This window comes from Streptomyces sp. RLA123 (assembly GCF_056270165.1).
Map to the genome: position 1 here is coordinate 3,492,328 of NZ_JBWDOR010000003.1, position 57,240 is coordinate 3,549,567.

Sequence of the window (57,240 nt, forward strand, 5' to 3'; positions counted from 1 at the left end):
TTCGCGGACAGACGTCCGCCCGGCAGGGCCCGGCCGGCAGGCGACCAACCGGCCCTTCGTCTATGCGCTCAGTGCCCGCCGGCCGGGGGATTCCCCGGGAAGCGGTCGGCGTAGAGCTCCTCGATGCCCGTCCAGCAGCGCGCGCCGGGCGGGACACCCAGCGCGACCAGCACGTTCACCAGCATCCCGGTGCCGAAGAACTCGGCCACCCCCCGCTCGCCCACCCCGGTGCGCACCGTGACGTACTCCCACAGCCCCAGCCAACCGCTGCGGCAGGCGTCGCGGATCTCCTCGTCGTCGACGGCGGCCACGTACATCTGCAACTGCATCCGCAGGACGTCGCCGCCCGTGATGAGCTCCTGGTACGAGCCGCACATCGCCTCGAAGGCCTCCTCCCCCTCCAGGCCCTGCGCCGCCTTCTCGAAGTGCGCCTCGATACTGCGGACGCACCGCTCGGCCACGGCCAGGAACAGCGCCTTCTTGTTCGGGAAGAGCCGGAAGAGGTACGGCTGCGACACCCCCATGCGCTTGGCGATGGCGCCGGTGGACGTGCCGTGGTAGCCGCCCATGCCGAACTCCGTCATCGCGGCGCGCACGGCCGCCTCGCGGCGTTCGTCCGCACTCATCCGCATTCCGTCGCTCGCCATACTTAGTAAGTTATCAGTCACTAACAAGGTAGAACAAGGGAGAGACGGCGGGACACCCCGCCGCCTCCCCCTGCGTACGCCGGTACGGTTACGCCAGCCGGACCACCGCGCGGGACATGCCCAGCACCTTCTGCCCGGCACTGACGGCCGTCACATCGACCCGCACCGTGCGCTCGTCGTCGTCCAGCTTGGCCGCGACCTTGGCGCTGACCTCGATGAGCGCGCCCTCCTCGCCGTCGGGCACCACGACCGGCTTGGTGAAGCGCACCCCGTAGTCGACGACCGCGCCCGGGTCGCCCACCCAGTCCGTCACCACACGGATCGCCGAGGCCATGGTGAACATGCCGTGCGCGATCACGTCCGGCAGGCCCACCTCCTTGGCGAACCGCTCGTTCCAGTGGATCGGGTTGAAGTCACCCGAGGCACCCGCGTACCGCACGAGCGTGGCGCGATTCACAGGGAACGACCGCGCCGGCAGTTCGGTGCCGACCTCGACCTCGTCGTAGGAGATCTTCGCCGCCATCAGCTCACTCACCCTCCGGCGCGCGCGCCACCAGCTTGGTCAGCGCGGTCACCACGTGCTCGCCGCTCTCGTCGTAGGCCTCGCCGCGGACATCGATGACATCGTTGCCCGCGAGCGACTTGATCGCGTCGATCGCGACCGTCACGGACAGCCGGTCACCGGCCCGTACCGGGCGGGTGTAGGCGAACCGCTGGTCGCCGTGGACGACCCGCCCGTAGTCCAGTCCCAGCTCCGGGTCGAGGATGACCTGCATCGAAGCCTTGAACGTCATGACGAAGGCGAAGGTCGGCGGGGCGATCACATCGGGGTGCCCGAGCGCCTTGGCCGCCTCGGGATCGATGTAGACCGGGTTCGGGTCGCCGATCGCCTCGGCGAACTCGCGGATCTTCTCCCTGCCGACCTCGTACGGAGCGGTGGGGGGATAGCTCCGCCCCACGAACGACTGGTCCAGCGCCATCGGCACCTCCTGGAGCTGTGGTGGTTCCTGGTCCAACAACGCCGCGAGGCCGCCCCTGGAGTACAGGGACGGCCTCGTCGGACTACTTACGGCCTGTGTCAGCGCGTCTCGCGGTGCGCAGTGTGCGCGTTGCAGCGCGGGCAGTGCTTCTTCATCTCAAGACGGTCCGGGTCGTTACGCCGGTTCTTCTTCGTGATGTAGTTCCGCTCCTTGCACTCCACGCAGGCCAGCGTGATCTTCGGGCGGACGTCGGTGGCGGCCACGTGAGTGCTCCTTGACGAACGGTAATAAGGTTTCGAACACGGAAAGAGTAGCCGATTGAGGGACCGATCCCACAATCGGCTACGCAAGGTAGCGGCGACCGGACTTGAACCGGTGACACAGCGATTATGAGCCGCTTGCTCTACCGACTGAGCTACGCCGCTTCGATGAGGAGATCACCCGCCGGGAGGCGGGTCACCTGATCATCAGAGCCCCAATACGGAATCGAACCGTAGACCTTCTCCTTACCATGGAGACGCTCTGCCGACTGAGCTATTGGGGCGAGCGAGGAAGACATTACACGGTCCGTCGCCGAAGGTGAAATCCGTATCTAGTGGGCACCGGGCGCGTCCCTCCGGGGACGGCCGCACGCCACCCACCCGGTCCCGTACGTCACTTGACAGCACCAGTACGACTATTCTCTCTTCCCGGACGGATCGGGCACCGGCCCCTAGGCTCGGAACTGCGTGATCTTGCCTCCGGCCCCGAGGAGCGCGATGACCGACAGCCAGCCGCAACCGCCCGCCGACCCGCTCCGCGGCGAATCCGCCCCGGCGCCCGCACTCCTGCTCTGCGGGGGCCGCCTCGTCGACGGCCGGACGGTCGACGTGCGCCTGGCCGGGCCGCGGATCGAGGCCGTCGGCACCGCGGGCAGCCTCACCGGTGACGGACAGACACCCCGTGTCGACCTCGCCGGCTACCTGCTGCTGCCCGCCCCCGCCGAACCGCACGCCCACCTCGACACCGCCCTGACCGCCGACTGCGCCGGGCCGCCCTCGTACGACGGCGAGGAGGTCCAGCGCCGGGTGACCGAGGCGGCCCTCCTCCAGCTCGGCCACGGCGTGACCGCGGTGCGGGCCCACGCGCGGATCGGCGACGTGCAGGGGCTGCGCGCGGTCGAGGCCGTCCTCCAGGCCCGGCGTGCTCTGCGCGGGCTGATCGAGGTGCAGGCCGTCGCCGTGCCCCGGGTGCTCACCGGCGCGGCCGGCGCGGACAGCCTCGCGATGCTCCATGACGCGCTGAAGATGGGCGCCGGCGTGGTGGGCGGCTGCCCCGACCTGGACCCCGATCCCTCCGGGTACGCGGAGGCGGTGCTCGGCGTCGCCGCGGAGTACGGCCTCCCCGTCGACCTGCACACCGACGCATCCGACCCCGCCCGGCTCTCCCGGCTCGCCGCCATGGCCGGGGGCCTGCGGCCCGGGGTCACCCTCGGGCCGTGCGGGGGGCTGGCCCTGCAACCCGCCGACACCGTCACCCGGCTCGCCGGGCAACTCGCGGCCGCCGGGGTCTCGCTGACCGCCCTGCCGCAGGGCGGCTGCGGCGCCATGGAGTCCGTGCGGCGCGGTACCACCGCCCCGGTGCGCGCCCTGCGCGCGGCGGGGGTGCGCGTCGCCGCGGGCAGCGGGGCGCTGCGCGACCTGACCAATCCGGTGGGCCGGGGCGACCCCCTGGAGGCCGCGTTCCTGCTCGCGTCGCACGGCGAGTGCTCCTCCGCGGAGGCCTATGACGCGATCAGCCGCGAGGCCCGGGCCGTCATGGGCCTGCCCGAGGTGCGGGTCGAGGCGGGCTTCCCCGCGGAGCTGCTGGCGGTGCGCGCCGAGCGCCTGGAGAACGCGCTGTCGCTCGCGTACAGCCGGGTCGTGATCCACCGGGGGAGGGTGGTCTCCCGCACCAGTGCCGTCCGCGAGTTCACCGACACGCTCGCGCTCGACCTGCCACGACAGTCCAGGAGCCGCCGAGATCCGGCATGAGGCGTCCGGCGGGCGTACGGTCGATGGCATGCGCACTGTGATCGCTGGTGGACATGGACAGATCGCGCTGCGGCTGGAGCGGCTGCTCGCCGGGCGCGGTGACGAGGTGGCGGGCATCATCCGCAAGCCCGAACAGGCCGCGGCGCTGAGAGAGGCCGGCGCGGAGCCGGTCGTCCTGGACCTGGAGTCGGCCTCGGCCGGCGAGGTCGCGGACGTCCTGCGGGACGCCGACGCGGTGGTCTTCGCCGCGGGCGCCGGACCCGGCAGCGGTGTCGCGCGCAAGGAGACGGTCGACCGGGACGCCGCCGTGCTGCTCGCCGACGCGGCCGAACGCGCGGGCGTGCGCCGCTATCTGATGGTCTCGTCGATGGGCGCCGACTCCGATCCCCGGCCGGGCACCGACGACGCGTTCGCCGCCTATCTGAAGGCCAAGGGCGCCGCCGACGCGGCGGTGCGGCACCGCAGCGCCCTGGACTGGACCGTCCTGCGGCCGGGCCGGCTCACCACCGACCCCGGCACCGGGCGGGTACGGCTCGCCGCGTCCACCGGGTACGGCTCGGTGACCCGCGACGACGTCGCCGCGGTCCTGGCCGAGCTGCTGGACACCCCGTCGACGGCCGGCCTGACGCTGGAACTGATCGGTGGTCACACCCCGGTGCCGGTCGCGGTCAAGGACGTCGCCGGCAACTGAACGTCACTTCATTCGTTTGGCCGTCACAGTGAGCGACCACCCGTGGCGGCCTCTTGAATGGCCTCATCAGTCTCATTTCGGTCGTGGCGAAACGCCGCGGCATGCACGAAAGAGGTGTCCGATGAGGCGTATTGAACGATCGGGTCGGGACGACACTCCGCCCGGCATATCCCGCACCGGCCGCCGCCATCGCTGGCGGCGGTTCGCCGTTCTGGCCCTCGCCCCCTTGCTGGCGCTGTCCGCCACCGGAGCGACCGCCCAGGGCGTGTGGCTGACACTTCCCTCCATCCCCACTGCCCGTTCGGGCCACGCGGCGGCGACGGCGCCGTGCCCGGGGGGACTGCAGAAGGCGTGCGTGTACGTGTTCGGCGGGCGGCTCAGCGCCAACCCTCCCCCCACCACCCTCCCCCATGAGTTCGAGGCCTACAGCCCCGCCAGCAACGCCTGGGCCACGCTGGCCCCGCTGCCCACCCCGCGCGAAGGGCTCGCGGGGCGCGGGGCGCCCTGCCCCGGCCGGCTCCTGGACGGGTGCGTGTACGCGATCGGTGGGGCCGACGACACGGGACCGCTGGACACCGTGGAGGCGTACAGCCCGACCACGGGCGCCTGGGCCACCCTGACGGACCTGCCCACCGCCCGTACGGACCTCGCTGCGGCCAAGGCGCCCTGCCCCACCGGGGTCGGCCTCCGCGGCACCTGCGTCTACGCACTCGGCGGCCGGGACGCAAGCGGTCCCCTCACCACGGTGGAGGCGTACAGCCCCGCCACCGAGACCTGGGCCACCGTGCACCCCCTGTCCGTGGCCCGTGCCGACCTCGGCGCCGTGGGCGCCCCCTGTCCTCCCGGGCTGGGCCTGCACGGCGGCTGCGTGTACGCCATCGACGGCGCCGGTGACGGCTCGGTGGAGGTCTACAGCCCCGTCACGGACGCGTGGATGACGCTCCACCCGCTCCCGGTATCCCACGGCGACCGCCCGGCCGTGGTCGCGGCGCCCTGCCCGGGCGGACTGGCGGGTGGCTGCGTGTACGTCGCCGGCGGATCGGACCCGGCCTTCCGGGCCGTCCACGCGTACAGCCCTGTCACCGACTCCTGGATCACCCTGCCGCAGCTGCCCACCCCGCACCGGCGGACGGCCGGCGCAGTGGCGCCCTGCCCCAAGGACTCCACGAGCCCTTGCGTGTACGTCGTGGGCGGGCTGCCCGACAACGGAGGCGTGGCGACCGGGGCGACCGAGGCGTTCGCGGTCGAGCACGACCCGCAGCGTCCCGAAGGTCCCGGCGGTCCCGGCGGTCCTCGCGGATGAGCGGCCGACCGCTCCCGCCCCAGCGCCCTTTGGCACATCCTCCTGCTCCCTCTGCATGAGCACGTACCCCGCAACTCCCTTTGGGGGCGCGGCGACAGCCGTGCCCCGCCATGGAAGAGGTAATCGATGAGGCGCATCCGACGGTCCGGGCCGGGGTCTGTACCCGGGTCCGCGGCCGCCCCGGCCGGCCCCCTCAGGCGCCGCCGACGGCTGGCCGGGCTCGCCGGCCTGGTGCTCGCCCCGCTTCTCGCGCTGGCACCGACAGGCGCGACGGCGGATGGCGTATGGCTGGACATCCCCCCGCTGCAGACCCCGCGCGCGGACCTCGCCGCCGCGCCCGCACCCTGCCCGCCGGGCTTGCGGCAGACCTGCGTGTACACCTTCGGAGGTGTCGACGCGGGAGGGCTGACCCACAGCCTCGAGGCGTACAGTCCCGCCGCCAACGCCTGGGTCACCCTGGCCCCGCTGCCCACGGCGCGCAGGGGGCTGGCGGGCAAGGCCGCTCCGTGTCCGGAAGCGTTGAAGAAGAGGACGTGCGTATACGCCATCGGCGGCTCCGTCGATCGCGATGTGGTGGGCGCCGTGGAGGCCTACAACCCGGCCGCCAACACCTGGATCGACATCCCCCCGCTGCCCACTCCCCGCAGCGAACTGGGCGCGGCCCCCGCACCATGCCCTGAGGGGTACGGGCTGCGCGGCGCCTGCGTGTACGCCGTCGGCGGCAAGACGAACACGGACGCGGCAGTCGGCACGGTGGAGGCCTACAGTCCGGCCACCGGCACCTGGGCCAGGGTGCATGACCTGCCCACGCCGCGCGCCGGGCTCGCCGTCGCCTCCGCGCCGTGTCCCGAAGCGCCGGGGCTGCGCGGACTGTGCGTGTACGCGTTCGGCGGGCGGGACGACGCCGGGACCAGCCTGACGGCGGCCGAGGTCTACAGCCCCGTTACCAATGCCTGGCTCGACCTGCAGCCACTCCCCGCCGCCCGCGACAGCTTCGCCGTCGCGCCGGCGCCCTGCTCGGACGGACTGCGTGGACGGTGCCTCTACGTCTTCGGCGGCGTCCAGAGCGTGGGCATGCAGCCCCGCCTCCTGGACACCGTCCAGGTGTACAGCCCGGCGGCCGATACGTGGGCGACCCTGCCCCCGCTGCGGACCCCCCGCTCCGGCCTGGCGGTCGCGTCCGCGGCATGCCCCAGGACCTCGAAGGGCGTCTGTCTCTACCCCCTCGGCGGACTCACCGCCACGATCCCTCCTTTCCGCCCCACGGACACGGCGGACCCACTCGCCATCAAGCACGAACTCCCGCCGGCCCGCCCCACGCTGGGCGAGCGTCCGTACGGTGGCGGTGGCGGTGGCGGTGGCGGTGGCGGCAAGAACGACGCTTGGCGGGGCGGGCGCCAGCAGGGGGGCGGACAGCAGCAAGCCGGCCGCCCGGACGGCGCCCGTCTGAACGATCTGGACGACGCCGGCACCAGCCGCTCCGGACCCCTCCCGGGCTGACGGGAACAACCTTCGGGGCCGGCACCCCCTCAAGGTGCCGGCCCGAAGGCCGCCAGGGCTGACGCATCGTCAGTAGGCGTGGCGGTCCGCCTTGTCCATCCACGCCTGGTAGGCGGTGGCGCCCATCTCGGGGTGGATCTGGCGGATCTCGATGCGCCGGTCCTCGAGCGGCTTGGTGAAGTCCTCGTACTGGTAGGCGTCGTCGAAGCCGATCTCGCGGGTGGCCTTGAGGTCGCAGCTGTAGTAGACGGCCTCGATGCGCGACCAGTAGATGGCGCTCATGCACATCGGGCAGGGAGCGCCGCTGATGTAGATCGAGTGGCCCATCAGCATGCAGGCGCGTTCGGGGACCGGATCGGGCGATCCCTCGGGGCGTTCGACGTAGGTGAGCGTGCTCTCGTTCTGGTGCTCCTGCGTGATGGAGGGCGCCAGCGGGTTGAGGGTGGCCACGGCCTTGCGGATGCTCTCCACTTCGGCGTGGGCCGTGGGGTCTCCGGTCAGGAGCACCCGGTTCTGCCCGCGGGCGACGATCTGCCCGTCGCGCGTGATGACGGCGCCGAAGGGGCCGCCCCAGCCGTTCTCCACCGACTCCGCCGCGAGGCGCACGGCTTCGGCGAGGAATTCCTTGTCACCCATGTCGCACACCTCCGGGCCCGGCAAACTCCAGAAAATTCCGCCGTATCGCGTACGGCATTTTCGCAGCGTTTTCCCTCAAGTCCCTTGTGAACTAGACTACTCCCTATGGGTGCTCCTGCAAGCCGCGATACCTCGGGCGGTAGCGCGACCGTCGTGGTCTCCCAGAAAGTACGGGCCGGCTGCGACCACGATTACCAGCGCTGGCAGGAGAAAGTGACCCGGGCGGCCGAAACCTTCGACGGGTTCGAGGGCACGGAGGTCTACCCGCCGGGCACCGACTCCCCGAACGAGTGGGTCGTGGTGTTCCGCTTCGGCCGCCTCGACCAGTTGACCTCATGGCTCGACAGCGAACGTCGCAGGTCACTACTGGTGGAGGGGGAGCTCTTCTTCGAGGGGCCGCAGGCACAGGAAGTGCTCAGGGGCGGCGCCTCGGTACGGCAGGACACGGTCACCGCGGTGGTCTCGCACGACGTCAGGCGAGGCCGCGAGAAGGATTTCCTCCATTGGCAGAGCCGGGTGCTGAAAGCCCAGGAGAAATTCCCGGGATTTCGCGGCTCGGAACTCTTCCAGCCGGTCGAGGGTGTACAGGAACGCTGGGTCGCCATGTTCCGTTTCGACACGCGCGGGCATCTCGACGAGTGGCTGGAGTCCGACGAGCGGGCGAGACTCCTGAAAGAGGGCGGGAATTACTTCACCGCGTACGACGTACGCAAGGTCCCCTCCGCCTTCAGCGGATGGTTCCGGTTCGGGGAACGGGCGGGCGAGGAGGTCCCGCCCAATTGGAAGCAGGCCATGTCCGTGGTCCTCGCGCTCTACCCGACCGTCACGGTGCTGAATCTGACCGTCGGTCACGCGTTCGGCGACCTGGGACTGCCCGGCTACATCGGCCTCTTCTTCAGCAACTGCCTGAGCGTGGCGATCCTGACCTGGTTCCTCATGCCACTGGTCAACCGCGCCCTGGCCTTCTGGCTGACGCCGAGCCGTTCCCGGACGATGCGCGTGCAGCTGACCGGTGTCGGCGTCGTCCTGCTGTGCTGGGCGGCGCTGATCACGATCTTCGGGCTGACGACCCACTGACCCCGCAACGTTCCGCGGCCCGTACCGCCCACGCATATTTAGTAGCCACGGAAACAGTGTCCGCATACACTAACTCGACATGAAGCTCGACTACACGCCCGGCTACCTGGTGTGGCGGCTGTCCATGAAGTGGCGCGCCGCCATCGACCGCGCGGTCGGCCCGCTCGGCCTCACCCACGCGCAGTACTCGCTCCTGGCGTCGCTGCACGGCATGACCCGGGACGGCCGGCGGCCCAGTCAGCGCGAGCTCGCCGACCACACGGGCCTGGAGCCGATCTTCGTCTCGAAGCTCGTCCGCACCCTGGAGGCCGCCGGCCTCGTACGCCGCGACGCCCACCCCGACGACGCCCGCGCGGTCCAGCTCACCCTCACCGACGAGGGCGCCGACGTGGCCGTCCGGGCCGTCGCCGTCGTACGGGAGCTCCACGAGGAACTGACCGCGCCCCTCGGGGGACTGGGCGCCGCGCCCACCGCCCAACTCACGAACGCCCTGCACGCCCTTCTCGGCACCGACGACCGGAACAGGAGCACTTCCATGACCCGTACGCCATCCCCACTCACCGGCCAGGACATCGGCAGCGCCCACTACTCCACCCGCGCCGTGCTCGACGTCCTCCTCCAGCGGCACGGACTCGACTTCGGCCAGTGGGTCGCGCTGCGCACCCTGGCCACCCACGGCGAGGCGCTCGGCCGCCCCGGTCTCGAGCGGCTGCTGACCGGGAGCCGCGCCGTCTCCCCCGAGACCCTGCGCGCCCTCGCCGACCGCCTCACCGACGCCGGGCTCGTCACCGCCGACGCCTCCGGCGGCCTCTCCCCCACCCCCCGGGGCGACGCCCTCCACACCGAGATCACCGACGCCCTCGCCGAGGTCACCGACCGCATCTACGGCCACCTCGACCCCGCCGACCTGGCCACCACCCAGCGCACTCTCGCGCTGATCACCGACCGGGCCCGCGAGCTGCACGACACGCTCTGACCCGCCGCGCCCTCGGGAACCAGGGCGGTGACCGCCCGGATCTCCTCGGACGCCGGCACGAGCTCCCGCGCGACCCGGACTTCCGCACCTGGTGGGACACGCACCGGGTGCGCGGACCCCGGCAGCCCATCACGACCTACCGCCATCCGGTCGTGGGCCGGCTCACCCTGGACGTCCAGCAACTGTCCGTCGCGACCGCGCCGGACCAGCTCCTGGTGGCGTACACCGCCCGGCCCGACTCACCGTCGTACGACGCCCTGCGCTTCCTCCTCCAGTGGTCCGGGCGCGTCGGGGACGGCGCCCCGCAGGGCGGACCCGGGCGCCAGGTCCAGGGGGCTCCGGGGCCCGCGGTCGCGGTGGCGACCGCGGAATCCGGGCAGTAATTTGACTCACGACAGCCTTTCGCATCCTTTCCACGGGAAGGAAGTTCCCGCCGGGCCCGCGTGGCGCACAGGCATCCCGGACCCGGGCGCAAAAGGAGCGGCCGGAATCGCGGAGGATGCGATGCGCGAATGAACACGGAACGCGAGCCGGCCCGTTCGCGCTTTCTGCCGGCGCTCGTCCTCATTCCGATCCTGGCCGTCATGGCCGGGCTCTTCGCCGGCTCGTACAGCTTCGCCATGGCGCATCCCACGCCGCACCGCGTGCCGATCGGGGTCGTCGACGAGGCGCCCGCGGTGGGGACCTTCGTGGCACGCCTGGACGCCGGGCTCAGCACCCAGTTGGAGGAACGGCGCTTCGCCACGCGCGAGGCGGCCGTCGCGGCCGTGGAACGGCAGCACATCTTCGCCGTGCTCCAGGCGGGGCCCGGCGGCAGGGGCGTCACCCTCGAACTCGTGCCGGCCGCCGGTGCCTCGGTGGCCCGGGTCCTGGCGACCGCGGCGCCCGGCGCCGCCGCGCAGGCAGGCGTTCCGCTCACCGTCACCAGCCTCAAACCGCTGCAGCCGGGCGACCCGCAGGGCCTCGCCATCTTCTACATCACCCTGGCCGCCATCATCATCGGCTTCGTCGGGTCCGGCCAGCTCAGCCTGCACGCGCCGGCTCTGAGGCCGCTGGAGCGCCTCACGGCGATCCTGGCCTTCTCGGTGCTCGGCGGGTTCGCGATCTGCGCCGTCGTGGACTGGGGCCTGCACGTGCTGCGCCTGCCGTTCTGGGAGTCCTGGGGCATCCTGACGCTGACGATGGTGACCTCGGCCCTGGTCTTCACGATGTTCCACATCCTCTGCGGCCGCTGGGCGATCCTGCCGACCTGGGCACTGATGGTCCTGCTCGGCAATCCGTCCTCCGGCGGCGCGGTGTCCTGGCCGCTGCTGCCGCATCCGCTGGGGGCCATCGGGCGCTGGCTGCCGCCGGGGGCGTCGGTCAACGCCCAGCACAACGCCATCTACTTCTACGGCCACCAGTACGCTTTCCCGTTCCTGGTGCTCATCGGCTGGGCCCTCCTGGCCGCGGCGGTCTTCTGGGTCTGGCGTTTCCGCCGTCGTCCGAAGGCATGATCCTCCGGTGCGCCGGCGCATTCCCTCCGACGGGAACAGCGATTCCCGGAATTCACAGGGGGCCCCTTTCCGCGCCGCCCGGCGTAAATCCGGTGGCACGCACCCGGTGACCTTCGCCACGTCGCGGGCGCTGCGGGACGCGGTCCCCGTACGGGCGAAGCGCCCGGAATGCCGCATCGGAGAGGGGATTCGGGTTCCGGGCGGTTCCGGGCGGGGCGGGAGGAGGCGACGGGCGTTGTGAGCCACGTCCTGTCGACTCCCCGGAGGCCCGTCCTACGCTGGCCTGCCAGGCGCGCTCTTCGTGGGCGCGCCAGTGCTCGCGACCGCAATGACGCGCCGGTAGAGGACCACGGCGGGCACATGTGAAGGACGGTTCACGATGCCCACTGACCTCTCGCCATTCATCAGCGCCGCCACGCGCTGGCTGCTCGCGGCGTTCCCGCCGGCGGCCGGCCCGCTCAACCACGCCCTGGCCGAGGCCCAGGCGTGGCAGGCGGCCACCATCGCCGCCGCCCTCCGCTACCCCACCGCGCTCGACGCCGAACTGCTCGACATGCTCGGTCCCGGCGGCTCCGGCCGGCTGGACGCCGTCACCGGCGCCGACGTCCACCCGCCTGCGGACGACGACGTCTGGCGCACCTGGGTGGACGAGACCGTCGTCAGCTGGGCCGCCTGCCTGCTGGCCGACGTCGATCTCGCCGCGGCCGCGGCGGCCTGCCTGGCCGCGACCGACCACGGCGCGGGCGGCTCCGCCGACGTGGGCGACGCCCGCCGCCTGACGATTCCCAGCCCCCGTGACCACAGCGCGGCGCCCCTGCTGCGCCACCCGGATCTGCTGGGTCCCATCGCCGATCTCCACCGCGAGGGCCTGCTCGGCCTCCTCTACGCCGATCCGACGGGCGACACCCCCCTGCGGGCATAGCCCCCGCCCCCGTCGACGGGCGTTCCCGTCCCCGACTCCCCCGCTCCCGGCGGACTTCGTGCGGGCCGGGGCTCTCCCTGCCCGGGCGGAGAACGCTTTCGTCCTCCGCGGCATGCAACCCTCCACGCACATTCGGGAGTACCTAAGTACGGACGTCCCCACGGCGGCCACCACACCCGGTGGCCGCCGCAGGCCGGCGCGCGGGCCCAGCGCGCCGGCCGTCGAGGACCGCCCGGCGCGGTGCCGGGCACCGGTTGCAAGGAGAAACTCCCCATGGCACTCAGTTCTGCAAGGAAGGCCGGCGTAGCCGCCGTCATGGCGGCCGCGATCGGCGCGGTCTCGTTCGGCGCCTCCGCGATCGCGGCCCCGTCGATCCCGGCCGCTTCGGGTCCGGCCGACCACCGGGGCACCGGGCCCGCCGCCGCTTCCGGCGCCGTCGCCACCCCGCGGACCGCCACCGCGCACCGGCAGGCGCCGCGGGTCGTCACCCAGCTGATCGGCAAGGGCCAGGTGGACGGCCAACGCTGGTCCGTGTCCCTGGAGTTCCACCGCACCCTGCCCAAGGGCTACACGCTGCCCACCCTCCCCGACGGCAGCACGGTGCCCGGCACCTCCCTGCTGTGCCAGCGCATGTACATCGGCGGCGTGCGCATCGACCACCAGGGCGGCCCCTGGAGCGACTGCCAGGCCGTCACCGGGGCCCACGACTCCCAGGCCAGCGGCGGCACGGGCCTGTGGGGCCTGCACGACAAGGGCACCAGCGGCACCCGGCTGATGGTCTCCAACCCCGAGGCCGAGGTCGCCTACGGCGTTCTGTTCCTCTCCGACGGCACGCGGGTGCGGGCGAACACCGTCACCGTTCCCGGCACCGGTTACCGCGCCTGGGCAGCGCCCATAGCCGACGGGCAGACGATCGACGCGGTCGACGCGTACGACGCCCGCGGCAAGCTGCTCAGCCACGACACCTACTGGCACTGACCACCGAGGCGAAGGACGGGCACCTGCTGCCGTGGAGCCACGTGACCGCAGGACCGCCGACAGCGGACCGGACGCGGAGTTCTCCCGCTTCGTCGCCGCCCGCTGGCGATCCCTGACGCACACCGCGTACCTGCTCACCGGCGACTTCCACGAGGCGGAGGACCTGGTGCAGACGACGCTGGCACGGGTGTACCCGCACTGGCGCCGGCTGCGGCCGGAGTCCGCGGAGCAGTACGTGCGGCGTGCGCTGGTCAACACCAACCGCAGCCGGCACCGCCGCCGCAGGATCGCCCACCTCCTCCTCGCCTCCGTGCCCGACACCCGCCCCGTCCCGGACGACGGGGCGGGCGTCGGCGGCGTGGAGGGGAACGACGCCCTGGCCCGCCTGCTGTCCGCACTGCCCGAGCGCCAGCGGGCGGTCGTGGTGCTGCGCTACTGCGAGGACCTGTCCGCCGAGGAGGTGGCCGACGTCCTCGGCTGCTCGGTCGGCACCGTGAAGAGCCAGGCGTCCCGGGCCCTGGCGAAACTGCGCAGCGACGCCAGGCTCGCCCACCCCCGTCCTCACGGCCGCCCCGCGGAGGCACGATGACTCCCGACCCCGAGCAGGAGGAACGGCTGCGCGCCGCCTTCGCCCGGTCACGCGAGGGCCACCCCTCGTCCCCGCCACCCGTCGAGCGGATCCTGGCCGTCGCGCGCACCCGCAGGAGGCGTCTCCGCGCCGCGGCCGGCGTCGCGGTGGCCGGAGCCGCCTGCGTACTCGCCGCCACCCTGACCCTGCCGTACCTCGGTCCGCACCCGTCGGCCGGACCGGCACACACGGCCTCACCCACCGCGAGCCCCACCGCCACCGGAACGCCTCGCACGCCGGACACGGTCACCGTCCGTGTCGCCCAGGGCACGACGGACGGTCAGCTCTGGTCCGTGGCACTGGAGTTCCACCGCATCCTGCCCAAGGACTACAGCCGGCTCGTCCTCCCCGACGGCAGCACCGCGCCCGGCACCTCCCTGCTCTGCCAGCGCATGTACATCGGCGGAGTGCGCATCGACCACCAGGGCGGCCCCTGGACCGACTGTCAGCCCGTCACCGGCACGAACGACCCCCAGAACAGCGGGAGCACGGGCCTGTGGGGCCTGCGCGACAAGGGCACCACCGGCACCCGCCTGATCGTCTCCAACCCCGAGCCCGAGGTCGCCTACGGCGTGGTCCACCTCTCCGACGGCAGCCAGGCCAAGGCTGCCGTGGTCACCGTCCCCGGCACCAGGTACGGCGCCTGGGCCGCGCCCATAGCCGACGGGCAGACCATCACCTCGGTCGACGAGTACGACGCCCGCGGCAAGCGGCTCGGCCACCAGACCGACTGGCGCTGAGCGGGTCCGCGAGGGCGCCCGCGGCGTACCGGGTCAGGCCGGCCCGCCGCCCCCGTCCACCGGACGCCCCTGCGGACCGGGGCCGCCCAGCAGGCGGTCGAACCACGCACGGGTGCGCCGGAGCAGGTCGAGCTGGTGCGCGCGTTCGGCGATCATGTGGCCCTCGCGCGGGTAGGTGACGAACTCGTGCTCCACACCGAAGTGCCGCAGCGCGCGGTGGAAGAGGACGGACTGCCCCACGGGCACATTGGTGTCCTCCTCCCCGTGCAGGATCAGCACCGGGGTGCGGATCCGCGATGCGTACGACACCGGGCTGACCCGGTCGTGGGGGTGCGGTCCCGGCCCTTCCCAGCCGACGCTGCCGCTGACGCCGGACTCGTTGGCGGGGCCCCAGTCACCGGTCGCGGCCAGCATGCCCCAGTCGCTGATCCCGGCGCCCATCACCGCGGCCTTGAAGCGGTCGGTCTGCCCCACCGCCCATGCCGCCAGGTATCCGCCATGGCTCCAGCCGCCGATCCCGAGCCGGTCCGGATCCGCGACGCCTTCCGCGATCAGCAGGTCGATCCCCTCGGTGATGTCGGTCCACTCGGCGCCGCCGGCCGCCCCCGCCGCCATCGCCGCGAAGGTGTGGCCGTGGCCCTCGCCGCCGCGCGGGTTGGGCAGGAAGACGGCATAGCCCGCGCTCGCGAGCCACTGCCCCGGCGGCAGGTCGATGTGGAACTGGAACGCGTCGGCGTACCGCGCGTACGGGCCGCCGTGCACGAGCGTGACGAGCGGGAACGGGCCGTCCTCGCGGCTCCGGCCGGGCGGCAGGAGCAGCAGTCCGTCCAGGGGCAGGCCGTCGGACGCCTTGTAGGACAGCCGCTCCTGGCTCCCCCACGCGACGTCGCGCAGTTGCGGCCTGGTGTCGCCGACCCGGCCCAACGGGCCTCCAGCAGGCCCGGCGTGAACGTCCTTCGGCTCGTGGGCCGTGCCCGCCAGCACGGCGATCGTCCCGCCCGGCTCGCTCACGCTGAGCGCGTGGACGATGCCCTGCCTGGTGAACACTCGCCGGAACCGCCGGTCGCGGGGATCCAGCCGGAACAGCGCGGTGTCCAGGCCGTCGGCGAACAGCGCCAAGGGCGGGCCGTCGGCGGCCTGCACCAGTTCCGTCGGGCAGACGGCCATGTCCGCCGTCAGATTGCGGTGCTCCGCGGCTTGGCCGGCCTCGGGGACGGCGACGTCCAGGACGGCGCGGCCGCCCACGGTGCCGGGAGGGGTGGCCGTCAGGTACGCCAGGTGCCAGCCGTCGTCGGCGGCCCACCAGGCAGGCGAGCACGCGTCCAGCCCCGCGGGGCCGAGGTGGTGCACCGCCCCCGTCTCGGGGTCCACCACGTGCAGCTCGGCAGTGAGGATGCCGGGGTCGATGTCCGGGTGGGACCAACTCACCACCGCCAGCGGGCCGCCGCCCGGCCGCTGCGCCATCTGCACGACATGCCGGTCGCCCAGTCCTTCCACCAAGCGCAGCTCACCACTGGCCAGATCGAGCAGCCGCAGACGCGCCCAGGACACCCGCTCGCCCCACACCACGGCGTCGTCCCCCTCGGCCTCCCTGCGCTCGTCCTCCGCGTCCGGCTCGTCCTGCGCTATCACGGCGACCGTACGGCCGTCTGCGAGCGGCAACTGGCCGGCGATCCCGCTCGGCCAGGACGTCAGGGCCTCCGCCTCCCCGCCCTCGACGGGTATGCGGTGCAGCTGTCCGCCCGAGGTGAAGAACAGCGACGCCGAGTCCGGCGCCCAGCGCGGTGCGCCGTACCACCCCACGCCTTCGCTGAGCCGCCTGGAAGGCGAACTCCCGTCGGCGGCCGCCAGCCACAGGGCGCTGGCAGGGCGCTCCCTGACGCCCAGCGTGCTCGCCAGATAGGCGACCGTACGGCCGTCCGGCGAGACCACCGGGAACCGTGGCACGACGCTGTCCACGATCAACTCGGCCAGTGATGCCGATGGCATCCCGGCCAACTCCCTCGACTCCGTCAACTCGTCGTCCCCATCCGTCCGCGACAGCCCGACTGCACTCGACATTCGACATTCATAGCGTTCGGGCAGGGGCACCGTCAGCGAACCCGGTCGGACGGACGGTCTGCGGCGGCGCGCGGTCTGCTCCGCGTGCACCCACCCGTACCGAGCCAACGGCCTACTCGGAACGGCCTCGAACCAGGAGGCTGCCCGCTCGGCTGGTTCGTCTGGAGTGCCCAATGTCTCAACGGCACGATCCGTCGGTTCGTCCGGCAGGAAGTGCAGCTGACTGTGAAGCCGGTCGCCCTTCATGAAGCCTGCAGCCACGTGGACGCCGGTATTGAGCAGCGACACTCGACGCTCCGGGTCCCACAGAGTGACGCGCACGAGAAGTGAGTACTCCTCGGACCGTCCGACCCATCTTCCGGCGGGTGGAACCGCCCAGGCATGGGCCAGCTCCTGCAACCTGGCAACGAGCGCAAGCTCCGCCTCTTCGAGCTCCAACTCATCCGCCGGATCATCCAGCAAGAACCACGAAGTCCCGGACATGCGCACACCGTAGATCCCGCCGCGTACAGGCCAAGAGCCGGTCAATGGCACGGCGCTCCACATGCGGCCCGCAAGTGCGTGCGCGAAGGGGACGGCGTGCGACAGCAGCCCCCACCCGCCGGAGCGGACAAAACAGCCCCTGCTCTGCGTTTCCGCAGTTCAGGGGCTGTGTTTCCACTGTGGCGGCGCCAGGATTCGAACCTGGGTAGGCTAAGCCGACGGATTTACAGTCCGCTCCCATTGGCCACTCGGGCACACCGCCTGGGAAGTGTCTCCAGGGGGCCGTTCTGCGTGGTCCTCGTGGCGACGTCGTAAACAATACCCGATGCCCGGGGGTGCTCCGCCACCGTATTGATCAGCGCCTCCGGCGGGTCGGATGGCTAGGCTTGCGGGAGCGGCCCGGTGGCGGGTCGCGGACCTGACGGATCAGAGCCAAGGAGCCAACAGAAGATGGCCGACTCCAGTTTCGACATCGTCTCGAAGGTCGAGCGGCAGGAGGTCGACAACGCCCTCAACCAGGCCGCGAAGGAGATCTCGCAGCGCTACGACTTCAAGAACGTCGGCGCTTCGATCGCGTGGTCCGGGGACAAGATCGTGATGCAGGCCAACTCGGAGGAGAGGGCCAAGGCGATCCTCGACGTCTTCGAGACCAAGCTGGTCAAGCGCGGGATCTCACTGAAGGCGCTGGACGCGGGCGAGCCCCAGTTGTCCGGCAAGGAGTACAAGATCTTCGCGTCCATCGAGGACGGCATCTCGCAGGACAACGCGAAGAAGGTCGCCAAGATCATCCGCGATGAGGGCCCGAAGGGCGTCAAGGCGCAGGTGCAGGGGGACGAGCTGCGGGTGAGCTCGAAGAGCCGGGACGACCTGCAGGAGATCATCGCGCTGCTCAAGGGCAAGGACCTGGACTTCGCCCTGCAGTTCGTGAACTACCGCTGACGCGGGCACGCCGAGGTCCCGGCCGGAGGAGGCGGCCGGGACCTTTGTCGTAGGCCGACGCGTCGTCGGGGCCGCCGGGCGCGACGGGGCGTGCGGGTCTGGGCGGGTTTCACCACGAACCCGGCACCAGGTGAACGGGAGGGGCGACATCGGAAACGCCCCGGCATGCGTAGGGTCGTTCGTTGAAGGTCTCCTCGGGCCCACCACCCATGTGGGACCCGGGCAGTCGTCTCGAGGATGGAGCCGGGCAATGCAGAACCGCACCGCTGTGGTGGAAGACCTGATGGGCCGCTTCCCGCACGTGCCACGCGAAGCGGTCATCAAGGAGGACCTGCTGCGCGGCGGGATCGCCTTCGACGATTCCGCGCTCAGCGGTGGTGACGACGGCGACGTGAAGCCGAAGTCGTACTTCATCTTCTCCTTCGACCACCGCACCCTGCCGGAGCTCGGCGCCGCCGCGCTGAACCGGCCGCCCGAGGAGATCGTGCTCACCGGCGGCCCGTACGACCTGCGCCGCACCGTGGTGTCCGTCCGCGTCAACCCGGCGTCTCCGTACCGGGTGCAGGCCGGCGGCCGCGGGGTGCTCGGGCTCTACCTCGACGGGGTGCGCATCGCGGACGTGGGCCTGCCGCCGATGCCGGACTACTACCGGCACACCCTGGAGAACGGGAAGTCGGTGATGGAGGTCGCGCCGACGATCCAGTGGGGCTATCTCGTCTACCTGACGGTCTTCCGCGTCTGCCAGTACTTCGGCGTCAAGCAGGAGTGCCAGTACTGCGACATCAACCACAACTGGCGCCAGCACAAGGCGGCCGGCCGTCCCTATACGGGCGTGAAGCCGGTCGAGGAGGTGCTGGAGGCGCTGGAGATCATCGACAAGTACGACACGGCGAGGACCTCCACCGCGTACACCCTCACCGGCGGCGCGATCACCGGCAAGGTGGCGGGGCGCGACGAGGCCGACTTCTACGGGCACTACGCCAAGGCCATCGAGGAGCGCTTCCCCGGCCGCTGGATCGGCAAGGTCGTCGCCCAGGCGCTGCCCAAGGAGGACGTGCAGCGCTTCAAGGACTACGGCGTGCAGATCTACCACCCCAACTACGAGGTGTGGGACCCCCGGCTGTTCGAGCTGTACTGCCCCGGCAAAGAGCAGCACGTCGGGCGCGAGGAGTGGCACCGGCGCATCCTGGACTCCGCCGAGATCTTCGGGCCGCGCAATGTGATCCCGAACTTCGTGGCCGGCGTGGAGATGGCCGAGCCGTTCGGCTTCGCCACTGTCGGCGAGGCGATCGACTCCACTGCCGAGGGCCTGCGCTTCTTCATGTCGAGGGGCATCACGCCGCGCTTCACCACCTGGTGCCCCGAGCCGACGACGCCGCTCGGCAAGGCCAACCCGGAGGGCGCGCCGCTGGAGTACCACATCCGGCTGCTGGACGTGTACCGCGCGACGCTGGAGGAGTACGGCCTGTCCTCGCCGCCCGGGTACGGTCCGGCCGGCCCCGGCAACGCCGTGTTCTCCGTCAGCTCCTTCATGGACAGCATCCCCGCCGCCCCGGCCCAGGTCGGCTGAGGTGGCCACGCTCCTGATCGTCCATCACACGCCCTCGCCCCATCTGCAGGCGATGTTCGAGGCGGTCGTCTCTGGCGCCACGACGGACGAGATCGAGGGCGTGGACGTCGTACGGCGGCCGGCGCTGTCCGCGACCGCCTCCGACGTGCTGGCGGCGGACGGCTACCTGCTCGGCACGACCGCGAACCTCGGCTACATGTCGGGTGCGCTCAAGCACTTCTTCGACCAGGTCTACTACCCGTGCCTGGACGCCACGCGCGGCCGCCCCTTCGGCTACTGGGTGCACGGCGGGAGTGATGTCACGGGGACCGTGCGCGGGATCCGGTCGATCACCACGGGCCTGGGGTGGGAACAGGCAGCGGCCGAGGTCACGGTCACCGGCGAGCCCTCCAAGGGCGACCTGGAGGCCTGCTGGGAGCTGGGGGCCACCCTGGCGGCCGGGCTGTCCGCCTAGGCCCCCTCGCTACTCGAGGGCCTGCGGCCCGACGTGCCCCGGCCGCACCCCGTCCTACCGTGGAGGAGGAGAGAGGGGCACTCCATGGCACCCCGGGTACTCGACGGCGCGGCACTGGACGCGCTTCGCTCCGGCTTCGACGGTGAGGTCGTCACTCCCGGCGATCCGGCGTACGACGAGAACCGCACCGTCTTCAACGCGATGGTCGACCGGCGTCCGGCGGTCGTCGCGCTCTGCGCGTCGGCCGGGGACGTGGTGCCGGCGATCCGCTTCGCGCGGGAGCGCGAGCTGGAGATCGCCGTGCGCGGTGGCGGGCACAGCGTCGCCGGGACGTCCCTGACCGACGGCGGTCTCATGGTCGACCTGCGCCGGATGCACGCGGTGGTGGTCGATCCCCGGGCGTGTACGCCGCGGGTCGGCGGCGGCGCCCTGATGACCCATCTGGACCGCGCGACCCAGCCCTACGACCTGGCGGCCACAGGCGGCCGGGTGTCGACGACGGGGGTGGGCGGCTTCACCCTGGGCGGCGGTTCGGGGTGGCTGGAGCGCAGGTTCGGGCTCGCCTGCGACAGCCTGACGGAGGTCGAGCTCGTCACCGCCGACGGCACCATGGTGCGCGCCGCGGAGGACGAGAACCCCGAGCTGTTCTGGGCTCTGCATGGTGGCGGCGGCAACTTCGGCGTCGCCACCTCCCTGACGCTGCGGCTGCACCCGGTACCGCGGATGACCGCCGCCCTGCTGCTGTGGCCGTCGGCCGCAGGTCCTGAAGTGCTGCGCGCCTACCGGGACTTCATGGAGTCGGCGCCGCCGGAGGCGGGCGGGGCCATGCTCTATGTGACGGCGCCGCCGGAGGACTTCGTACCGCCGCACATGGAGGGCACCATGGTGGCCGCGACCTTGGTGACGTACATCGGCCAGGAGGCGCCGACGCGGGAGTTGATCGCGCCGCTCCTGGCACTCTCCCCCGAGGGCACCATGATCGCCGAGCTGCCGTACGCGGAGTTGCAGTGCATGCTCGACGACCCTCCGGGTTACCGCACCTACTGGTCGGCGGAGTATCTGTCGGCGCTGCCCGACGAGGCCGTGGAGCGCTTCTGCGACCGGGCCCGGGCGATGGTCGTCACCTCCCCCTCGCAGCAGGTCCTCTTCCCCGGCGGCGGCGCCATGGCGCACGGCCCGGACGACTATCCGCTGCCCTGGCGCCTCGCCGCGTGGGTCGCCCACCCCTTCGGGCTGTGGGAGAGCCCCGCGGACGACGGCCGCGCCCGGCAGTGGGCCCACGATGTGCGCGAGGACGTGGAGCCGTGGTCCATCGGCGCGTCTACCTCAACTTCATCGGCGACGAGGGCGAGGGGCGGGTCATCACCGGGTTCGGCGCGCACAATCTGAGCCGCCTCGCGCGGGTGAAGACCGAGTACGACCCGAACAACGTCTTCCGGCTGAACCACAACATCGAGCCTGGCTGAGTCCTCTCCCGGCAGACGCGTCCTGCTGCTCGCCTTACGGCTCGACTTGGACGATCTCACGGCCGAGCGGCACCAGGGAGATCGGCACCATCTTGAAGTTGGCGATGCCGAAGGGGATGCCGATGATCGTCAGGCAGAAGCCGACGCCCGCGACGACGTGGCCGATGGCGAGCCAGATGCCCGCGAAGACCAGCCAGATGATGTTGCCGATCGTCGAGGCGACGCCCGCGTCCGGGCGCTCCACCGTGGTGCGGCCGAACGGCCACAACACGTAGTTGGCGATGCGCAGAGAAGCGATGCCCCACGGAATCGTGATGATGAAGACGAACATCAGCAGGCCCAGCAAGGCGTAGCCGATGGCCATCCACAACCCCCAGATGATCAGCCACACGACGTTGAGGATGAGGTTGATCGTCTTCATGGTGTCAGCCTCCCACGGGAGCGCGGGCGGTGCCCGCGCGGGACGGTGACCGGCCCTCAGCGGCGGTGGCCGGCCATCTCCTCCAGCCGGGCGATGCGCTCGGCCATCGGGGGGTGGGTCGAGAAGAGCTTGGACGCGTCGCCCGGGCGGAACGGGTTGGCGATCATCAGGTGGCTGGTGGTCTCCAGCCGCGGCTCGGGCGGCAGCGGCAGGCGCTTGGTGCCCGCGTCCAGCTTGCGCAGGGCGGAGGCCAGGGCGAGCGGGTCGCCGGTGAGGCGGGCGCCGGAGGCGTCCGCCTCGTACTCGCGGGAGCGGCTGACGGCGAGCTGGATGAGGGACGCGGCCAGCGGGCCCAGGATCATCAGCAGCAGCATGCCGAGCAGGCCGGGGCCCTCGTCGTCGTCGGAGCGGCCGATGGGGATCAGCCAGGCGAAGTTGACCAGGAACATCACGACGGAGGCCAGGGCGCCGGCGACCGAGGAGATGAGGATGTCGCGGTTGTAGACGTGGCTGAGCTCGTGGCCGATGACGCCGCGCAGCTCGCGCTCGTCCAGGATGCGCAGGATGCCCTCGGTGCAGCACACCGCGGCATTGCGCGGGTTGCGGCCGGTGGCGAAGGCGTTGGGCGCCTCGGTCGGGGAGATGTAGAGCCGCGGCATCGGCTGCCGGGCGGCGGTGGAGAGCTCGCGGACCATCCGGTACAGCGCCGGGGCCTCGAACTCGCTCACGGGTCGCGCGCGCATCGCGCGAAGGGCGAGCTTGTCGCTGTTCCAGTAGGCGTACGCATTGGTGCCGAGCGCGATGACAAGCGCGACGATCAGTCCCGTGCGGCCGAAGAAACTGCCGATGACCAGGATGAGTGCCGACAGTCCGCCGAGGAGCGCGGCGGTCTTCAGCCCGTTGTGCCGGCGGTGCACGGTCACCCTCCAAAATGTGCAGCAGGAAGACGCTTTCTCCGTTTTCCTAGGAGAACCTCCTGTAAGGGCCAACGCCACCGGGGGGACGTTAGTTCCCTTGTGCGCTTTTCACAGGGTGCTCAGAGCAGCGTGCTCGACGCGAAGCGCAGGACGAGCTGCGGCGCGCCCGACAGGGCGACCCCGACGACGGCGGTGAGCGCGATGGCGGCCATCAGGGGCGCGGGCGTACGAGTGGGCCCGGCGGCCGCCGCGTCGGCGGCCGGAGCCTCGGCGCGGATGAAGAGCAGGGCCGTCCAGCGCAGGTAGTACACCAGGGCGATGACGACGTTGACGGCCATGACGGCGGCCAGCCAGCCCAGGCCGGCGTCGACCGCGGAGGAGAAGACGGCGACCTTGGCGAAGAGGCCGATGACGCCCGGCGGCAGGCCGGCCAGGCAGAGCAGGAAGAAGGCCATGGCGAGCGCCGCGAACGGGTGACGGGCGTACAGGCCCCGGTAGTCGGTGAGGCGGTTGCCGGACGCGGTGCGGCCGACGAGGGCGGCGACACCGAAGGCGCCGAGGTTCACGGCGCCGTACATCAGGGCGTACGCCAGGGTGATGCCTACCTGGCGTTCGGGGTCGGCGTACGCGGCGGCGGCGACCGGCACCAGGAGGTAGCCCGCCTGGCCGATGGAGGACCAGGCCAGGAGGCGTACCGCACTGCGCGACTGACCGGGGCGCTGCCGCAGGGCGGCGACATTGCCGACGGTCATGGTGAGCGCGGCCAGGACCGCGACGGCGGGCCCCCACACGTACGCGTACGGCTCGAAGGCGACGACCGTCACCAGGATGAGGCCGGAGAAACCGGCCGCCTTGCCGACGACCGACAGGTAGCCCGCGACGGGCAGCGGCGCGCCGGTGTACGTGTCGGGCACCCAGAAGTGGAACGGGGCGACCGCGAGTTTGAAGGCGAAGCCGACGACGGTGAGCGCGGCGCCCGCGGCGGCGAGTGTGTCCAGGCGCGGATCGACCGCGTCCAGGCCCCGGGCGACGGCGCTCAGGTGGAGGGTGCCGGTGGCGGCGTAGACGAAGCTGACGCCCAGCAGGGTGACCGCGGTCGCGGCGACGGAGGTGAGGAAGAACTTCAGGGCCGCCTCGCCCGACAGGCGGTCGCCGCGGCGCAGGCCGACCAGTGCGAAGGACGGCAGCGTGGTGACCTCCAGCGCGATGACGAGGGTCGCCAGGTCGCGTGAGGCGGGCAGCAGGGCGGCACCGGCGGCCGAGGACAGCAGCAGGAACCAGAACTCGCCGGCCGGCATCCGGTCCATCAGGTGGATGGAGAGCAGGGCGGCGACCAGCGCCCCGGCCAGCACCAGCAGTTGGACCACCAGGGTGAAGTGGTCGGCGACGTAGGAGCACTCGCGGGGGCTGCCGACGAGGCAGAAGGTGGTGCGGTCGCCGTCCAGCAGCGGCAGCAGGCTGAGCCCGGCCAGGACGAGGCCGCCGGCGGTGATCCAGGCGAGCACCTGCTTGCGGCCCTCGGGAAGGAACAGGTCGGCCACGAGGACGACCAGCGCGGCCACCGCGGCGATGGCGGGCGGCGCGATCGCCGCCCAGTCGACGGACTGGATGACGGAGGTGGCGAGGGGGCTCATCAGCTGCCTCCGAGCAGGGAGCGCACGGCCGGGTCGGTCAGGCCGAGCAGGACGGCGGGCCACAGGCCGGCCAGGACGGTGAGGGCGGCCAGCGGGGTCCAAGCGGCGAACTCGTAGCCCCGGACGTCGGCGAGCTCCGGCCCGCCGGTGACGGTCTCGCGATCGCCCATGCAGACGCGGCGCACGACGACCAGGAGGTACGCGGCGGTGAGCAGTGTGCCGAACGCGGCGATCGCGGTGAACGTCAGGTACGCGCCCCGGTCCAGGCCCGCGGCGGGCCTGAAGGAGCCGAACATGGCGAGCATCTCGCCCCAGAAGCCGGCCAGGCCCGGCAGGCCGAGGGAGGCCACGGCGGCGAAGGCGAGCAGACCGCCCATGCGGGGGGCGCGGCCGTAGAGCGCCGCGCCGGTCCTGCCGGCGAGGCCGTCCAGGTCGGTGGTGCCGTAGCGGTCCTTCAGTGCGCCGACCAGGAAGAACAGCAGGCCGGTGATCAGTCCGTGGGCGATGTTGGCGAAGAGCGCCCCGTTGACGCCGGTCGGGGTCAGCGTGGCGATGCCCAGCAGGACGAAGCCCATGTGGCCGACGGAGCTGTAGGCGATGAGGCGCTTGAGGTCGCCGCCTGCGCCGCTGCGGGCCAGTGCCAGGCACGCCAGCGATCCGTAGATGATCCCGACTACGGCGAAGGCGGCCAGGTAGGGCGCGAAGGTCCGCATGCCGTCGGGGGCGATCGGCAGGAGGATGCGCACGATGCCGTACGTGCCCATCTTCAGCAGGACGCCGGCGAGCAGCACGGAACCGACCGTGGGGGCCGCGGTGTGGGCGTCGGGGAGCCAGCTGTGCAGCGGCCACATGGGGGCCTTCACGGCGAGGCCGATGCCGATGGCGAGGACGGCGATCAGTTGCGTGGAGTGACTGAGCGCCGCCGCGGGGCCACTGTCAGTGGCGAGTGCCACCATGTCGAAGGTGCCGGCCTTCACTCCGATGAGGAGCAGGCCGAGCAGCATGACCACGGAACCGAGCAGCGTGTAGAGGATGAAGCGCAGGGCGGACTTCTCCCGGTTCTCGCCGCCCCAGCGGGCGATGAGGAAGTACATCGGGATCAGGACCGTCTCGAAGGCCAGGAAGAAGAGCACCAGGTCGAGCACGGCGAACGTCGCCAGCGTGCCCGACTCCAGTACGAGCAGGAGCGCGACGAACGCCTTCGGGGAAGGGCCCGCGGGCATCTTGAAGTAGCTGTAGAGCGCGCAGAGGAAGGTCAGCAGCGCGGTCAGCACGAGAAGGGGGAGGCTGATGCCGTCGACACCGAGGTGGAGGTGGATGCCGAGCGCCGGGATCCAGTTGATGTCCGTGGTGGCCTGCATCGTCGCCGGGCTGCCGTGGTCGAAGCCGGCGGCCAGGACGACGGTGAGGGCGAACACCAGGCCGGTGACGGTCACACCGTGGCGCAGCAGGGCCTGGTCGGGGTCCTTGCCCTTCAGGCCGGGCGGGGGCGGCAGCAGGGCGCCGACGGCGCCGAGCAGCGGCAGGACGACGACGGCCGCGAGGACGTACTGGAGGACGGTGTCGTTCACGGCTCACGCTCCGACGGCGACGAGGACGGCGAGGATCACAGAGCCGGCCAGCAGCACGCTGATATAGGTCTGCACATTGCCCGTCTGGGTGCGGCGCACGGCCGCGCCGAGCAGCCGGGGCAGGCCGCCCGCGCCGCGCACGTAGGTCTCCACGACCTCCCGGTCGAGGAAGCGCACGAGACCCGAGGCGGCCAGCACGGGGCGGACGAACAGCGCCGAGTAGACGGCGTCGAGGCGGAAGCCGTGCGAGGCGGGGCCGAAGAGCGGGCCGAGCAGCAGGCGTCCGGGGTCGGCGGGGTCGTTCGCGGCGGCGACGTCCCCGTAGACCTGCTCGTGCGTCTGCAGCGCGGCGGCCTCGGTGAGGGCGGGCTCCTTCTCGGCGGCCTCCGCGGTCACGACCGCGCCGAGCGGCGCACTGCGGCGGGCGGACATCGCCTGCCAGGCGCCGTAGGTGGCGAGCACTCCGACCAGGGAGAGGCCGACGCCGAGGATCGAGGTCACCAGAGTCGGGGCGAGTTCGCCGCCGTCGAACCAGGCGGGCAGGTCGAGGAGGGAGGGCACCAGGGAGACCGCGCCGAAGGCGAGGGTGGGGACGGCCAGCACCCACAGCACGGCGTTCATGACGGCCGGTTCCTTGCCGTGCGCCTCGGGGGCGGAGGCTCCGTGGCCGCGGAAGGCGAGCAGGAAGAGCCGGGTGGCGTAGCCCGCGGTCAGCACGGCGGTGATCAGGGCGGCGATCAGGACCAGCCAGCCGACCGCCGCCGGGACGCCCTCGGCGTGGCCGGAGGAGGCGTGCTCGGCGGCGCGCAGCACGGACTCCTTGGAGAAGAAGCCGGAGAAGGGAGGGATCGCGGCCAGGGCGGCCAGCGCGATGCCCATCGTCCACATGGCGTCCGGCGCGCGCTTGCCGACATCGCCCATGCGGGACATCGCGGCGAGCGAGTTGGTGCCCGCGGCGTGGATGACCGCGCCCGCGGCGAGGAAGAGCAGCGCCTTGAAGGCACCGTGCGACAGGAGGTGGAAGACGGCGGCACCGCGGTCGCCGACGGCGAGGGCGCCCGCCATGTAGCCGAGCTGGCCGATCGTGGAGTACGCCAGGACGCGCTTGATGTCGTCCTGCGCGAACGCCGCGAGCCCCGAGCCGACCATGGTGACGGCGGCCATCGCCCCGAGCACCGCGAGCACCGCGGCGGACGCCTCGAAGACCGGCAGCAGCCGGGCGACGAGGTAGATGCCGGCGGCGACCATCGTGGCGGCGTGGATCAGCGCGGACACCGGCGTGGGGCCGGCCATGGCGTCCGGCAGCCAGGTGTGCAGCGGGAACTGCGCGGACTTGCCCGCGACACCGGCGAGCAGCAGCAGGCCGATCACGGTGGGGTGGTCGAGGCCGCCGTGGGTCGCCGTGGTGAGGATGCCGTTGATCCGGAACGTCCCGGCGTCGGCGGCCAGTGCGAAGACGCCGATCAGGAAGGGGACGTCACCGAGCTTGGTGACCAGGAACGCCTTGAGGGAGGCGGCGCGAGCGACCTCGGTCTCCCAGTAGTGGCCGACCAGGAAGTACGAGCAGATGCCCATGATCTCCCAGCCCACCAGCAGCATCATCAGGTCCCCGGTGTAGACGACCAGGAACATCGCGGCGGTGAAGAGGGACACCAGCGCGGAGTAGGAGGCGTAGCGCGGGTCGTCGCGCAGGTAGCCCGTGGAGTACAGCTGCACGCAGGTCGCGACGAGGCCGACGAGGACGGCGATGAGCACCGAGAAGCCGTCGAGGTGCAGGGCGAGGTCGATGGGGACCGAGCCGGTCGGCGTCAGTCGGGTGGCCGCGTCGGTGGCCGTGCCGCTGCCCTGGCGCGCGGCGACGATCACGGCGAGTACGAAGGCGGTCCCCGTCGGCAGGACGGCCAGCGGCCGGACGAAGCCGGGGACGGTACGGCCGAGCAGCAGGGCGGCTGCGGCGCCGAGGAAGGGGAGGAGGGGGACGAGGACGGCGAGGGTCGTCAGGGTCACGCGGCGGCCTCGGCGTTCTTCTCGGGCGTCTCGGGTGCGGCGGTGGACACGCCCTCATCGTCCTCGCCGTCCCCGGCGGCGAGTTCGGTGAGCCGGTCGATGTCCGAGGTGCCCCGGCTGCGGTACACGAGCAGGACGATGGCGAGCCCGATGCCGATCTCGGCGGCGGCGATGACGATGACGAAGAGCGTCAGCGCCTGCCCCGCGTGCAGGGTGTCGCGCAGCCACACGTCGAAGGCGACCAGATTGAGGTTGACCGCGTTCAGCATCAGCTCGACCGACATCAGGACGAGGATCGCGTTGCGCCGGGCGAGGACCCCGTACAGGCCGACGGAGAAGAGCAGGACGGCCAGGACCGCGGGATAGGCGAGATGCATCAGCGCTCCCCGGACTGCTGACGGGACGGCTTGCGGGACAGAACGATGGCGCCGACCAGCGCTGCCAGCAGGAGCACGGACAGCGCCTCGAACGGCAGCACCCAGTGCCGGAAGAGGATCTGCCCGGTGACCTCGGTGGAGCCCTGCACTCCGCGGTCCACGTCGATCCAGGTGGCCCGGAAGGCGTCGACGACCAGCCACACCAGCGTGCCCGCGGAGGCGATCCCGACGGCCAGCGCGGCGATCCGGTTGCCCGAGTCGGCGTCCGGGGAGGGGCCGATGGGCGCCTTGGTGAGCATCAGGCCGAACAGGACGAGGACGACGACGGAGCCGACGTAGATCAGCACTTGCACCCAGGCGATGAACTCGGCGGTGAGCAGGAGGTATTCGACGGCGACCCCGCCGAGCGCGACCACCAGCCACAGGGCGGCGTGCACCAGGTGCTTGGTGGTGACGCTGACGACGGCCGCGGCGAGCGTGGCGATGCCGACGAGCACGAAGACGACCTCGGCACCGGTCGGCGACAGGAAGCCCGGGTGGGCCGCTGCGATGAGGTTCACGCGTCACCCTCCGCCTGCTGCGCGGCGGCCGCGGCCTTCTCGGCGGCCTTGCGCGCCGCGCCGAGCTCCTTGGGCTCCTCGGCGGCGGGGTCGAGCGGCGGCGGGGCGGGCACCGTCCACATCCAGTCGCGCAGCTTGTCGCGCTCATGGGTGAGGTCGAGGATGTCGGTCTCCGCGTACTCGAACTCCGGCGACCAGAACAGCGCGTCGAAGGGGCACACCTCGATGCAGATGCCGCAGTACATGCAGAGCGAGAAGTCGATGGCGAAGCGGTCCAGCACATTGCGGCTGCGCTCACGGCCGCCGGGTGCGGCGGCCGGCATCGTCTCCTTGTGGGAGTCGATGTAGATGCACCAGTCGGGGCACTCGCGCGCGCAGAGCATGCAGACCGTGCAGTTCTCCTCGAACAGCGCGATCACGCCGCGGCTGCGCGGCGGGAGTTCGGGCTGCGCCTGCGGGTACTGCGCGGTGTGCGAACGCCGCGTCATCGTGCGGAGGGTGACGGCCAGGCCCTTGGCGAGGCCGGAACCGGGGATGCCCATCAGGAGGTCACCACCTTCACCACGCCGGTGAGCGCGATCTGGGCGAGGGCGAGCGGAATCAGGAAGGTCCAGGCGAAGCGCTGCAGCTGGTCCTCGCGCATGCGGGGGTAGGTGACACGGAGCCAGATGACGACGAAGGCCACGAGACCGGTCTTGACCAGCGTCCACAGCCAGCCGAGGCTGCCGGACCACGGACCGTGCCAGCCGCCCAGGAACAGGACGGTGGTCAGTCCGCACAGCACGACGATGCCCGCGTACTCGGCGAGCAGGAACAGCGCGAAGCGCAGACCCGTGTACTCGGTGTACGCCCCGAAGATGATCTCCGAGTCGGCCACCGGCATGTCGAACGGCGGCCGCTGGAGCTCCGCCAGGCCCGCGGTGAAGAAGACGACGGCGCCGATGAGCTGCCACGGCGTCCACCACCACTGGTACGCCTCCACGATGCCGGGCAGCGAGAGCGTCCCTGCGGCCATCGCGACGGACGCGGCGGCCAGCAGCATCGGCAGCTCGTACGACATCAGCTGCGCGGCGGTCCGCAGGCCACCGAGCAGGGAGAACTTGTTGGCCGAGGCCCAGCCCGCCATGAGCGAGCCCAGCACGCCGACGCCCATCACGGCCAGCACGAAGAACAGGCCGGCGTCGATCGTCTGGCCCACGAGGCCGTTCGGCCCGAGCGGGATCACGGCGAGGACCAAGAGGTAGGGCAGCAGCGCGACGACCGGCGCCAGTTGGAAGACCCTGCGGTCGGCGTCCGCCGGGACCACGTCCTCCTTCTGCGCGAACTTCACGCCGTCGGCGACGAGTTGCGCCCAGCCGTGGAAACCGCCCGCGTACATCGGGCCGAGTCGGCCCTGCATGTGGGCCATCACCTTGTGCTCGGTCTGGCCGACGACGAGGGGCAGCACCAGGAAGACGACGAGGACGGCGAGCAGCCGGAGGATCACGTCGAGTGCGTCGCTCACGGGGTGCCGCCTCCTTCGTCGTTGTCGTCGCCGCGGTTTTCGCCGTTGCGGTTGTCGTCGCCGCCGTCGGCCCGGGGTTCCGCGGGGGGGCCGGGTTTGCTCGCGGACTCGTCCGGCCGCGCCAATGCGTCCTTGGGCGGGGCGGGCGGGGCGGGCGGCTCGGCCGCCGCAGGGGCCGGGGTGTCCTGGGGGACGTCCCAGGGAGCGTCCGGGGTACGCCTGCGGGGCGCGGCGGGGGCTTCGGCAGCCGCCTGACTGGCCGAGCCCTCCGTGACGCTGCGGGCGCGCCGGGCGGGGCGCTCCCCTGCGGCGGAACCGGCGGCGGCGCCGGCCCCGCCGGTGGCACCGGCCGCGCGCGGAGTACGGGCGGGACGAGCCGGAGGGGGCGGGAGCTGGCCCTTCAGCGGGCCCCAGTCGTTGGGGTCGGGCACGCCCGGGGGCAGCATCTGGCGGCGCTTGGGCCCACCGTGCTCGGGCTCCCCCGGCTCCTTCGCGCCCGGCCACGCCTTCGCCACCCGCGCCGCGAGCACGAAGTCCTTGCGCAGCGGGTGCCCCTCGAATCCGTCGGGCAGCAGCAGCGGTGCCAGGTGCGGGTGGCCGGTGAAGCCGATGCCGAACATCTCGTGGGTCTCGCGCTCGTGCCAGGCGGCGCCCGCGTACACGCCGATGGCGGTCGGCAGCGCAGGCGCGTCGTGCGGGACGGTCGTGCGGATCAGCAGCCGCCGTACGGATCCCACGGCCGGGGCCACGACGTGGGCACAGACCCGGAAGCCGGAGCCGGGCTCGTCGACGGCGCTGAGCCAGTCGAAGAAGGAGCAGCCGAGCACGTCTCGGGCGGCCTGGAGCGCGCCGGTCCAGGCTCCGGCGGGCACGTCCACGGTGAGCAGGCCGTACGCCTCCTCCGCCGTGGCCTCCGGGCCGAAGACCTCGGCGACGGCCGCCGGGTCGGGCAGCCGGTCGAAGGGGCCGGTCACTTCGCGGCCTCCCCGGGCGGCGGCGGTGCCTGCACCAGGCCGCTGCGCAGCGCGCCGGCGGACGCCTGCGGGGCGCCGCCCTCGCCGTACCGCTCGCCCAGCGACTCGCGGGCGATCTTCTCCTGGAGCTTGAGGATGCCCTGGAGCAGCGCCTCGGGCCGCGGCGGGCAGCCGGGCACGTAGACGTCGACGGGGATGATCTGGTCGACGCCCTTGGTGACGGCGTACGAGTCCCAGTAGGGCCCGCCGCAGTTGGAGCAGGCGCCGAAGGAGATCACGTACTTCGGCTCGGGCATCTGCTCGTACAGCCGCTTGACGGCGGGCGCCATCTTGTCGGTCACCGTGCCCGAGACGATCATGAGGTCGGCCTGGCGCGGGCCGGGCGCGAAGGGGATCACGCCGAGCCGGATGAAGTCGTGCCGGGCCATGGATGCCGCGATGAACTCGATGGCGCAGCAGGCGAGCCCGAAGTTGAAGACCCAAAGGCTGTAGCGGCGGCCCCAGTTGAGGACCACCTTCATGGGTTCGGGCGCGAGGCGGGCCAGCGTGCCGAGCCGGCGCGGCTCGGGCAGGAACTGGGGCTCGGGGGTGTTCACGTCCATTCCAGGACCCCCTTCTTCCATGCGTAGAGCAGGCCGACGGCGAGGAAGCCGAGGAAGACGAACATCTCCACCAGCGTCGTCCCGCCGTATCCCGGGGCGGCGTAGACCGTCGCCCACGGGAAGAGGAAGACCGCGTCGACCGCGAAGATCACATACAGGAAGGAGTAGACGTAGTAGCGGATCTGGGTGTGCGCCCAGCCCTCGCCGACAGGGTCGACGCCGCACTCGTACGTGAGCATCTTCTCCTGCGTGGGCACGACCGGCCGCAGCAGACGGCCGGCCCCGAAGGCCACGGTCACGAAGAGCACCCCGAGCACCGCGACCAGGCCGACGACCGAGTAGCCGTGGAAGTAGTCCACGTCCGTCCGCCCCTCGTCTCTCGTCGTTCACGCGTTGTCCAGCGATCCCGGTGGATCTTTAGACGATCTGTACGAACGGAGTCTAGGCCCTGCCCCAGGCGCCGCAGGCACCCCGCCGCGACGGGGTACGGATAACCCCACCTTGTCCCGCAGGCGCACCCCATGGCGGTGACCCCCCGCCCACCGGCAGGCTTGGCGTCATGACCACCAACTCCCAGCGCGGGGACGCCCCACTCCCGCCGGCACGGCTCGCCTTCGACCCGGTGACGTGGAAGGAGATCGCGTATCTCCTGACGAATCTGGCGGTGGACCTCGCGGGCTTCGTCTACGTCGTCGTCGTGCTGTCCCTCGGCATCGGCCTGTCGGTCACGGTCGTCGGCCTGCCGCTGCTGGCGCTGGGGCTCGCGGGCTGCCGGCTGCTGGGGTGGCTGGAGCGGATGCGGGCACGCGGGCTGCTCGGGGTCGCGGTGGACGAGCCGCGCAGGCTGCGGCCAGGGCGGATGGGCTTCTTCCCGTGGCTGTGGACATCGCTGAAGGACCCGGTGGCATGGCGGCACGCGCTGTACTTCCTCGCTCGGCTGCCGTGGGGCATCGTGACCTTCACCGTCACCTTGACCTCGCTGTTCGTGGCGTGGCCGGTGCTGCCGTTCATCGCGCGGGGGCTGGCGAACGCGGACCGGGCGATGGTGCGCGGCCTGCTGTCGCCCTCGGACGAGCTGGAGCGTCGCATCGCCGAGCTGGAGTCCGACCGGGGCACCGTGGTGGACACCGCCGCCGCCGACCTGCGGCGCATCGAGCGCGACCTGCACGACGGCGCGCAGGCCCGCCTGGTGGCCCTGGCCATGGACCTGGGCCTGGCCAAGGAGAAGCTGCTGGAGGACCCGGAGGCGGCGGCCAGGATGGTCGGCGACGCCCATGGCGAGGTGAAGCTCGCCCTCCAGGAACTGCGCGACCTGGCCCGCGGCATCCACCCGGCGATCCTCACCGACCGCGGCCTGGACGCGGCCCTGTCCTCGGTGGCCGTGCGCTGCACCGTGCCGGTCCAGGTGGGCGTGGACCTGCCGGCCCGGCCGGCACCCGCCATCGAGGGCATCGCGTACTTCACCGTCTCCGAACTGCTCCAGAACATCAGCAAGCACAGCGGGGCGGGCCGTGCCGCGGTGGAGCTGTGGCGGTCCGGCGAACGTCTGATGATCCAGGTGCGGGACGACGGCAGGGGCGGGGCGAGCGCCGCGAACGGCAGCGGTCTGGCCGGGCTCACCGAGCGGCTGGGCTCCGTGGACGGCCTGCTCGTCATCGACTCCCCCCAGGGCGGCCCCACGACGGTGACGGCCGAGCTGCCGTGGCGCGACCGCGACTAACCGCGGGCCCGGTCGGCGGCCCGAGGTTCGGGGTGGGGTTTTCCCCAGGTGGAAGAGGCCCATCCGCACCATGGGCCGGGGTGTCGGGGGCGGCGAGGCTGGAAGCGTGCACACGACAGTGACACGAGGGCACCACAGGCACACGGAGAAAGGGACGGACGTGACCATGGCATACGGTTTCCCGGAGCCGCGAGAGCACCGGCTGCCCGCGGCGCTGCGAGCGCCGATCGAGGCCCGCACCTGGCGTGAACTCCTGTATCTACTGCTCAACCTGCCGATGGGCATCATCGGCTTTACCTTCGCGGTGACGATGCTGTCCCTGGGCGCCGGTCTGCTGGTCACCTTCCTCGGCCTGCCGGTCCTCACGGTGATGCTGGCCGGGTGCCGCGGTCTCGGCATGGTGGAGCGCGAGCGGGCCCGCAAGTGCCTGCACCTGGACGTGGCCGAGCCGGCGCCGCTGCGGCGGAGGCCCGGGCAGGGCTTCCTGGCGTGGCTGGGCGGCCAGCTCACCAACGGCACGTCCTGGCGGCACGTCCTCTACTGCTTCGTGCACTTCCCGTGGGGCGTCTTCACCTTCTCCGTGGCCATCTCCTTCTTCACCTACGGCTGGGGGATGCTCACCTACCCGCTGTGGCGGTGGGTCTTCCCGGCGTACACCGACCAGCCGGGTCTGCAGCTCTACGGGGACGGGCACGGCCGCGGCTGGTACCTGGACTCCCCCTTCGAGCAGGCGGCCACCTCCGCGGTGGGGCTGCTGCTGGTGCTGGCCACGCCGTGGCTGATCCGCGGCATGGCGTACGTCGACCGGGGACTGGTCGCCGGGCTGCTCGGACCGTCCCGGCTGGCCAGCCGTGTCACGGAGCTGGAGTCCGACCGCGGGGTGGTCGTGGACACCGCCGCCGCCGACCTGCGGCGCATCGAGCGCGATCTGCACGACGGCGCGCAGGCCCGCCTGGTGGCCCTCGCGATGGACCTGGGCCTGGCCAAGGAGAAGCTCCAGGAGGACCCGCAGGCCGCCGCGACCATGGTCGAGGAGGCGCACGGCGAGGTGAAGCTCGCCCTCCAGGAACTGCGCGACCTCGCCCGCGGCATCCACCCGGCGATCCTCACCGACCGCGGCCTGGACGCGGCCCTGTCCTCACTGGCCGCGCGCTGCACCGTGCCGGTCCAGGTGAGCGTGGACCTGCCGGCCCGCCCGGTCCCGGCGATCGAGGGCATCGCGTACTTCACCGTCTCCGAACTGCTCCAGAACATCAGCAAGCACAGCGGGGCCTCGCGGGCGACCCTCGACCTGTGGCGCTCCGGCGACCGGCTGATGATCCACGTCGTCGACAACGGCCGCGGCGGCGCCGGCGCCGCGAACGGCAGCGGTCTGGCCGGGCTCGCCGAGCGGCTGGGCGCGGTGGACGGTGTGCTCGCCGTGGACTCCCCGGCCGGCGGCCCGACGACCGTCGCCGCGGAGCTGCCCTGGCGCACCTGAGCGACGAACCTGTCCCCTCCGCCCTCCCCGGCGCGGCAAGGCCGTGTGCCTTCCGCCGGAAGCTGGAATGCTGGGGAGGGACACGTCAACGTCGACATGGGGGCCGGAAGTCGTGGAGGACAGGGTGCGCGTGGTCATCGCCGAGGACTCGGTGTTGCTGCGAGAGGGGCTGACCCGGCTGCTGACCGACCGGGGGCACGACGTCGTGGCCGGGGTGGGCGACGCCGAGGCGCTGCTGAAGGTGATCGCGGAACTCGCGGCGGAGGACACCCTGCCCGATGTCGTCGTCGCCGACGTGCGGATGCCGCCCACCCACACCGACGAGGGCGTGCGCGCGGCGGTGCGGCTGCGCCGCGACCACCCGGGGCTGGGTGTGCTCGTCCTGTCGCAGTACGTTGAGGAGCAGTACGCCACCGAGCTCCTGGCGGGCAGCAGCCGCGGCGTCGGCTACCTGCTCAAGGACCGGGTGGCCGATGTCAGGGAGTTCGTCGACGCCGTGGTCCGGGTGGCCGCGGGCGGCACCGCTCTGGACCCGGAGGTGGTGGCCCAGCTGCTGGGCCGCAGCCGCAAGCAGGACGTGCTGACGGGGCTGACACCGCGCGAGCGCGAGGTGCTGGGGCTGATGGCCGAGGGGCGGACGAACTCCGCGATCGCCAAGCAGCTCGTGGTGAGCGACGGCGCGGTAGAGAAGCACGTGAGCAACATCTTCCTGAAGCTGGGCCTGGCGCCCAGCGTCGGGGACCACCGGCGTGTGCTGGCCGTGCTGACGTATCTGAACTCGTAGCCTTCTGACATATTGTCAGGTTCGGTCGCGGGCACGCGGAACTGCGGGGAGGACGTCGGGCGTCCACGGGCGTGGGGCCTTCGTGTCCCGCGCGGGTCCCACCCTGTGGGAACACCCGGGAAGGCGACCCTTACCCACGTACGATGGCGCGTGGGACAAAAGGTCGCGGCTCCGGCCGTGTGCCGCCGCCTCGAAGGAGGTCCGATTCAGTGACCAGCCAGGTCAGCAGCGCGTCAGGCACCGATCAGCCCGTTATGGGCGAGCAGCGGAAACCGGCCAAGGAGACCAGGAAACTCGACCGGGTCGTCATCCGTTTCGCAGGGGACTCGGGCGACGGCATGCAGCTCACGGGAGACCGGTTCACCTCGGAAACGGCGTCGTTCGGCAACGATCTGTCGACGCTGCCCAACTTCCCCGCCGAGATCCGGGCGCCGGCAGGCACCTTGCCGGGCGTCTCGAGTTTCCAGCTGCACTTCGCCGACCACGACATCCTCACCCCGGGTGACGCTCCCGACGTGCTGGTCGCGATGAACCCGGCGGCGCTGAAGGCGAACATCGGCGACCTGCCGCGCGGCGCCGAGATCATCGTCAACACCGACGAATTCACCACCCGTGCGATGACGAAGGTCGGCTACGCCGCCTCCCCCCTGGAGGACGACTCGCTGTCGGCCTACGCGGTCCACCCGGTGCCGCTGACCACCCTCACGGTGGAGGCGCTCAAGGACTTCCCGCTGAGCCGCAAGGAGGCCGAGCGCAGCAAGAACATGTTCGCGCTCGGACTGCTCTCGTGGATGTACCACCGGCCCACCGAGGGCACCGAGGACTTCCTGCGCAAGAAGTTCGCGAAGAAGCCCGAGCTCGCCGAGGCGAACGTCGCCGCCTTCCGGGCGGGCTGGAACTTCGGCGAGACCACCGAGGACTTCGCCGTCAGCTACGAGGTGGCACCGGCGGAAGCGGCCTTCCCGGCCGGCACGTACCGCAACATCTCCGGGAACCTGGCGCTGTCCTACGGCCTGGTCGCCGCGAGCCGTCAGGCCGACCTGCCGCTGTTCCTGGGCTCGTACCCGATCACCCCGGCCTCCGACATCCTGCACGAGCTGAGCAAGCACAAGAACTTCGGCGTGCGCACCTTCCAGGCGGAGGACGAGATCGCCGGCATCGGCGCGGCGCTCGGCGCGGCCTTCGGCGGCTCGCTGGCCGTCACCACCACCTCCGGCCCCGGTGTGGCCCTGAAGTCGGAGACGATCGGTTTGGCGGTGTCGCTGGAACTGCCGCTGCTGGTGATCGACATCCAGCGCGGCGGTCCCTCGACGGGCCTGCCGACCAAGACCGAGCAGGCCGACCTGCTGCAGGCGATGTACGGCCGCAACGGCGAGGCACCGGTGCCCATCGTGGCGCCCAGCACTCCCGGCGACTGCTTCGACGCCGCCATGGAGGCGGCCAGGATCGCGCTGACGTACCGGACGCCGGTGCTGCTGCTCTCCGACGGCTACCTGGCCAACGGCTCCGAACCGTGGCGCGTCCCGGAGCTGGACGAACTGCCGGACCTGCGGGTGCAGTTCGCGACCACGCCCAACCACGTGGCCGAGGACGGCACCGAGGAGTTCTGGCCCTACCAGCGCGATCCGGAGACCCTGGCCCGTCCCTGGGCGGTACCGGGCACGCCGGGGCTCGAGCACCGGATCGGCGGCATCGAGAAGCAGGACGGCACGGGCCACATCTCGTACGACCCGGCCAACCACGACCACATGGTGCGTACCCGGCAGGCCAAGATCGACGGCATCAAGGTGCCGGACGTGACCGTGGACGATCCCGGAGGCGCCGCACGCACCCTGGTCGTCGGCTGGGGCTCGACGTACGGGCCGATCACGGCGGCCGTACGGCGCATCAGGGGCGCAGGGGGCGCGGTCGCGCAGGCCCATCTGCGCCATCTGAATCCCTTCCCGGGGAATCTCGGTGAGGTTCTGAAGCGTTATGACAAGGTGGTGGTGCCGGAGATGAACCTCGGCCAGCTCGCCCACCTTCTGCGGGCGAAGTACCTGGTCGACGCCCGCTCGCACACCCAGGTCACCGGCCTTCCGTTCAAGGCCGAGCAGCTCGCTGCCGCCATCCAGGAGGAGAGCGCAGATGTCTGAGGCTCCTGCCGTCGACCATCCGGGCCCGGGGCTGCCGGCGCTGTCCCTGGTCCCCAAGGCCGACGCCAAGCAGTCCATGAAGGACTTCAAGTCGGACCAGGAAGTGCGCTGGTGCCCCGGATGCGGCGACTACGCGATCCTCGCCGCCGTACAGGGCTTCATGCCCGAACTGGGCCTGGCCAGGGAGAACATCGTCTTCGTCTCCGGGATCGGCTGCTCCTCCCGCTTCCCGTACTACATGAACACCTACGGGATGCACTCCATCCACGGCCGCGCCCCGGCCATCGCGACCGGGCTCGCCGCCTCGCGGCGCGACCTGTCGGTGTGGGTGGTCACCGGTGACGGCGACGGGCTGTCGATCGGCGGCAACCACCTGATCCACGCGCTGCGGCGCAATGTGAACCTGAAGATCCTGCTCTTCAACAACCGGATCTACGGACTCACCAAGGGCCAGTACAGCCCGACGTCCGAGCTCGGGAAGATCACCAAGTCAACGCCCATGGGCTCGCTGGACGCGCCCTTCAACCCGGTGTCGCTGGCGATCGGCGCGGAGGCCTCCTTCGTGGCCCGCACCATCGACTCCGACCGCAAGCACCTCACGAGCGTGCTGCGCGAGGCGGCGGCGCACCCGGGCACCGCGATCGTGGAGATCTACCAGAACTGCAACATCTTCAACGACGGCGCCTTCGAGGCGCTCAAGGACCGCGCCACGGCCGAGGAGGCGGTGATCCGCCTGGAGCACGGCCGGCCGGTGCGCTTCGGCGCCGATAGCGCCAAGGGTGTCGTGCGCGACCCGGCCACCGGCGACCTGAAGGTCGTCGAGGTCACCGAGGCGAACGAGGGCGACATCCTGGTGCACGACGCGCACGCGGCCTCGCCCACGACGGCCTTCGCCCTGTCCCGGCTCGCCGATCCCGACACGCTGCACCACACGCCCATCGGCGTGCTCCGCAGCGTCGTGAGACCGGTCTACGACGACCTGATGTCGGAGCAGCTGGAGCGCTCCGTCGAGCAGCAGGGCAAGGGCGACCTGGCCTCGCTGCTGGCCGGCGGCGACACCTGGACGGTCGTCGGCTGACACGCCGTCCCCCGTTCCCGTCCGGGGCCCGGGCCTGTCGATCAGGCCCGGGCCCCGTCGTATGCCTCGCGGGCCACCGCGACCTGCTCCGTGCGGCTCTCCGCCCACCGGGCGAGCCCCCAGACCTGGTCGGCGGCCTCCTTACCGAGCGCGGTCAGGGTGTACTCGACGCGCGGCGGGATCACCGGGTAGGCCTCGCGGTGCACGAAGCCGTCGCGCTCCAGGGTCTGGAGGGTCTGCGCGAGCATCTTCTCGCTGACGCCCCCGACGGTGCGCCGCAGCTCGCTGAAGCGCCGCGTGCCGTCGATCAGTGCGGCCAGCACGAGGACACCCCACCTGCTGGTGACGTGCTCGAGGATCACGCGCGAGGGGCAGTTGCGGGCGTTCACATCCGGTGTCCCCAGTACGGCGGCGAGCTCTTCCCTTACGTCCATGCCACTACCTTACCCAGAAGTGGGTACTTTCGCTGAGTTAGTACCCCACCTAGGGTTAGTCGTGCATCCGCACTCAATGGAACCGCCCGACTGGAGTGAACCCCTCATGAGCATCGTCGTCACCGGAGCCACCGGACACCTGGGCCGCCTCGTCATCGACGAGCTGCTGACCGAGGTCCCGGCCGACCGGGTCGTGGCCGTCGTGCGCGACGCGGACAAGGCCGCGGACATCGCCGCGCGCGGTGTGCAGCTGCGGGTCGCCGACTACAACGCTCCCCCCACCCTCAAGGGCGCCTTCCAGGAGGGCGACGTCGTCCTGCTGATCTCCGGCAGCGAGGTCGGGCAACGGGCCGCGCAGCACGCGGCCGTGATCGACGCCGCCAAGGAGGCGGGCGTCGCGCGCCTGGCCTACACCGGCATCCTGGGCGGTCCGGCCGCCGACTTCACCCTCGCCGACGAGCACAAGGCCACCGAGCAGGCGCTGCTCGACTCCGGGCTGACGTACACCCTGCTGCGCAACGGCTGGTACACCGAGAACTACACCGCCCAGATCCCCGTGCACCTGGAGCACGGCGTCGTCGGCAGCGCGAGCGGGGGCCGGGTGGGCACCGCGACCCGCCGCGACTTCGCCGCCGCGGCGGCCGCCGTGCTGACCGGCGAGGGCCACGAGAACAAGGCCTACGAGCTCAGCGGCGACCACGCCTGGACACTCGCGGAGTACGCGGCGGAGCTGTCCCGCCAGTCCGGCCGCACGGTCACCTACACCGACCTGCCCGAGGCGGCGTTCGTGGAGGTCCTCGTGGGCGCCGGCCTGCCCGCGCCCGTCGCCGCGATCTTCGCCGACTGCGACGCGCACGGCATCGCCCCCGGCCTGCTGGAGGGCGGCAGTGGCGATCTGAGCCGGCTGATCGGCCGACCGACCACGCCGCTCGCGGACACGATCGCGGAGGCGCTCAGGGGCTGACCCGAAGTACCGGGCGGGCTTTTCCAGGACCGCCCCGAGAGCGCGCGGGCCCCGCGGCGGATTCCCCTCCGGCCGCGGGGCCCGCGTTCACCGCACCACCATCACCCGTATCCGCCTGTCATGACCGTCATGCGATACGCAGATGACGAATGAACGGCCCCGCGCTACCTTCGCAGCAGTCGGACGGCGCCAGGGGAGGAATCGAGTGAGTGAGCAGCGCGCGGGACTGCTGTACGGATTCGCCGCCTACGGCCTGTGGGGACTCTTCCCCCTCTACTGGCCGCTCCTGGAGCCCGCGGGCGCGGGCGAGATCCTCGCCCACCGGATGGTCTGGTCGCTGGCCGTCGTCTCGCTGATCCTGGTCGCGACGCGCCGCTGGGCCTGGATACCCCAACTGCTGCGGCAGCCGCGCAAGCTCGCCCTGCTCGCCGTGGCGGCGGCGGTCATCTCGGTCAACTGGGGCCTGTACATCTGGGGCGTCAACAGCGGCCACGTCGTCGAGACCTCGCTCGGCTACTTCATCAACCCCCTGGTCACCATCGGGCTCGGCGTCCTCGTGCTGCACGAGCGGCTGCGGCCGGCCCAGTGGGCGGCGGTCGGCATCGGCGCCACGGCCGTAGTGGTGCTGGCCCTGGGCTACGGCCGGCTTCCATGGATCGCGCTGACGCTGGCCTGCTCGTTCGCCACGTACGGCTTCGTGAAGAAGAAGGTCGGCATGGGCGGCCTGGAGTCGCTGGCCGCCGAGACCGCGATGCAGTTCCTGCCCGCGATGGGCTTCCTGCTGTGGCTGGGCAACCGGGGCGGCACCACCTTCGGCTCGCACGGGGCGGGTCACGCCGGCCTGCTGGCGCTCTGCGGGATCGTGACCGCCGTGCCGCTGATCTTCTTCGGCGCGGCCGCGATCCGCATCCCGCTGAGCATGATCGGCCTGTTGCAGTACCTCGCGCCGGTCTTCCAGTTCCTGCTCGGCCTGTTCTGGTTCCACGAGGAGATGCCGCCCGAGCGCTGGGCGGGCTTCGGCCTCGTGTGGCTGGCTCTCGCCCTGCTCACCTGGGACGCGCTGCGCACCGCCCACCGGGGACGGCTCGCGCTGCGCGACGCCGCCGTGGTGGTCGACGAGGCCGCGCCGCGCGGGGCGGTCACGAGCTGAGCGGCACCCCGTGGGTATCTCCTGGCCCGGCACGCCGGGAGGGAAGCCGGGAACCGGTGAGCAACACCTTCGGGTGAATGAGGGGCCGGCCCCATTGCGCGCTCCGACGGGGAACCCATACAACTGGTTCCACATCGAACAGGGGAGCGAATCATGGCGATGCACTGGAAACTCGTGATCGACGCGGAGGACCCGCACGGGCAGGCCGCCTTCTGGGCGGCGGCGCTCGACTACGAGACCGAGGACCACAGCGCTCTCATCGAACGACTGCTGGAGGCCGGTGCGGTGACGCCGGACCTGCTGACGGAGGCCGGCGGCCGGGGGGCCTGGCGGGATCTCGCGGCGGTGCGCCACCCCGAGGACCCGTACGCGAAGGAGAGCGGCATGGGGCTGGGGCGGCGCATCCTCTTCCAGCGCGTACCCGAGTCCAAGACGGTGAAGAACCGGCTGCACATCGACCTCCATCCCGGGCACGGACGGAGGGAGGCGGAGGTCGCACGACTGGAGGGGCTGGGGGCGACCGTGCTGCGGCGGATAGCGGAACCCTCCGGGGAGTGGGTCACGATGGCCGACCCGGAGGGCAACGAGTTCGACGTCGAGTAGCCGGCGCGCAGTCGACACGTACTCGGCGACCGGCCGGCCGGAGCGGCCTTCGCGCCCTCACCCCTCGCTCAGCCCTCCCCCGCAACCCGCCTTGACGACGGGGCGGCCGCGATGAAAAAATCTCCATGCATACGCAACTTATGCACATGCAAGGAGATGACGGGTTGTCGGAGACAGAGCGCACGTTCCTGTTCCTGGTGGGCAGCACTCGCGCCGACGGGAACACCGAGACGCTGGCGAGGCGGGCCGCCGAGGAGCTGCCTCCCTCGGTGGACCGGAGGTGGGTACACCTGAGGGATCTGCCGCTTCCGCTCTTCGAGGACCACCGGCACGACGGGGACGGGAGCTATCCGGCGCCGACCGGGCACGCCGCGACGCTGCTCGATGCCACATTGCGGGCGACCGACCTGGTGATCGTGTCACCGCTGAACTGGTACACCGTCTCGACCAGCACCAAGCTCTACCTCGACCACTGGTCGGGCTGGATGCGCATACCGGGCGTGAACTTCCTGGAGCGGATGCGCGGCAAGGCCCTGTGGTCGGTGACCGTGCTCGGCGGCCAGGACCCGGCGACGGCGGCGCCCCTGGTGGGCACGCTGCGCCACACCGCGGCGTACGCGGGGATGCGCTGGGGCGGCGCGCTGCTCGGCCACGGGACGCGACCGGGGGACGTGCTGCGGGACACCGCGGCGCTGGGCCGGGCGAAGGCTTTCTTCGCCTGACACGCCGGGGCCGCCCGCCCCGTCAGGCGGTGACGTCGCGGGCGGCGAAACGGGCCCAGGCGGCGGAGCCGAACACGGCGACGTACAGCGCCTGGAGCTCGAAGTTGCGGCGCAGGTCGTCCCAGTAGACCGGGTCGCGGACGAGGTCGGCGAAGCTCAGCCAGTAGTGGGGGAAGAGATAGGGCTGGATCGCGTGCAGTTGGGGGATCGTGTCCACGATCTGCACGGTGATCAGCAGACCGACGGTGGTCGCCATGGCGGCGATGCCGCTGTTGGTGAGGGTGGAGATGAACAGGCCGAGCGCCGCGATCCCGGTGAGGGAGGCGGCGACAGCCAGGGCGACCAGCAGCGCGCGCAGCAGACCCTCGGAGAAGGAGATGCTCGTGCCGGACAGCAGCGTCACATCGCCCAGGGGGAAGAGCAGCGCGCCGGTGATCAGGGCCGAGGCCGCCACGACCAGGGTCGCCAGCACGCAGAAGGCGAGAACGGAAGCGTATTTGGAGAGCAGAAGCCGGGTGCGCCCGGCCGGCGCAACCAGCAGGTAGCGCAGGGTGCCGGCATTGGACTCGCCGGCGATGGCGTCGCCCGCGATGACCCCGATCGCCATCGGGAGAAAGAACGGCAGCGTCGCCGCGAGTGAGGTGAAGACCAGGAACAGGCCGTTGTTGGTGATCAGCGCGATGAAGGCGGGGCCGCCGCCTCCGCCTCCCGCGCTCCCGCCGTCGCCGGTCTCGATCTTCACCGCGATACCGATGAGGACCGGCACCCCGGCCAGGACGGCCAGCAGGGCGAGGGTGCGCCAGCGGCGCAACACGGTGACCAGCTCATTGCGCAGCAGACCGAGCGACCACAGCGGCCGCCGTGCGGTCCCGGCCGCCCCTTCGGGCGGGGCCCCGGCGGCGGTGTCAGCCTGCGACATCGAATCCCTCTCCCGTCAGGGCGACGAACGCGTCCTCCAGTGAGGCGCGTTCGACGCCGAAGCCGCGCACCCGCACGCCGGCCCCGACCAGCGCCGCGTTGAGGTCGGCGAGATCCGGCAGCGCCGCCGGGTCGGTCGGCAGCTCGCCGGTGACCCGTTCGCCGTCGGCGGCCAGGCCGGTCACGCCCTGCTCCTTGAGGACGCGTACGGCGTCTGCGGGGTCGGGTGTGGTGACCACCAGGCGGCCACCCGAGGACAGCGCCTCGACCGGGCCCTGGGTGAGCAGCCTGCCGCGGGACATCACGGCGGCGTGCGTGCAGACCTGTTCGATCTCGTCGAGGAGATGGGAGGAGAGGAAGACCGTGGTGCCGTCCGCCGCCAGTTCGCGGACCAGGGCCCTGATCTCCCGCATGCCCTGCGGGTCCAGGCCGTTGGTCGGTTCGTCCAGTACCAGCAGCTCACGCGGCCGCAGCAGGGCCGCGGCCAGTCCGAGCCGCTGCTTCATCCCGAGCGAGTACGCGCGTGCCTTCTTGCCCGCCGCCGCGGCCAGCCCGACGCGCTCGAGCGCCTCGCCGACCCGGGACCGGCGCGTGCGCGGGTCGGCGGTCGGGTCGGCGGAGTCAAAGCGCAGCAGGTTGTCCCGGCCGGACAGGAAGCCGTACAGGGCGGGGCCCTCGATCAGCGCGCCGACCCGGGGCAGCACGCTGCGCACGGCGCGGGGCATGGGCTCGCCCAGGACCCGCGCCGCGCCGGAGGTCGGCTCGATGAGACCCATCAGCATGCGGATCGTGGTCGTCTTCCCGGAGCCGTTGGGCCCCAGGAAGCCGAACACGCTGCCGCGCGGAACGGTCAGGTCGAGGCCGTCGACGGCGAGTTGTCCACCGCGGTACCGCTTGGTGAGTCCGCTCGTGGAGATCGCGTCCTCACCGGCGTCGGCGGACAGCTCCCCCATCGGCGCTCCCTTCCTCGCTGACCTGCTCGTCTCCACGCCTGCCGACCCGCTCCCCGAAGGGGTCCTACTTCGCCCCGGCGTTGGCGGCCCTGATCAGGGCGTCCTGGTTCACGGTGCCCACGTAGACCTTGCCGCTTTCTGTGATCAGGGCGTTGACCAGGCGGGTGCCGACGACCGTGCCGGTGCCGAAGTCGCCCTTGACGTCCTTGCCGAAGGAACTGAGCAGCGACGGGCCCTCGGAGCCCTGGTCCTTGGCCTGGCCGGGGCTCTGGTTCAGCGCGTCCTTCGGCAGCTGGAGCTCGGCGATCGAGTCCCAGCCCTTGCCGAGGACGTCGACACCGCCGAGCCCGTCGAGTCCGGAGAGCTCCCCGGGCGCCGGGCGGGTGCCGTGCGTGCCGTCCTCCGTGGCGTGCTCGCCCGCCTTCTCCGTCGTCACCTTGGCGCCCTTGGGCGGGGAGAAGTCGAAGGTGGCGGCCGAGGGCTTGGCGAAGTCCACCTTGGTGAAGGCGACATCGACGATGGCCTTGCCGCCGCCCTTGGGCGCCAGCGTGAACCTCAGGGGCACGCCGGTGGCGGAGTCGACGGCGATCCGGACGGAGCCGACCGTCGAGTCCGCGGCCTTGGGCGTGACCACCAGCTGGTAGGCGCTGCGGCCCGCGACACGCGCCGTGCCGTCCACCGACACCGAGGTGGTGCCGTCCACCGCGTCGAGGAGCTGTTTGGCCGCCCCCTGCGGGCTGGTGGGCAAGCCCTCGGGCAGCTTGCGCTCGCCCTTGTCCTTGGCGGCGCCGGACTCCTGCGGCACATCGGTGAGGTGGTAGGCGGAGTTGGTGGCGCTGTCGTAGGCCCAGACCTCGTCGCCGTTGTGGATGACGCTGTACTCGGCGGCGTCCTCGACGATGGAGACCTTCTGCCGGCCGGGGCCGTCGGCCGCGATGTGCAGCGTGTGGGAGCCGGCCAGGAGCTGCGTCAGCTGCTCCTGGGGTTCGGCGGAGGAACCGTCCCCGCCGCGGCTCTCGCCTGGTCCGCCGCCGCCGAAGGGGCCGGCGGAGCCGTTGGCCCCGGCCATGAAGGACGGGAGCCCGAAGTCGGTGGTGATCCGGATGGAGCCGGAGACCGTCTGGGTGTCCGAGGCCGCGATCTTGGCGATCAGCTCCTCGGCGGTGATCTTCGGCAGATCGGGGCTGCCCGCGCTCGCGAGCGCCGGTACGAGCCCGATGGTGGCCGCGGCGGCGCCGGCCGCCAGGACCGGTACCGCGTAACGTATCGCCTTGGTCCGGCGCCGGCGGTCCCGGTCGTCGTCCAAGGGCTGGATCGGTGCCATTACGTCCCTACCTCCGTTGTCAACGGCGGGTTGTCGTCAGCGTCGCACTCGTCCACCTCTTGGGCCATTGTCACCCGATCCGCCGTGTGGTGGTGCCTCTTATCCCATCAATCCGGCCGGTCGGGCACATCGCCCGGCGGGATCAACTCGGTGTACACCTCTGGGATGAGGCCCCTGACAACGGCTCAGGGCGGCGCCATGCGGCCCCCGCGTCCGTACGGGTACGGGCGCGGATCAGCCCGCGCGGTGCACCACCGCGTCGCAGAGCCCCTCCAGGGCCTGCTTGGCGGCGCACTCCGGCAGCGGGGCCAGCAGAGCCCGCGCCTCGTCCGCGTACCGGACGGTGTCCCGGCGGGCCTGCTGCAGTGCGGGGTGGGCGCGCATCAAGGTGAGCGCCTCGGCGTGCCGGAGGTCGTCCGTGAGGTCCCCGTCCAGCAGTTCGCACAGCCGGCGGTCGTCGGACGGCGCGAAACCGTCGGCCTTGGCCACGGCAGCACGCAGATGCAGCACCGGCAGGGTCGCCACGCCCTCGCGCAGGTCCGTGCCCGGGGTCTTGCCGGACTCGTGCGAGTCGCTGGCGATGTCCAGGACGTCGTCGGCCAGCTGGAAGGCGGTACCGACGCGCTCCCCGTACTGGGTGAGGATGTCGACCACGGTCTCGCTCGCGCCCGACATCATCGCGCCGAAGCGGCACGAGACGGCGATCAGGGAGCTGGTCTTGCCCGCGATGACGTCCATGTAGTGCTCGATGGGGTCACGCCCGTCGCGCGGGCCGACGGTCTCCAGGATCTGTCCGGTGACCAGCCGCTCGAAGGCCTCGGCCTGGATCCGTACGGCCTCCGGCCCGAGGTCGGCCAGTATGTGCGAGGCCTTGGCGAACAGAAAGTCGCCGGTGAGTACGGCAACCGAGTTGTCCCAGCGGGCGTTGGCGCTCGCGACCCCCCGCCGCACCGCGGCCTCGTCCATCACGTCGTCGTGGTAGAGCGTCGCCAGGTGGGTGAGCTCGACCACCACGGCCGCGGGCACGATCTTGGGCGCGTGCGGATCACCGAACTGCGCGGCCAGCATCGCCAGCAGCGGCCGGAACCGCTTTCCACCGGCGTGCACCAAATGCCGCGCCGCCTCTGTGATGAAGGGCACATCGCTCTTCGTCGCCTCGAGGATGCCTTCCTCCACGGCCGACAGTCCGGCCCGGACATCGGCCTCGAGTCCCTCGTCCATAACACTCAGCCCGAAGGGCCCGACGACGGTCGTCACCTGGGATTCTCCTGTCGCTGAGATCACTTCTGCGGCGTGTGGCGTGGCGCAGCACTACACCGGCAGCGTAACCGGTCGCCTCTCGATCACTGCGGGGGCATGGCCCCCTCGGGCCACTACCGCCGGTTTTGCCCGGCTGTTCGGGTCGTCCGGCCCGGGACGGGGCCCGCTCCGGGCGCCCCGGCCCTGCCGTGACGCCCCGGTCGACGCCTCCCGGCAGCACCGTCATCGCTGTCGCGCCTTCCCCGGCAAGGCGCTCGGCATGCGTGGCCGCCGAGTTGGCGCCGGTCCGGGCGGCGCCGTTCGGCGCACGGTGAGGGCCACGAGGACGCAGGGCGGACCGAGTCCGGCGACGACGGGGCCCGGCGGCGGGGTGGGCCCGGCGGACCGCTCACGGCGAACGGACGGGCGCACTGGGCCACCCGGATGAGCAGCGGCTCACCGGAGCCCCACAAGGGCCCGCCGACGAGCAGCGGGCAGCGGCGGAGGCCTTGTTGCTCCCGGGCGGCGCCCGGCCGTGTCACCGAGGAGGAGGCCGTGGCCAGGAGTCGGGTGCGACGCGTACGGGTCCGGCCTCGACGCTGCCGCCGGACGCACGGCGGGCCGGGTCAGGAATCCCGACCCGGCCCGCCGTGTGGACCGCCAAGTGGACAGACGCGTGGACAGACGCGTGGACAGAACAACTAGCGCCCGTGCGCCGCCGTCACCGCCCGGGCCAGTCGCGGTGACGCCCACTCCGTGCCGCACACGAAGCGCAGCACCGGCCCGAAGGTCGCCGCCGCGGGCAGTCCCGTGAAGTACAGCCCCGGCACCGAGGAGGAGAAGTCGGCACCCAGGCGCGGGGAACCGCCCGTGCGGGCCAGTGCGGCACGCAGCTCCGGAGCGAGGAAGTCCAGGGCGTCCAGGTCGACGCGGTAGCCGGTGGCGGCCATGACGTGGTCGGCCGCGAACTCGGCGGCGCGTCCGCCGGGCGCCGCGGTGGACAGCACGACCTTGCCCTCGCCGTCGAGGCGGGCACTGCGCAGCGCGTGCCCCTCGCTGACCGAGACCTTCCCCTCGAAGCGCTCGCGCAGCCACCACGCCCCCAGCGGCCCCAGTACGCGCCGCACGAGGTACAGCCGCAGCGATGTGGGCAGCGGGCGGAAGTACTGGGCGTGGTACGAGAAGGCGTACAGCGACCAGGCCCGCCCGAAGGGCGACTCGGGCCGCAGCCGCGGCTGGCGGTCCGGCGGGTCCCCGAAGCCGACCGCGCGCCGGCCGCGGGCCAGCAGGCGCACGGTCGCGCCCGCCTCCGCCAGCAGGGCGGCGCTCTCCAGGGCGGACTGCCCCGCGCCGACGACGGTCACCTCGCGCCCGGCGAACCGGGCGAAGCCGGTGTGCTGGGAACTGTGCGAGACAGGCCCGGAGGCCGAGGGCCCGTCCGGCGCCAGGCCTCGCAGCAGGTCGGGGATATGGGCGAAGCCCAGCAGACCGCTCGCGACGACGACGGCCCGCGCCTGGAACTGTTCCCCGGAGTCCAGCTTGAGGTCGAAGCCCGCGCCCGGCCGCCGGTCGACGGAGACCACACGCACCTGCTCCAGGTCCGGCACCAGCCGTTGCTGGAACCACTGCCCGTAGCGGACGAAGGTCTCCGAGGGGATCAGGTCCCAGTCGGTGACCAGCGGCCGCTCCCCCATCTCCCGGCAGAAGTCCGCCAGTGTGTGCCCCACCCGGCCGGTGGAGATGCTGGAGGCGGCCGGCGTGGACTTCAGGACCATGCCGGCCGGCATGTTCTCCCGCCAGCTGACCATCGGATCACCGAAGGTGCGGACGGGCACGCCACGTTCACGCAGGTGGGAGGCGATGGACAGGCCGTACGGCCCGGCTCCGATCACGGCTACGGGCGTCGTCATGAGGGGTCCCTTCTCAGCGCGGTTCGACGTCGTGACCGGTACATCTGCATCAGGTGCCGCGCGCCCGGGCGGACGAAGCGCGCGAGCATGGTGACAAAGGGCTTGAGGTCGTCGGAGGCCAGCCACGCCAGCTCCGTGCCACTGGCGCGGGCGGGCGCGTGGGGAGTGGTGTAGCCGCTGCGCCGGTAGGCGATCAGCGCGGGCAGGTCGATGTTCTCCACGACGAAGCGGCGGCCCTCCAGCTGGCCGGCGCGCGGGATCTCCCGGCCGGTGAGGTCCAGATGCTGGGCCCGGACGACGTCGATCCCTGCCGCCGACTCGAAGAGCCGGAACTGGGCGCCCACGCGCGGGTTGAAGTCCAGCAGTTTGTAGCGGCCGTCGCGGCGGTCGTAGCGCCAGTCCAGGTCGGCGATCCCCTGGAAGCCGACGCTTTTGCAGAACTGGGCCGCCAGCGCGGCGAGTTCGGGGTTGGCCACGACATAGGCGCAGGCGGTCATCCCCGCGTGCGGCGGCCAGGAACGGACCTTGACCCCGGTGAACAGCACCGGTTCGGCCGCGCCCGCGCCGAAGTACGCGTGCACGATCCAGTCCTCGGCCTCCTCGCGCGGCAGGTACTCCTGGAGGATGACGCCGGGCTTCGGCCCCCAGCCGCGCGCCAGTTCCAGCAGCTGCCGCGGGCCCTCGATCCGGGTCGTCCCCGGTACGGCCGGTGCTCGGCGCCGGACGAAGGCCTCCCGGTTCTTGGCGACGACGGGGAAGCGGGCGGTGGCCGCGAACTTCTCCACGTCCTCGAAGGAGTCCGGGAAGGACGCCTGCGGCGACGGCACGCCGTACTGGACGCACAGCTCGTGCAGCCCCTGTTTGCTCGCCAGCCGGCGCGACAGCCCCGGGTCCTCGGTGCGCGGGAACAGGAAGAACTCCGTGAGCTCGTCGCCGTGTTCGGCGATGAGCACGGCCGCCTCCTCGTCGGTCGGGATGAGCACCGTCGGGCGCCCGATCCTGCGGCCGATCCCGCGTAACCCCTCGACCAGCTGTTCCGCGGGCTCCAGTCCGGTGGTCGGCCAGACGAAACGGTCGCGCAGATACCGCGAGGCGGCGGCAGGCGTCCGCCGGTCCTCGGTGACGGCGTACATGGGGACGCCGAGCCTCCCCAGACTCCGGATCGCCCCCACCCCGCCATGATGCAGCGGATAGTTACCGATTTTCACGATCAGTCCGGGCACGGCAGGATCGATCGCTAACGCGGACCTCACCACGTAATCCCCCCAATGATCACGGTTTCATCGGCCCACCCCGCCCGTGACCTGAAAGGAACCTAAGCCCGAATTGACCGCGTCGGCAAGACTTTTCCGGACATTGCGAACTCTTTAGTCAACGCCGGACCGGCCTGCCGGCACCGCTCCGCCGCAGGTCACGGCGGTGCGGCGACGACCGGCCCGGAGGGGCGCGCGGAGGCCGGGTGCGCTCCCGACGGCGCCCGGGGCCCCGCAGACGCCGACGCGCCCCGGAGCCTGGCGGGCTCCGGGGCGCGTCGGGGCGGTACGGGGGTCAGCGGATGAACGTGCCCGCCTGGTTGGCCAGATCCAGGAAGTACTGGGGCGCCACACCCAGTACCACCGTGACGGCGACGCCGATGGCGATCGCGGTCGACGTGAGCGGCGACGGCACCGCGACCGAGGGGCCGTCCGCCTTGGGCTCGCTGAAGAACATCAGCACGATGACGCGGATGTAGAAGAACGCCGCGATCGCCGACGACAGGACACCGACGATCACCAGCGGCATCGCGCCGCCCTGCGCTGCGGCCTTGAAGACCGCGAACTTCCCCGCGAAGCCGGACGTGAGCGGGATGCCCGCGAAGGCCAGCAGGAAGACCGCGAAGACCGCGGCGACCAGCGGGGACCGCCGTCCCAGCCCGGCCCAGCGCGACAGGTGCGTGGCCTCGCCGCCCGCGTCGCGCACCAGCGTGACGACCGCGAAGGCGCCCAGCGTGACGAACGAGTAGGCCGCCAGGTAGAAGAGCACCGCCGAGACGCCCTCCTTCGAGGTCGAGATCACGCCGGCCAGGATGAACCCTGCGTGGGCGATGGAGGAGTACGCCAGCAGGCGCTTCACGTCCGTCTGCGTGACGGCCACGATCGCGCCGACCAGCATCGTGAGGATCGCGACCCCCCACAGCACCGGCCGCCAGTCCCAGCGCAGTTCGGGCAGGACGACGTACAGCAGGCGCAGCAGCGCGCCGAAGGCGGCGACCTTGGTGGCAGCGGCCATGAAGCCGGTGACCGGGGTCGGGGCGCCCTCGTAGACGTCCGGTGTCCACATGTGGAAGGGCACGGCGCCGACCTTGAACAGCAGGCCCATGCCGACGAGCGCGGAGCCCATCAGCAGCAGCGCGTCGTTGCCGGAGGAGCCGGCCAGCGCCGGGGTGAGCTTGGCGGTGCCGTCCACGACCGAGGCGATGCCGGAGTACGAGACGGTGCCCGCGTAGCCGTACAGCAGGGCGATGCCGAACAGCAGGAAGGCGGAGGAGAATGCGCCCAGCAGGAAGTACTTGACCGCGGCCTCCTGCGACATCACGCGCCGGCGCCGCGCCAGGGCGCAGAGCAGGTACAGCGGCAGGGAGAAGACCTCCAGCGCCACGAAGAGCGTCAGCAGGTCGTTGGCGGCCGGGAAGACCAGCATGCCGCCGACGGCGAAGAGCAGCAGCGGGAAGACCTCGGTGGTGGTGAAGCCCGCCCTGACGGCCTCCTTCTCCTGCTCGCTGCCGGGTACGGCTGAGCCCTGCGCGGCGAAGGAGTCCACCTGCCGGCCGTGCGCCCTGGGGTCGAGGCGGCGCTCGGCGAAGGTGAACACCCCGACCAGGCCCACGAGCAGGATGGTGCCCTGGAGGAAGAGCGCGGGACCGTCCACGGCGACAGCGCCCATGGCGGCGATGTGCGCCTTCGTGGTCGCGTAGCCGCCGGCGGCGAGCGCCACGACCGCGGCGAAGGCGGCGGCCATGCCGAGGACGGCCAGCCCGACCTGGGCGGTGTAACGCGCCCGGCGCGGCAGGAAGGCCTCGGCGAGGATGCCGAGCAGGGCGGCGCCGAAGACGATCAGCACCGGCGCCAGCTGGGCGTACTCGATCTTCGGTGCGGTGATCTTGTCGGCGGCGAGCGGGGCCGCCGTTGTCCACAGGCTGTGGACAACACCTGTGCTGCTCACTTGGAGGCCTCCAGCGCCGGCTTGGGGTCGGTCTTGTGCACGTCGGACAGCGTCTGCTGGACCGCCGGGTTGACGATGTCGGTCACCGGCTTGGGGTAGACGCCCAGGAAGATCAGCAGCAGGATCAGCGGGGCCACGACGGCGACCTCGCGCACCTTGAGGTCGGGCATGCCCTCGACCTCGGCCTTCACCGGACCCGTCATCGTCCGCTGGTAGAGCACGAGGACGTACAGCGCGGCCAGCACGATGCCGACGGTGGCGACGATGCCGAGCGCCGGGTAGCGGCTGAACGTGCCGACCAGGACGAGGAACTCACTGACGAAGGGCGCGAGCCCCGGCAGCGAGAGGGTGGCGAGACCGCCGATCAGGAAGCTGCCGGCCAGGACCGGGGCGACCTTCTGCACCCCGCCGTAGGCGGAGATGAGCCGGGAACCGCGCCGCGAGATGAGGAATCCCGCGACCAGCATCAACGCGGCGGTGGAGATGCCGTGGTTGACCATGTAGAGCGTCGACCCGCTCTGGCCCTGGGTGGTCATCGCGAAGATGCCGAGGACGATGAAGCCGAAGTGCGAGATCGACGCATAGGCGACCAGCCGCTTGATGTCCCGCTGGCCGATGGCGAGCAGGGCACCGTAGATGATGCTGATCACCGCCAGCACGAGGATCACCGGCGTCGCCCACTTGCTGGCCTCCGGGAAGAGCTGGAGGCAGAAGCGGAGCATCGCGAAGGTGCCGACCTTGTCGACGACCGCGGTGATGAGCACGGCGACCGGCGCCGTGGACTCCCCCATCGCGTTGGGCAGCCAGGTGTGCAGCGGCCACAGCGGGGCCTTGACGGCGAAGGCGAAGAAGAAGCCCAGGAACAGGGCGCGTTCGGCGGTGGCGGACATGTCCAGCTTGCCCGCCGCGCGCGCGTTCAGGATCTCCTGGAGGGAGAAGGTGCCCTGGCCGAGCTGGTCGGCGGTGACCGCGTACAGCCCGATGACGGCGGCGAGCATGATGAGTCCGCCGACCAGGTTGTAGAGCAGGAACTTCACGGCCGCGTAGGAGCGCTGACGGGCCGCCTCCTCCTCGCCGTGCTCGTGGGCACGGTCCCCGAAGCCGCCGATGAGGAAGTACATCGGGATGAGCATGGCTTCGAAGAAGATGTAGAAGAGGAAGACGTCGGTGGCCTCGAAGGAGATGATCACCATCGCCTCGACCAGCAGGATCAGCGCGAAGAAGCCCTGCGTCGGCCGCCAGCGGCGATTGGGGTTCCGCTCCTCCAGGGGGTCGGCGTCGTGCCAGCCGGCCGCGATGACGAAGGGGATGAGCAGCGCGGTGAGCCCGATGAGCGCGACCGCGATGCCGTCGACGCCCAGTTCGTAGCGCACGCCGAAGCTGGCGATCCAGGGGTGTGACTCGGTCAGCTGGTAGCGCGCGCCGCCCGGCTCGAAGCGGGCGACCACGAGCGCGGCGAGCACGAACGTGGCCAGGGACACGCCCAGTGCGAGCCACTTCGCGGCCCCTCGCCGGGCCGCCGGGACGGCGGCCGTGGCGATCGCCCCGAGCGCCGGGAGCCCGGCGGTCACGGTGAGCAGGGGGAAGGACATCAGACAACACCCCTCATGAGCGGGAGCCGCTGGGCGGCCGGGAGGACGGGTACGGCTGCCGTGCCGGGCCGGTGGAGCCGCATCACGCCACCCCCCGCATCAGCAGCGTCGCCGCCACCAGCACCGCGGTGCCGGCCAGCATCGACACGGCGTAGCTGCGCACATAGCCGTTCTGGAGGCGGCGCATCCGGCCGGAGAGGCCGCCGACGGCGGCCGCGGTGCCGTTCACGACGCCGTCCACACCCTTGTGGTCCACGTAGACCAGGCCGCGGGTGAGGTACTCGCCGGGCAGCACCAGGGCGACATGGTTGAAGTCGTCCTGGAGCAGGTCGCGCCGGGCGGCCCGGGTCAGCAGGTTGCCGCGCGGGGCAACGGCCGGGACCGGGCGGCGCCCGTACACGGCCCAGGCGAGGGCCACACCGAGCACCATCACCACCATCGTGGCGGCGGTGACCGCGCCGGCGCCGATCGGCGGGTGGCCCTCCTCGTGACCGGTGACCGGCTCCAGCCACTTCACGAAGGATTCGTTGAAGCTGAACAGGAATCCCGCGAAGACCGAGCCGAAGGCCAGAACGATCATGGGGATCGTCATCGACTTGGGCGACTCGTGCGGGTGCGGCTCGTGGCCTTCCGCGTCGGGCTGCCAGCGCTTCTCGCCGAAGAAGGTCATCAGCATCACGCGGGTCATGTAGAACGCGGTGATCGCCGCACCCAGCAGGGCCGCGCCGCCGAGGATCCAGCCCTCGGTGCCGCCCTTGGCGAAGGCAGCCTCGATGATCTTGTCCTTGGAGAAGAAGCCGGACAGCCCCGGGAAACCGATGATGGCCAGGTAGCCGAGCCCGAAGGTGACGAAGGTGATCGGCATGTACTTCCGCAGGGCGCCGTACTTGCGCATGTCCACCTCGTCGTTCATGCCGTGCATGACCGATCCGGCGCCGAGGAAGAGCCCCGCCTTGAAGAAGCCGTGGGTGACCAGGTGCATGATCGCGAAGACGTAGCCGATCGGGCCGAGGCCCGCGGCCAGCACCATGTAGCCGATCTGCGACATCGTGGAGCCGGCCAGCGCCTTCTTGATGTCGTCCTTCGCGCAACCGACGATTGCACCGAAGAGCAGCGTGACCGCGCCGACGGTGACCACGGCCACCTGGGCGGTGGGCGCGGCGTTGAAGATCACGCCGGAGCGGGTGATCAGGTAGACGCCCGCGGTCACCATCGTCGCCGCGTGGATCAGGGCCGAGACCGGGGTCGGGCCCTCCATCGCGTCGCCGAGCCAGGACTGCAGCGGGACCTGCGCCGACTTGCCGCAGGCGGCGAGCAGCAGCATCAGGCCGATGCCGGTGAGGATGCCCTCGCCCGCCTTGTCCACCTGGCCGAAGAGCGGCTCGAAGGTGAAGGTGCCGAAGGTGGTGAACATCAGCATGATCGCGATGGACAGGCCGACGTCACCGACGCGGTTGACGATGAACGCCTTCTTGGCCGCCGTCGCCGCGCTGGGCTTGTGCTGCCAGAAGCCGATCAGCAGGTACGAGGCCAGGCCCACGCCCTCCCAGCCGACGTACAGCAGCAGGTAGTTGTCGGCGAGCACCAGCAGGAGCATCGCCGCGAGGAAGAGGTTGAGGTAGCCGAAGAAGCGGCGGCGCCGCTCGTCGTGCTCCATGTAGCCGATCGAGTAGATGTGGATCAGCGTGCCCACACCGGTGATCAGCAGCGCGAAGGTCATCGACAGCTGGTCGAGCTGGAAGGCGACGTCCGCGTGGAAGCTGCCGACCGAGATCCAGGTGAAGGCGGTCGAGTGCAGCGCGCGCTGCTCGCCGCTGCGGCCGAGCATGTCGAAGAAGAGCACCGCCGCGACGACGAAGGACGAGGCCGCGAGCACGGTGCCGATCCAGTGGCCCGTACGGTCCAGCCTCCGTCCGGCGGTGAGCAGCACACCGGCGCCCAGCAGCGGCAGGAGGACGAGCCATCCGATCAAGTAGTCCACTGTCGCTACCCCTTAGAGCTTCATCAGGCTGGCGTCGTCGACCGAGGCCGAGTGGCGGGAGCGGAAGATCGTCACGATGATCGCGAGACCCACGACCACCTCCGCGGCGGCGACGACCATCGTGAAGAAGGCGATGATCTGGCCGTCGAGGTTGCCGTGCATCCGGGAGAAGGTGACGAACGCCAGGTTGGAGGCGTTCAGCATCAGCTCGATGCACATGAAGACGATGATCGCGTTGCGCCGGATCAGCACCCCGGCCGCGCCGATGGTGAACAGCAGCGCTGCCAGGTACAGGTAGTTGACCGGGTTCACTTCGACGCCTCCTCAGTGCGCTGCTCCAGCTCGGCGACCTTGGCGACCGACTCGGCGGAGACGTCGCGGTACTGGCCGCGGCCGCGCAGCGTCGGGCTGACGCTGAGCTCGGAGACCGTGCCGTCCGGAAGCAGGCCGGGGACGTCGACCGCGTTGTTGCGGGCGTAGACGCCCGGCGCGGGGAGCGGGGGGAGCTGCTTGCCCTCGCGCACCCGCTGCTCGGCCAGTTCGCGCTGGGTGGCGCGGGCCTCGGTGCGCTCGCGGTGGGTGAGGACCATCGCGCCGACGGCCGCGGTGATCAGCAGCGCACCGGTGATCTCGAAGGCCCACACGTACTTGGTGAAGATCAGCGAGGCCAGTCCCTCGACGTTGCCGCCGGCGTTGGCCTGGCCGAGCCCGGTGAACTGGTTGAGCGAGGCGCTCGCGATGCCCGCGATCAGCAGCACGCCGAAGCCGGTCCCGGCCGCGGCGGCGAGCCAGCGCTGCCCCTTCAGCGTCTCCTTGAGCGAGTCGGCGGCGGTGATGCCGACCAGCATGACGACGAAGAGGAAGAGCATCATGATCGCGCCGGTGTAGACGACGATCTGGACGACGCCGAGGAAGTAGGCGCCCTG

At 71.6% G+C, this 57,240-nt stretch carries 53 protein-coding genes, 3 tRNA genes and 2 pseudogenes (1 of these 58 only partly in view); 25 read left to right on the plus strand and 33 right to left on the minus strand.

Annotation, left to right across the window (positions count from 1 at the left end):
- Positions 1-68 precede the first annotated feature (68 nt).
- The 6 genes from RV983_RS15785 to RV983_RS15810 all read right to left on the minus strand — a co-directional run bounded on the left by RV983_RS15785 (position 69) and on the right by RV983_RS15810 (position 2,171).
- On the minus strand, positions 69-626 hold the full coding sequence (locus RV983_RS15785) for a TetR/AcrR family transcriptional regulator (protein WP_475986424.1): 558 nt from the start codon (positions 624-626) through the stop codon (positions 69-71).
- A gap of 109 nt (positions 627-735) precedes the next feature.
- Positions 736-1,170, minus strand: a complete 435-nt coding sequence (locus RV983_RS15790; protein WP_475986425.1) for a MaoC family dehydratase — start codon at positions 1,168-1,170, stop codon at positions 736-738.
- Between the two features lie 4 nt (positions 1,171-1,174).
- Positions 1,175-1,627 (minus strand): FAS1-like dehydratase domain-containing protein, encoded by a 453-nt coding sequence (locus tag RV983_RS15795; protein ID WP_475986426.1) that lies wholly within the window; start codon positions 1,625-1,627, stop codon positions 1,175-1,177.
- 98 nt (positions 1,628-1,725) lie between these two features.
- Positions 1,726-1,890: a 50S ribosomal protein L33 gene (rpmG, locus tag RV983_RS15800; RefSeq protein ID WP_004571794.1), complete on the minus strand. Its 165-nt coding sequence runs from the start codon at positions 1,888-1,890 to the stop codon at positions 1,726-1,728.
- Between the two features lie 89 nt (positions 1,891-1,979).
- A tRNA-Met gene (locus RV983_RS15805) sits at positions 1,980-2,052 on the minus strand.
- Positions 2,053-2,098: 46 nt separating this feature from the next.
- A tRNA-Thr gene (locus RV983_RS15810) sits at positions 2,099-2,171 on the minus strand.
- A 214-nt stretch (positions 2,172-2,385) separates the two neighbouring features.
- Here RV983_RS15810 and RV983_RS15815 point away from each other — a divergent pair.
- The 4 genes from RV983_RS15815 (at position 2,386) to RV983_RS15830 (ending at position 7,133) form a co-directional block, all read left to right on the plus strand.
- The gene (locus RV983_RS15815) at positions 2,386-3,639 is read left to right on the plus strand and encodes an amidohydrolase family protein (RefSeq protein ID WP_475986427.1); all 1,254 of its coding nucleotides are present in this window, start codon (positions 2,386-2,388) and stop codon (positions 3,637-3,639) included.
- 28 nt (positions 3,640-3,667) lie between these two features.
- Entirely contained in the window at positions 3,668-4,330 is a 663-nt protein-coding gene (locus tag RV983_RS15820) for an SDR family oxidoreductase (RefSeq protein WP_475986428.1), read from the plus strand.
- Between the two features lie 121 nt (positions 4,331-4,451).
- Positions 4,452-5,633 carry a Kelch repeat-containing protein gene (locus RV983_RS15825; RefSeq protein ID WP_475986429.1) on the plus strand — a complete coding sequence of 394 codons (1,182 nt, stop codon included), beginning with the start codon at positions 4,452-4,454 and terminating at the stop codon, positions 5,631-5,633.
- A 126-nt stretch (positions 5,634-5,759) separates the two neighbouring features.
- Positions 5,760-7,133, plus strand: a complete 1,374-nt coding sequence (locus RV983_RS15830) for a Kelch repeat-containing protein (RefSeq protein WP_475986430.1) — start codon at positions 5,760-5,762, stop codon at positions 7,131-7,133.
- A gap of 69 nt (positions 7,134-7,202) precedes the next feature.
- Here RV983_RS15830 and RV983_RS15835 read toward each other — a convergent pair whose 3' ends face one another.
- Positions 7,203-7,769 carry a nucleoside deaminase gene (locus RV983_RS15835; RefSeq protein WP_475986431.1) on the minus strand — a complete coding sequence of 189 codons (567 nt, stop codon included), beginning with the start codon at positions 7,767-7,769 and terminating at the stop codon, positions 7,203-7,205.
- Between the two features lie 153 nt (positions 7,770-7,922).
- Between RV983_RS15835 and RV983_RS15840 the strand changes: the two genes are divergently transcribed.
- The 8 genes and pseudogenes from RV983_RS15840 to RV983_RS15875 all read left to right on the plus strand — a co-directional run bounded on the left by RV983_RS15840 (position 7,923) and on the right by RV983_RS15875 (position 14,586).
- Positions 7,923-8,846, plus strand: coding sequence for an antibiotic biosynthesis monooxygenase (locus tag RV983_RS15840; protein WP_475986432.1), 924 nt, complete (start codon positions 7,923-7,925; stop codon positions 8,844-8,846).
- Positions 8,847-8,925: 79 nt separating this feature from the next.
- Positions 8,926-9,357 (plus strand): annotated as a pseudogene (locus RV983_RS15845) (MarR family winged helix-turn-helix transcriptional regulator); the annotation flags it as partial.
- A 134-nt stretch (positions 9,358-9,491) separates the two neighbouring features.
- Positions 9,492-10,205, plus strand: a complete 714-nt coding sequence (locus RV983_RS15850; RefSeq protein ID WP_475990337.1) for an MmyB family transcriptional regulator — start codon at positions 9,492-9,494, stop codon at positions 10,203-10,205.
- A gap of 129 nt (positions 10,206-10,334) precedes the next feature.
- Positions 10,335-11,318, plus strand: a complete 984-nt coding sequence (locus RV983_RS15855) for an ABC-2 transporter permease (protein ID WP_475986433.1) — start codon at positions 10,335-10,337, stop codon at positions 11,316-11,318.
- Positions 11,319-11,697: 379 nt separating this feature from the next.
- The gene (locus RV983_RS15860; RefSeq protein WP_475986434.1) at positions 11,698-12,240 is read left to right on the plus strand and encodes a hypothetical protein; all 543 of its coding nucleotides are present in this window, start codon (positions 11,698-11,700) and stop codon (positions 12,238-12,240) included.
- Between the two features lie 273 nt (positions 12,241-12,513).
- Positions 12,514-13,218: a hypothetical protein gene (locus RV983_RS15865; RefSeq protein WP_475986435.1), complete on the plus strand. Its 705-nt coding sequence runs from the start codon at positions 12,514-12,516 to the stop codon at positions 13,216-13,218.
- Positions 13,219-13,249: 31 nt separating this feature from the next.
- Entirely contained in the window at positions 13,250-13,807 is a 558-nt protein-coding gene (locus tag RV983_RS15870) for a SigE family RNA polymerase sigma factor (RefSeq protein WP_475986436.1), read from the plus strand.
- A complete protein-coding gene (locus RV983_RS15875; protein ID WP_475986437.1) occupies positions 13,804-14,586 on the plus strand; it encodes a hypothetical protein in 783 nt (260 codons plus the stop codon). Before RV983_RS15870 ends, RV983_RS15875 begins: the two co-directional genes overlap by 4 nt.
- A gap of 33 nt (positions 14,587-14,619) precedes the next feature.
- Here RV983_RS15875 and RV983_RS15880 read toward each other — a convergent pair whose 3' ends face one another.
- Positions 14,620-16,575: a S9 family peptidase gene (locus RV983_RS15880; RefSeq protein ID WP_475986438.1), complete on the minus strand. Its 1,956-nt coding sequence runs from the start codon at positions 16,573-16,575 to the stop codon at positions 14,620-14,622.
- 735 nt (positions 16,576-17,310) lie between these two features.
- Positions 17,311-17,392, minus strand: a tRNA-Tyr gene (locus RV983_RS15885).
- A gap of 188 nt (positions 17,393-17,580) precedes the next feature.
- Here RV983_RS15885 and RV983_RS15890 point away from each other — a divergent pair.
- From RV983_RS15890 to RV983_RS15905, 4 genes and pseudogenes are all read left to right on the plus strand, one after another.
- Complete coding sequence (locus RV983_RS15890) at positions 17,581-18,069, plus strand: YajQ family cyclic di-GMP-binding protein (protein WP_475986439.1); 489 nt, start codon at positions 17,581-17,583, stop codon at positions 18,067-18,069.
- Between the two features lie 250 nt (positions 18,070-18,319).
- Entirely contained in the window at positions 18,320-19,639 is a 1,320-nt protein-coding gene (locus RV983_RS15895; protein WP_475986440.1) for a radical SAM protein, read from the plus strand.
- Between the two features lies 1 nt (position 19,640).
- Complete coding sequence (locus RV983_RS15900) at positions 19,641-20,093, plus strand: flavodoxin family protein (RefSeq protein WP_475986441.1); 453 nt, start codon at positions 19,641-19,643, stop codon at positions 20,091-20,093.
- Between the two features lie 84 nt (positions 20,094-20,177).
- Positions 20,178-21,559 (plus strand): annotated as a pseudogene (locus RV983_RS15905) (FAD-binding oxidoreductase).
- 34 nt (positions 21,560-21,593) lie between these two features.
- Here RV983_RS15905 and RV983_RS15910 read toward each other — a convergent pair.
- The 12 genes from RV983_RS15910 to RV983_RS15965 form a co-directional block, all read right to left on the minus strand.
- Positions 21,594-21,980 carry a YccF domain-containing protein gene (locus tag RV983_RS15910; RefSeq protein ID WP_475986442.1) on the minus strand — a complete coding sequence of 129 codons (387 nt, stop codon included), beginning with the start codon at positions 21,978-21,980 and terminating at the stop codon, positions 21,594-21,596.
- Between the two features lie 56 nt (positions 21,981-22,036).
- Positions 22,037-22,897: a zinc metalloprotease HtpX gene (gene htpX, locus RV983_RS15915; RefSeq protein ID WP_475990338.1), complete on the minus strand. Its 861-nt coding sequence runs from the start codon at positions 22,895-22,897 to the stop codon at positions 22,037-22,039.
- A gap of 119 nt (positions 22,898-23,016) precedes the next feature.
- Entirely contained in the window at positions 23,017-24,531 is a 1,515-nt protein-coding gene (locus tag RV983_RS15920) for an NADH-quinone oxidoreductase subunit N (RefSeq protein WP_475986443.1), read from the minus strand.
- The gene (locus tag RV983_RS15925) at positions 24,531-26,102 is read right to left on the minus strand and encodes a complex I subunit 4 family protein (RefSeq protein WP_475986444.1); all 1,572 of its coding nucleotides are present in this window, start codon (positions 26,100-26,102) and stop codon (positions 24,531-24,533) included. The genes RV983_RS15920 and RV983_RS15925 overlap by 1 nt, the downstream gene beginning before the upstream one ends.
- Before the next feature lie 3 nt (positions 26,103-26,105).
- The gene (locus tag RV983_RS15930; RefSeq protein WP_475986445.1) at positions 26,106-28,109 is read right to left on the minus strand and encodes an NADH-quinone oxidoreductase subunit 5 family protein; all 2,004 of its coding nucleotides are present in this window, start codon (positions 28,107-28,109) and stop codon (positions 26,106-26,108) included.
- The gene (gene nuoK, locus RV983_RS15935; RefSeq protein ID WP_475986446.1) at positions 28,106-28,486 is read right to left on the minus strand and encodes an NADH-quinone oxidoreductase subunit NuoK; all 381 of its coding nucleotides are present in this window, start codon (positions 28,484-28,486) and stop codon (positions 28,106-28,108) included. The genes RV983_RS15930 and nuoK (RV983_RS15935) overlap by 4 nt, the downstream gene beginning before the upstream one ends.
- A complete protein-coding gene (locus RV983_RS15940; RefSeq protein WP_475986447.1) occupies positions 28,486-29,046 on the minus strand; it encodes an NADH-quinone oxidoreductase subunit J family protein in 561 nt (186 codons plus the stop codon). The genes nuoK (RV983_RS15935) and RV983_RS15940 overlap by 1 nt, the downstream gene beginning before the upstream one ends.
- A complete protein-coding gene (locus RV983_RS15945; protein WP_475990339.1) occupies positions 29,043-29,591 on the minus strand; it encodes a NuoI/complex I 23 kDa subunit family protein in 549 nt (182 codons plus the stop codon). Before RV983_RS15945 ends, RV983_RS15940 begins: the two co-directional genes overlap by 4 nt.
- On the minus strand, positions 29,588-30,550 hold the full coding sequence (gene nuoH, locus RV983_RS15950) for an NADH-quinone oxidoreductase subunit NuoH (RefSeq protein WP_475986448.1): 963 nt from the start codon (positions 30,548-30,550) through the stop codon (positions 29,588-29,590). The genes RV983_RS15945 and nuoH overlap by 4 nt, the downstream gene beginning before the upstream one ends.
- Positions 30,547-31,524: an NADH-quinone oxidoreductase subunit C gene (locus tag RV983_RS15955; RefSeq protein WP_475986449.1), complete on the minus strand. Its 978-nt coding sequence runs from the start codon at positions 31,522-31,524 to the stop codon at positions 30,547-30,549. Before RV983_RS15955 ends, nuoH begins: the two co-directional genes overlap by 4 nt.
- Entirely contained in the window at positions 31,521-32,126 is a 606-nt protein-coding gene (locus RV983_RS15960) for an NADH-quinone oxidoreductase subunit B (protein WP_475986450.1), read from the minus strand. The genes RV983_RS15955 and RV983_RS15960 overlap by 4 nt, the downstream gene beginning before the upstream one ends.
- Complete coding sequence (locus tag RV983_RS15965) at positions 32,117-32,485, minus strand: NADH-quinone oxidoreductase subunit A (protein ID WP_475986451.1); 369 nt, start codon at positions 32,483-32,485, stop codon at positions 32,117-32,119. The genes RV983_RS15960 and RV983_RS15965 overlap by 10 nt, the downstream gene beginning before the upstream one ends.
- 200 nt (positions 32,486-32,685) lie before the next feature.
- On the opposite strand from RV983_RS15965, the gene RV983_RS15970 reads away from it, so the two are divergent.
- The 5 genes from RV983_RS15970 (at position 32,686) to RV983_RS15990 (ending at position 39,323) form a co-directional block, all read left to right on the plus strand.
- Positions 32,686-33,846 carry a sensor histidine kinase gene (locus RV983_RS15970; RefSeq protein ID WP_475986452.1) on the plus strand — a complete coding sequence of 387 codons (1,161 nt, stop codon included), beginning with the start codon at positions 32,686-32,688 and terminating at the stop codon, positions 33,844-33,846.
- A gap of 166 nt (positions 33,847-34,012) precedes the next feature.
- Entirely contained in the window at positions 34,013-35,326 is a 1,314-nt protein-coding gene (locus tag RV983_RS15975; protein ID WP_475990340.1) for a sensor histidine kinase, read from the plus strand.
- A 124-nt stretch (positions 35,327-35,450) separates the two neighbouring features.
- Positions 35,451-36,110: a LuxR C-terminal-related transcriptional regulator gene (locus RV983_RS15980; RefSeq protein ID WP_475986453.1), complete on the plus strand. Its 660-nt coding sequence runs from the start codon at positions 35,451-35,453 to the stop codon at positions 36,108-36,110.
- Between the two features lie 209 nt (positions 36,111-36,319).
- Positions 36,320-38,245, plus strand: a complete 1,926-nt coding sequence (locus RV983_RS15985; protein ID WP_475986454.1) for a 2-oxoacid:acceptor oxidoreductase subunit alpha — start codon at positions 36,320-36,322, stop codon at positions 38,243-38,245.
- Entirely contained in the window at positions 38,238-39,323 is a 1,086-nt protein-coding gene (locus RV983_RS15990) for a 2-oxoacid:ferredoxin oxidoreductase subunit beta (protein ID WP_475986455.1), read from the plus strand. The genes RV983_RS15985 and RV983_RS15990 overlap by 8 nt, the downstream gene beginning before the upstream one ends.
- Before the next feature lie 41 nt (positions 39,324-39,364).
- Here RV983_RS15990 and RV983_RS15995 read toward each other — a convergent pair whose 3' ends face one another.
- A complete protein-coding gene (locus RV983_RS15995) occupies positions 39,365-39,757 on the minus strand; it encodes a winged helix-turn-helix transcriptional regulator (protein ID WP_475986456.1) in 393 nt (130 codons plus the stop codon).
- 106 nt (positions 39,758-39,863) lie between these two features.
- Here RV983_RS15995 and RV983_RS16000 point away from each other — a divergent pair, with 106 nt between their 5' ends.
- The 4 genes from RV983_RS16000 to RV983_RS16015 all read left to right on the plus strand — a co-directional run bounded on the left by RV983_RS16000 (position 39,864) and on the right by RV983_RS16015 (position 43,196).
- Positions 39,864-40,721, plus strand: coding sequence for an SDR family oxidoreductase (locus tag RV983_RS16000; protein ID WP_475986457.1), 858 nt, complete (start codon positions 39,864-39,866; stop codon positions 40,719-40,721).
- A gap of 205 nt (positions 40,722-40,926) precedes the next feature.
- Entirely contained in the window at positions 40,927-41,871 is a 945-nt protein-coding gene (rarD, locus tag RV983_RS16005; protein WP_475986458.1) for an EamA family transporter RarD, read from the plus strand.
- Between the two features lie 159 nt (positions 41,872-42,030).
- Positions 42,031-42,474 (plus strand): VOC family protein, encoded by a 444-nt coding sequence (locus RV983_RS16010; protein ID WP_475990341.1) that lies wholly within the window; start codon positions 42,031-42,033, stop codon positions 42,472-42,474.
- Between the two features lie 146 nt (positions 42,475-42,620).
- A complete protein-coding gene (locus RV983_RS16015; protein WP_475986459.1) occupies positions 42,621-43,196 on the plus strand; it encodes a flavodoxin family protein in 576 nt (191 codons plus the stop codon).
- Between the two features lie 22 nt (positions 43,197-43,218).
- Here RV983_RS16015 and RV983_RS16020 read toward each other — a convergent pair whose 3' ends face one another.
- From RV983_RS16020 to RV983_RS16070, 11 genes are all read right to left on the minus strand, one after another.
- The gene (locus tag RV983_RS16020) at positions 43,219-44,115 is read right to left on the minus strand and encodes an ABC transporter permease (protein WP_475986460.1); all 897 of its coding nucleotides are present in this window, start codon (positions 44,113-44,115) and stop codon (positions 43,219-43,221) included.
- A complete protein-coding gene (locus RV983_RS16025; RefSeq protein ID WP_475986461.1) occupies positions 44,102-45,067 on the minus strand; it encodes an ABC transporter ATP-binding protein in 966 nt (321 codons plus the stop codon). Before RV983_RS16025 ends, RV983_RS16020 begins: the two co-directional genes overlap by 14 nt.
- Positions 45,068-45,131: 64 nt before the next feature.
- Entirely contained in the window at positions 45,132-46,391 is a 1,260-nt protein-coding gene (locus tag RV983_RS16030) for a LolA family protein (RefSeq protein WP_475986462.1), read from the minus strand.
- A 234-nt stretch (positions 46,392-46,625) separates the two neighbouring features.
- Positions 46,626-47,612: a polyprenyl synthetase family protein gene (locus RV983_RS16035; protein WP_475990342.1), complete on the minus strand. Its 987-nt coding sequence runs from the start codon at positions 47,610-47,612 to the stop codon at positions 46,626-46,628.
- A 719-nt stretch (positions 47,613-48,331) separates the two neighbouring features.
- Complete coding sequence (locus RV983_RS16040) at positions 48,332-49,540, minus strand: NAD(P)-binding domain-containing protein (protein ID WP_475986463.1); 1,209 nt, start codon at positions 49,538-49,540, stop codon at positions 48,332-48,334.
- Positions 49,537-50,712: a carboxylate--amine ligase gene (locus RV983_RS16045; protein WP_475986464.1), complete on the minus strand. Its 1,176-nt coding sequence runs from the start codon at positions 50,710-50,712 to the stop codon at positions 49,537-49,539. The genes RV983_RS16040 and RV983_RS16045 overlap by 4 nt, the downstream gene beginning before the upstream one ends.
- A gap of 376 nt (positions 50,713-51,088) precedes the next feature.
- Entirely contained in the window at positions 51,089-52,741 is a 1,653-nt protein-coding gene (nuoN, locus tag RV983_RS16050; protein ID WP_475986465.1) for an NADH-quinone oxidoreductase subunit NuoN, read from the minus strand.
- Complete coding sequence (locus RV983_RS16055; RefSeq protein WP_475986466.1) at positions 52,738-54,333, minus strand: NADH-quinone oxidoreductase subunit M; 1,596 nt, start codon at positions 54,331-54,333, stop codon at positions 52,738-52,740. The genes nuoN and RV983_RS16055 overlap by 4 nt, the downstream gene beginning before the upstream one ends.
- Positions 54,334-54,415: 82 nt before the next feature.
- Positions 54,416-56,314, minus strand: a complete 1,899-nt coding sequence (gene nuoL, locus RV983_RS16060) for an NADH-quinone oxidoreductase subunit L (protein WP_475986467.1) — start codon at positions 56,312-56,314, stop codon at positions 54,416-54,418.
- Between the two features lie 12 nt (positions 56,315-56,326).
- Complete coding sequence (nuoK, locus tag RV983_RS16065) at positions 56,327-56,626, minus strand: NADH-quinone oxidoreductase subunit NuoK (RefSeq protein ID WP_319658407.1); 300 nt, start codon at positions 56,624-56,626, stop codon at positions 56,327-56,329.
- Positions 56,623-57,240, minus strand: the 3' portion of a protein-coding gene (locus tag RV983_RS16070) for an NADH-quinone oxidoreductase subunit J (RefSeq protein WP_475986468.1). The gene runs 183 nt beyond the window's last position; the window shows 618 of its 801 coding nt (coding positions 184-801); its start codon lies beyond the right edge, outside the window; it ends in the stop codon at positions 56,623-56,625. Before RV983_RS16070 ends, nuoK (RV983_RS16065) begins: the two co-directional genes overlap by 4 nt.

Coding starts and splice junctions, on each gene's coding strand:
- RV983_RS15815 (WP_475986427.1), top strand. CDS start 2,386: ATGACCGACAGCCAGCCGCAACCGCCCGCCGACCCGCTCCGCGGCGAA.
- RV983_RS16000 (WP_475986457.1), top strand. CDS start 39,864: ATGAGCATCGTCGTCACCGGAGCCACCGGACACCTGGGCCGCCTCGTC.
- RV983_RS15875 (WP_475986437.1), top strand. CDS start 13,804: ATGACTCCCGACCCCGAGCAGGAGGAACGGCTGCGCGCCGCCTTCGCC.
- RV983_RS15785 (WP_475986424.1), bottom strand. CDS start 626: ATGAGTGCGGACGAACGCCGCGAGGCGGCCGTGCGCGCCGCGATGACG.
- RV983_RS15975 (WP_475990340.1), top strand. CDS start 34,013: ATGGCATACGGTTTCCCGGAGCCGCGAGAGCACCGGCTGCCCGCGGCG.
- RV983_RS15990 (WP_475986455.1), top strand. CDS start 38,238: ATGTCTGAGGCTCCTGCCGTCGACCATCCGGGCCCGGGGCTGCCGGCG.
- RV983_RS15835 (WP_475986431.1), bottom strand. CDS start 7,769: ATGGGTGACAAGGAATTCCTCGCCGAAGCCGTGCGCCTCGCGGCGGAG.
- RV983_RS15920 (WP_475986443.1), bottom strand. CDS start 24,531: ATGAGCCCCCTCGCCACCTCCGTCATCCAGTCCGTCGACTGGGCGGCG.
- RV983_RS15995 (WP_475986456.1), bottom strand. CDS start 39,757: ATGGACGTAAGGGAAGAGCTCGCCGCCGTACTGGGGACACCGGATGTG.
- nuoK (WP_475986446.1), bottom strand. CDS start 28,486: ATGCATCTCGCCTATCCCGCGGTCCTGGCCGTCCTGCTCTTCTCCGTC.
- RV983_RS15790 (WP_475986425.1), bottom strand. CDS start 1,170: ATGGCGGCGAAGATCTCCTACGACGAGGTCGAGGTCGGCACCGAACTG.
- RV983_RS16040 (WP_475986463.1), bottom strand. CDS start 49,540: ATGACGACGCCCGTAGCCGTGATCGGAGCCGGGCCGTACGGCCTGTCC.
- RV983_RS15825 (WP_475986429.1), top strand. CDS start 4,452: ATGAGGCGTATTGAACGATCGGGTCGGGACGACACTCCGCCCGGCATA.
- RV983_RS15865 (WP_475986435.1), top strand. CDS start 12,514: ATGGCACTCAGTTCTGCAAGGAAGGCCGGCGTAGCCGCCGTCATGGCG.
- RV983_RS15960 (WP_475986450.1), bottom strand. CDS start 32,126: ATGGACGTGAACACCCCCGAGCCCCAGTTCCTGCCCGAGCCGCGCCGG.
- RV983_RS15895 (WP_475986440.1), top strand. CDS start 18,320: ATGCAGAACCGCACCGCTGTGGTGGAAGACCTGATGGGCCGCTTCCCG.
- RV983_RS16015 (WP_475986459.1), top strand. CDS start 42,621: ATGCAAGGAGATGACGGGTTGTCGGAGACAGAGCGCACGTTCCTGTTC.
- RV983_RS16035 (WP_475990342.1), bottom strand. CDS start 47,612: ATGGACGAGGGACTCGAGGCCGATGTCCGGGCCGGACTGTCGGCCGTG.
- RV983_RS15820 (WP_475986428.1), top strand. CDS start 3,668: ATGCGCACTGTGATCGCTGGTGGACATGGACAGATCGCGCTGCGGCTG.
- RV983_RS16020 (WP_475986460.1), bottom strand. CDS start 44,115: ATGTCGCAGGCTGACACCGCCGCCGGGGCCCCGCCCGAAGGGGCGGCC.
- RV983_RS15830 (WP_475986430.1), top strand. CDS start 5,760: ATGAGGCGCATCCGACGGTCCGGGCCGGGGTCTGTACCCGGGTCCGCG.
- RV983_RS15860 (WP_475986434.1), top strand. CDS start 11,698: ATGCCCACTGACCTCTCGCCATTCATCAGCGCCGCCACGCGCTGGCTG.
- RV983_RS15855 (WP_475986433.1), top strand. CDS start 10,335: ATGAACACGGAACGCGAGCCGGCCCGTTCGCGCTTTCTGCCGGCGCTC.
- RV983_RS15910 (WP_475986442.1), bottom strand. CDS start 21,980: ATGAAGACGATCAACCTCATCCTCAACGTCGTGTGGCTGATCATCTGG.
- RV983_RS15890 (WP_475986439.1), top strand. CDS start 17,581: ATGGCCGACTCCAGTTTCGACATCGTCTCGAAGGTCGAGCGGCAGGAG.
- RV983_RS16055 (WP_475986466.1), bottom strand. CDS start 54,333: ATGTCCTTCCCCCTGCTCACCGTGACCGCCGGGCTCCCGGCGCTCGGG.
- RV983_RS16030 (WP_475986462.1), bottom strand. CDS start 46,391: ATGGCACCGATCCAGCCCTTGGACGACGACCGGGACCGCCGGCGCCGG.
- RV983_RS15970 (WP_475986452.1), top strand. CDS start 32,686: ATGACCACCAACTCCCAGCGCGGGGACGCCCCACTCCCGCCGGCACGG.
- RV983_RS15880 (WP_475986438.1), bottom strand. CDS start 16,575: ATGCCATCGGCATCACTGGCCGAGTTGATCGTGGACAGCGTCGTGCCA.
- RV983_RS16025 (WP_475986461.1), bottom strand. CDS start 45,067: ATGGGGGAGCTGTCCGCCGACGCCGGTGAGGACGCGATCTCCACGAGC.
- RV983_RS16010 (WP_475990341.1), top strand. CDS start 42,031: ATGCACTGGAAACTCGTGATCGACGCGGAGGACCCGCACGGGCAGGCC.
- RV983_RS15795 (WP_475986426.1), bottom strand. CDS start 1,627: ATGGCGCTGGACCAGTCGTTCGTGGGGCGGAGCTATCCCCCCACCGCT.